Annotated in this window: 54 protein-coding genes and 1 pseudogene (1 of these 55 running past the window's edge); 41 read left to right on the top strand and 14 right to left on the bottom strand. The window is 41.5% G+C overall.

Annotated elements, in window-relative coordinates; all coding sequences use genetic code 11:
• The 3 genes from WAE57_RS11985 to WAE57_RS11975 all read left to right on the top strand — a co-directional run.
• On the top strand, positions 1-1,908 hold the 3' portion of the coding sequence (locus WAE57_RS11985; RefSeq protein ID WP_337710789.1) for a glucose/quinate/shikimate family membrane-bound PQQ-dependent dehydrogenase. The gene continues 495 nt to the left of window position 1, outside the view; only the last 1,908 of its 2,403 coding nucleotides appear in the window; its start codon lies off the left edge, out of view; its stop codon occupies positions 1,906-1,908.
• Positions 1,909-2,161: 253 nt separating this feature from the next.
• Positions 2,162-3,805, top strand: a complete 1,644-nt coding sequence (locus WAE57_RS11980) for a nitrite/sulfite reductase (RefSeq protein WP_337710788.1) — start codon at positions 2,162-2,164, stop codon at positions 3,803-3,805.
• Positions 3,798-4,283: a DUF934 domain-containing protein gene (locus tag WAE57_RS11975; RefSeq protein ID WP_337710787.1), complete on the top strand. Its 486-nt coding sequence runs from the start codon at positions 3,798-3,800 to the stop codon at positions 4,281-4,283. Before WAE57_RS11980 ends, WAE57_RS11975 begins: the two co-directional genes overlap by 8 nt.
• A 71-nt stretch (positions 4,284-4,354) precedes the next feature.
• Here the strand turns inward: WAE57_RS11975 and WAE57_RS11970 are convergent, their stop codons facing one another.
• From WAE57_RS11970 to WAE57_RS11960, 3 genes are all read right to left on the bottom strand, one after another.
• Complete coding sequence (locus WAE57_RS11970) at positions 4,355-4,804, bottom strand: VOC family protein (RefSeq protein ID WP_337710786.1); 450 nt, start codon at positions 4,802-4,804, stop codon at positions 4,355-4,357.
• Positions 4,805-5,004: 200 nt separating this feature from the next.
• Entirely contained in the window at positions 5,005-6,180 is a 1,176-nt protein-coding gene (locus WAE57_RS11965; RefSeq protein ID WP_337710785.1) for a thiolase family protein, read from the bottom strand.
• A 114-nt stretch (positions 6,181-6,294) separates the two neighbouring features.
• Positions 6,295-6,816: a GspH/FimT family pseudopilin gene (locus WAE57_RS11960; protein WP_337710784.1), complete on the bottom strand. Its 522-nt coding sequence runs from the start codon at positions 6,814-6,816 to the stop codon at positions 6,295-6,297.
• Between the two features lie 378 nt (positions 6,817-7,194).
• Here WAE57_RS11960 and omp38 point away from each other — a divergent pair, with 378 nt between their 5' ends.
• Together omp38 and WAE57_RS11950 are read left to right on the top strand one after the other, a co-directional pair.
• Positions 7,195-8,241: an outer membrane protein Omp38 gene (gene omp38 / locus WAE57_RS11955; RefSeq protein WP_337710783.1), complete on the top strand. Its 1,047-nt coding sequence runs from the start codon at positions 7,195-7,197 to the stop codon at positions 8,239-8,241.
• A 146-nt stretch (positions 8,242-8,387) separates the two neighbouring features.
• Positions 8,388-9,215: an alpha/beta hydrolase gene (locus WAE57_RS11950; protein WP_337710782.1), complete on the top strand. Its 828-nt coding sequence runs from the start codon at positions 8,388-8,390 to the stop codon at positions 9,213-9,215.
• 56 nt (positions 9,216-9,271) lie between these two features.
• On the opposite strand, the gene WAE57_RS11945 is transcribed toward WAE57_RS11950, so the two are convergent.
• The 3 genes from WAE57_RS11945 to WAE57_RS11935 all read right to left on the bottom strand — a co-directional run bounded on the left by WAE57_RS11945 (position 9,272) and on the right by WAE57_RS11935 (position 13,202).
• On the bottom strand, positions 9,272-10,732 hold the full coding sequence (locus WAE57_RS11945) for an amino acid permease (RefSeq protein ID WP_337710781.1): 1,461 nt from the start codon (positions 10,730-10,732) through the stop codon (positions 9,272-9,274).
• Positions 10,729-11,766: a class I SAM-dependent methyltransferase gene (locus tag WAE57_RS11940; RefSeq protein WP_337710780.1), complete on the bottom strand. Its 1,038-nt coding sequence runs from the start codon at positions 11,764-11,766 to the stop codon at positions 10,729-10,731. Before WAE57_RS11940 ends, WAE57_RS11945 begins: the two co-directional genes overlap by 4 nt.
• 65 nt (positions 11,767-11,831) lie before the next feature.
• On the bottom strand, positions 11,832-13,202 hold the full coding sequence (locus tag WAE57_RS11935; protein ID WP_337710779.1) for a uracil-xanthine permease family protein: 1,371 nt from the start codon (positions 13,200-13,202) through the stop codon (positions 11,832-11,834).
• Positions 13,203-13,375: 173 nt separating this feature from the next.
• Between WAE57_RS11935 and typA the strand changes: the two genes are divergently transcribed.
• Both typA and mscL read left to right on the top strand, forming a co-directional pair.
• Positions 13,376-15,214, top strand: coding sequence for a translational GTPase TypA (gene typA, locus WAE57_RS11930; RefSeq protein WP_086175392.1), 1,839 nt, complete (start codon positions 13,376-13,378; stop codon positions 15,212-15,214).
• A gap of 219 nt (positions 15,215-15,433) precedes the next feature.
• Positions 15,434-15,871, top strand: a complete 438-nt coding sequence (gene mscL / locus WAE57_RS11925) for a large conductance mechanosensitive channel protein MscL (RefSeq protein ID WP_337710778.1) — start codon at positions 15,434-15,436, stop codon at positions 15,869-15,871.
• 103 nt (positions 15,872-15,974) lie between these two features.
• Here the strand turns inward: mscL and WAE57_RS11920 are convergent, their stop codons facing one another.
• Both WAE57_RS11920 and mutM read right to left on the bottom strand, forming a co-directional pair.
• Entirely contained in the window at positions 15,975-16,256 is a 282-nt protein-coding gene (locus WAE57_RS11920; protein ID WP_180044018.1) for a peptidylprolyl isomerase, read from the bottom strand.
• The gene (gene mutM / locus WAE57_RS11915; protein ID WP_237788249.1) at positions 16,253-17,107 is read right to left on the bottom strand and encodes a bifunctional DNA-formamidopyrimidine glycosylase/DNA-(apurinic or apyrimidinic site) lyase; all 855 of its coding nucleotides are present in this window, start codon (positions 17,105-17,107) and stop codon (positions 16,253-16,255) included. The genes WAE57_RS11920 and mutM overlap by 4 nt, the downstream gene beginning before the upstream one ends.
• A gap of 402 nt (positions 17,108-17,509) precedes the next feature.
• Here mutM and WAE57_RS11910 point away from each other — a divergent pair, with 402 nt between their 5' ends.
• From WAE57_RS11910 to WAE57_RS11895, 4 genes are all read left to right on the top strand, one after another.
• On the top strand, positions 17,510-18,775 hold the full coding sequence (locus tag WAE57_RS11910; RefSeq protein ID WP_337710777.1) for a carbohydrate porin: 1,266 nt from the start codon (positions 17,510-17,512) through the stop codon (positions 18,773-18,775).
• Between the two features lie 22 nt (positions 18,776-18,797).
• Positions 18,798-20,903 carry a TonB-dependent receptor gene (locus tag WAE57_RS11905; RefSeq protein ID WP_337710776.1) on the top strand — a complete coding sequence of 702 codons (2,106 nt, stop codon included), beginning with the start codon at positions 18,798-18,800 and terminating at the stop codon, positions 20,901-20,903.
• A 10-nt stretch (positions 20,904-20,913) separates the two neighbouring features.
• Positions 20,914-22,023: an NADH:flavin oxidoreductase/NADH oxidase gene (locus WAE57_RS11900; RefSeq protein ID WP_337710775.1), complete on the top strand. Its 1,110-nt coding sequence runs from the start codon at positions 20,914-20,916 to the stop codon at positions 22,021-22,023.
• Positions 22,024-22,121: 98 nt separating this feature from the next.
• Complete coding sequence (locus WAE57_RS11895; RefSeq protein WP_337710774.1) at positions 22,122-23,048, top strand: AEC family transporter; 927 nt, start codon at positions 22,122-22,124, stop codon at positions 23,046-23,048.
• Between the two features lie 77 nt (positions 23,049-23,125).
• Here the strand turns inward: WAE57_RS11895 and WAE57_RS11890 are convergent, their stop codons facing one another.
• Positions 23,126-23,932, bottom strand: coding sequence for a tetratricopeptide repeat protein (locus tag WAE57_RS11890; RefSeq protein ID WP_301434001.1), 807 nt, complete (start codon positions 23,930-23,932; stop codon positions 23,126-23,128).
• Positions 23,933-24,285: 353 nt separating this feature from the next.
• On the opposite strand from WAE57_RS11890, the gene WAE57_RS11885 reads away from it, so the two are divergent.
• Positions 24,286-24,537, top strand: coding sequence for a hypothetical protein (locus WAE57_RS11885; RefSeq protein WP_337710773.1), 252 nt, complete (start codon positions 24,286-24,288; stop codon positions 24,535-24,537).
• A gap of 56 nt (positions 24,538-24,593) precedes the next feature.
• Here WAE57_RS11885 and WAE57_RS11880 read toward each other — a convergent pair whose 3' ends face one another.
• Positions 24,594-25,319: a folate-binding Fe/S cluster repair protein gene (locus tag WAE57_RS11880; RefSeq protein WP_337710772.1), complete on the bottom strand. Its 726-nt coding sequence runs from the start codon at positions 25,317-25,319 to the stop codon at positions 24,594-24,596.
• Positions 25,320-26,048: 729 nt separating this feature from the next.
• Here WAE57_RS11880 and acnD point away from each other — a divergent pair.
• The 20 genes and pseudogenes from acnD (at position 26,049) to WAE57_RS11780 (ending at position 43,817) form a co-directional block, all read left to right on the top strand.
• Complete coding sequence (gene acnD, locus WAE57_RS11875) at positions 26,049-28,655, top strand: Fe/S-dependent 2-methylisocitrate dehydratase AcnD (protein WP_337710771.1); 2,607 nt, start codon at positions 26,049-26,051, stop codon at positions 28,653-28,655.
• 76 nt (positions 28,656-28,731) lie between these two features.
• Positions 28,732-30,543 (top strand): NACHT domain-containing protein, encoded by a 1,812-nt coding sequence (locus WAE57_RS11870; RefSeq protein WP_337710770.1) that lies wholly within the window; start codon positions 28,732-28,734, stop codon positions 30,541-30,543.
• 160 nt (positions 30,544-30,703) lie between these two features.
• Complete coding sequence (locus WAE57_RS11865) at positions 30,704-30,853, top strand: zinc ribbon-containing protein (protein WP_337710769.1); 150 nt, start codon at positions 30,704-30,706, stop codon at positions 30,851-30,853.
• Positions 30,854-30,992: 139 nt separating this feature from the next.
• On the top strand, positions 30,993-31,619 hold the full coding sequence (locus WAE57_RS11860; protein ID WP_337710768.1) for a hypothetical protein: 627 nt from the start codon (positions 30,993-30,995) through the stop codon (positions 31,617-31,619).
• A gap of 467 nt (positions 31,620-32,086) precedes the next feature.
• Positions 32,087-32,293 carry a hypothetical protein gene (locus WAE57_RS11855; RefSeq protein WP_237788238.1) on the top strand — a complete coding sequence of 69 codons (207 nt, stop codon included), beginning with the start codon at positions 32,087-32,089 and terminating at the stop codon, positions 32,291-32,293.
• Between the two features lie 256 nt (positions 32,294-32,549).
• The gene (locus WAE57_RS11850) at positions 32,550-33,200 is read left to right on the top strand and encodes a hypothetical protein (RefSeq protein WP_337710767.1); all 651 of its coding nucleotides are present in this window, start codon (positions 32,550-32,552) and stop codon (positions 33,198-33,200) included.
• Positions 33,201-33,321: 121 nt separating this feature from the next.
• Positions 33,322-33,543 (top strand): hypothetical protein, encoded by a 222-nt coding sequence (locus tag WAE57_RS11845; RefSeq protein WP_337710766.1) that lies wholly within the window; start codon positions 33,322-33,324, stop codon positions 33,541-33,543.
• Positions 33,544-33,745: 202 nt separating this feature from the next.
• Positions 33,746-34,447, top strand: coding sequence for a DUF1003 domain-containing protein (locus WAE57_RS11840; protein WP_086175375.1), 702 nt, complete (start codon positions 33,746-33,748; stop codon positions 34,445-34,447).
• Positions 34,448-35,023: 576 nt separating this feature from the next.
• On the top strand, positions 35,024-35,272 hold the full coding sequence (locus WAE57_RS11835) for a DUF6868 family protein (RefSeq protein WP_337710804.1): 249 nt from the start codon (positions 35,024-35,026) through the stop codon (positions 35,270-35,272).
• A gap of 132 nt (positions 35,273-35,404) precedes the next feature.
• Positions 35,405-36,118, top strand: a complete 714-nt coding sequence (locus WAE57_RS11830; protein ID WP_237788235.1) for an SIMPL domain-containing protein — start codon at positions 35,405-35,407, stop codon at positions 36,116-36,118.
• A 593-nt stretch (positions 36,119-36,711) separates the two neighbouring features.
• Entirely contained in the window at positions 36,712-37,158 is a 447-nt protein-coding gene (locus WAE57_RS11825) for a hypothetical protein (RefSeq protein WP_237788234.1), read from the top strand.
• Positions 37,159-37,238: 80 nt separating this feature from the next.
• Positions 37,239-37,904: a pseudouridine synthase gene (locus WAE57_RS11820; protein ID WP_337710765.1), complete on the top strand. Its 666-nt coding sequence runs from the start codon at positions 37,239-37,241 to the stop codon at positions 37,902-37,904.
• Positions 37,905-38,141: 237 nt separating this feature from the next.
• Positions 38,142-39,095 (top strand): DUF4041 domain-containing protein, encoded by a 954-nt coding sequence (locus tag WAE57_RS11815; protein ID WP_337710764.1) that lies wholly within the window; start codon positions 38,142-38,144, stop codon positions 39,093-39,095.
• A gap of 171 nt (positions 39,096-39,266) precedes the next feature.
• Positions 39,267-39,647: a ribonuclease E inhibitor RraB gene (locus tag WAE57_RS11810; protein ID WP_237788231.1), complete on the top strand. Its 381-nt coding sequence runs from the start codon at positions 39,267-39,269 to the stop codon at positions 39,645-39,647.
• A gap of 441 nt (positions 39,648-40,088) precedes the next feature.
• Positions 40,089-41,182 (top strand): annotated as a pseudogene (locus WAE57_RS11805) (catalase family protein).
• Positions 41,183-41,387: 205 nt separating this feature from the next.
• Positions 41,388-41,840 carry an SRPBCC family protein gene (locus WAE57_RS11800; protein ID WP_337710763.1) on the top strand — a complete coding sequence of 151 codons (453 nt, stop codon included), beginning with the start codon at positions 41,388-41,390 and terminating at the stop codon, positions 41,838-41,840.
• A 9-nt stretch (positions 41,841-41,849) separates the two neighbouring features.
• Positions 41,850-42,197, top strand: a complete 348-nt coding sequence (locus WAE57_RS11795; RefSeq protein WP_337710762.1) for a DUF488 family protein — start codon at positions 41,850-41,852, stop codon at positions 42,195-42,197.
• Positions 42,198-42,293: 96 nt separating this feature from the next.
• Positions 42,294-42,635, top strand: coding sequence for a zinc ribbon domain-containing protein YjdM (locus WAE57_RS11790; RefSeq protein WP_337710761.1), 342 nt, complete (start codon positions 42,294-42,296; stop codon positions 42,633-42,635).
• A 190-nt stretch (positions 42,636-42,825) separates the two neighbouring features.
• Complete coding sequence (locus WAE57_RS11785) at positions 42,826-43,185, top strand: 5-carboxymethyl-2-hydroxymuconate Delta-isomerase (protein ID WP_237788226.1); 360 nt, start codon at positions 42,826-42,828, stop codon at positions 43,183-43,185.
• Positions 43,186-43,481: 296 nt separating this feature from the next.
• Complete coding sequence (locus WAE57_RS11780; protein ID WP_337710760.1) at positions 43,482-43,817, top strand: YegP family protein; 336 nt, start codon at positions 43,482-43,484, stop codon at positions 43,815-43,817.
• A gap of 134 nt (positions 43,818-43,951) precedes the next feature.
• Here WAE57_RS11780 and WAE57_RS11775 read toward each other — a convergent pair whose 3' ends face one another.
• On the bottom strand, positions 43,952-44,719 hold the full coding sequence (locus WAE57_RS11775) for a hydroxymethylpyrimidine/phosphomethylpyrimidine kinase (RefSeq protein ID WP_337710759.1): 768 nt from the start codon (positions 44,717-44,719) through the stop codon (positions 43,952-43,954).
• Between the two features lie 101 nt (positions 44,720-44,820).
• On the opposite strand from WAE57_RS11775, the gene WAE57_RS11770 reads away from it, so the two are divergent.
• A complete protein-coding gene (locus WAE57_RS11770) occupies positions 44,821-45,465 on the top strand; it encodes an HAD-IA family hydrolase (protein WP_337710758.1) in 645 nt (214 codons plus the stop codon).
• Positions 45,466-45,525: 60 nt separating this feature from the next.
• Here WAE57_RS11770 and WAE57_RS11765 read toward each other — a convergent pair whose 3' ends face one another.
• On the bottom strand, positions 45,526-45,990 hold the full coding sequence (locus WAE57_RS11765) for an Lrp/AsnC ligand binding domain-containing protein (RefSeq protein ID WP_086197651.1): 465 nt from the start codon (positions 45,988-45,990) through the stop codon (positions 45,526-45,528).
• Positions 45,991-46,127: 137 nt separating this feature from the next.
• On the opposite strand from WAE57_RS11765, the gene WAE57_RS11760 reads away from it, so the two are divergent.
• The 4 genes from WAE57_RS11760 to WAE57_RS11745 all read left to right on the top strand — a co-directional run bounded on the left by WAE57_RS11760 (position 46,128) and on the right by WAE57_RS11745 (position 50,532).
• Complete coding sequence (locus WAE57_RS11760; RefSeq protein ID WP_337710757.1) at positions 46,128-47,387, top strand: D-amino acid dehydrogenase; 1,260 nt, start codon at positions 46,128-46,130, stop codon at positions 47,385-47,387.
• A 36-nt stretch (positions 47,388-47,423) separates the two neighbouring features.
• Positions 47,424-48,521: an alanine racemase gene (alr, locus tag WAE57_RS11755; RefSeq protein ID WP_337710756.1), complete on the top strand. Its 1,098-nt coding sequence runs from the start codon at positions 47,424-47,426 to the stop codon at positions 48,519-48,521.
• Between the two features lie 51 nt (positions 48,522-48,572).
• Positions 48,573-48,932: a RidA family protein gene (locus WAE57_RS11750; RefSeq protein WP_337710755.1), complete on the top strand. Its 360-nt coding sequence runs from the start codon at positions 48,573-48,575 to the stop codon at positions 48,930-48,932.
• A 139-nt stretch (positions 48,933-49,071) separates the two neighbouring features.
• Entirely contained in the window at positions 49,072-50,532 is a 1,461-nt protein-coding gene (locus WAE57_RS11745; protein WP_337710754.1) for an amino acid permease, read from the top strand.
• Between the two features lie 63 nt (positions 50,533-50,595).
• On the opposite strand, the gene hemJ is transcribed toward WAE57_RS11745, so the two are convergent.
• Together hemJ and WAE57_RS11735 are read right to left on the bottom strand one after the other, a co-directional pair.
• The gene (gene hemJ, locus WAE57_RS11740; protein ID WP_301433012.1) at positions 50,596-51,048 is read right to left on the bottom strand and encodes a protoporphyrinogen oxidase HemJ; all 453 of its coding nucleotides are present in this window, start codon (positions 51,046-51,048) and stop codon (positions 50,596-50,598) included.
• A gap of 71 nt (positions 51,049-51,119) precedes the next feature.
• Positions 51,120-52,349 carry a beta-ketoacyl-ACP synthase II gene (locus tag WAE57_RS11735; protein ID WP_237788218.1) on the bottom strand — a complete coding sequence of 410 codons (1,230 nt, stop codon included), beginning with the start codon at positions 52,347-52,349 and terminating at the stop codon, positions 51,120-51,122.
• A 280-nt stretch (positions 52,350-52,629) separates the two neighbouring features.
• Between WAE57_RS11735 and WAE57_RS11730 the strand changes: the two genes are divergently transcribed.
• From WAE57_RS11730 to fusA, 4 genes are all read left to right on the top strand, one after another.
• On the top strand, positions 52,630-54,054 hold the full coding sequence (locus tag WAE57_RS11730; protein ID WP_337710753.1) for an EcsC family protein: 1,425 nt from the start codon (positions 52,630-52,632) through the stop codon (positions 54,052-54,054).
• Between the two features lie 178 nt (positions 54,055-54,232).
• Entirely contained in the window at positions 54,233-54,607 is a 375-nt protein-coding gene (gene rpsL, locus WAE57_RS11725) for a 30S ribosomal protein S12 (RefSeq protein WP_004648013.1), read from the top strand.
• A 179-nt stretch (positions 54,608-54,786) separates the two neighbouring features.
• Positions 54,787-55,257, top strand: a complete 471-nt coding sequence (gene rpsG, locus WAE57_RS11720; RefSeq protein ID WP_004648014.1) for a 30S ribosomal protein S7 — start codon at positions 54,787-54,789, stop codon at positions 55,255-55,257.
• 131 nt (positions 55,258-55,388) lie between these two features.
• Complete coding sequence (gene fusA, locus WAE57_RS11715; protein WP_086175354.1) at positions 55,389-57,527, top strand: elongation factor G; 2,139 nt, start codon at positions 55,389-55,391, stop codon at positions 57,525-57,527.
• The last annotated feature ends 144 nt before the right edge of the window (positions 57,528-57,671 follow it).

The raw sequence follows: 57,671 nt of genomic DNA, 5'->3' as shown, positions 1-57,671 counted from the left end.
TGGCCAGCTTATGGTCGTACCCAGTCTGGTTTACGTTATTCTCCATTAAAACAAATTAATTCTGAAAACGTAAAAGACCTGCAAGTTGCTTGGGAATATCACACTGGTGAATTCAAAACTGCAAACGACTCAGCTGAAACCACCAATCAGGTCACGCCAATTAAAGTCGGTGACAATATATACATGTGTACCACTCACCAAAAATTGACTGCACTTGATCCTGCAACAGGTAAGGCAAAATGGACCTATGATCCTAAACTTAAGGCTGATCATACCTATCAGCATTTAACTTGCCGTGGTGTCTCTTATTTTGATGTCAACAATACGGCTGGTTTTGAAACCAGTTTAGCTGCAAAGAAAATCACCTCTGCTGAATGTCCTCAAAAAGTGATTCTGCCTGTCAATGACGGTCGTCTGGTTGCGGTGAATCCGCAAACCGGTAAGCCATGTTCTGACTTTGGTACCAATGGCGAAGTGGATCTGCAAAAAGATATGCCATTCCCATATCCGGGTGGTTATATCCCAACTTCACCTCCAGTCATTACTGGTACAACCATCATTATTGCGGGTTCGACCACCGATAACTATTCGACCGAAGAGCCTTCTGGTGTAATCCGTGGCTATGATGTGAATAGCGGTGAACTGCTTTGGGTGTTTGATACAGGTGCAGAAGATCCAAATGCGATTCCAGCACCGGGTCAAAAATTTGTTCACAACTCTCCAAATGCATGGGCACCTTTGGCCTATGATGCAAAACTGGATATTGTCTATGTGCCCACCGGTGTAGGTACCCCAGATATTTATGGCGGTCACCGTGCCGAGTTAGATGAACGTTATGCCAACTCAATGCTTGCGCTGAATGCATCTACCGGTAAGTTGGTCTGGAATTTCCAAACCACCCATCATGATTTATGGGATATGGATGTACCAGCACAACCTTCTTTAGCTGACATTAAAGATAAATCAGGCAACATCGTTCCTGCCATCTATGTATTGACGAAAACAGGGAATGCCTTTGTGCTTGACCGTCGTAACGGTAAAGCAATTGTGCCGATTACTGAGCGTCCAGTGCCACAAACGGTGAAACGCGGTCCGCAAACTAAAGGCGAACGTTATTCAGCAACTCAACCGTTCTCTGATTTTGACATGGCACCGAAAGAAAAATTAACCGATAAACAGATGTGGGGTGCCACTATGTTTGACCAGTTAATCTGCCGTGTATCTTTCAAGAAATTGAACTATGAAGGTATTTATACACCACCTTCTGAAAATGGCACTTTGGTATTCCCGGGTAACTTGGGTGTGTTTGAATGGGGCGGTATGTCGGTCAACCCAGACCGTCAAATTGCTTTGATGAACCCGATTGGCTTGCCATTTGTGTCCAGACTGATCCCTGAAGATCCAAACCGTCCTAAAACTGCCAAAGGTGCAGGTACCGAAGCTGGTGTACAACCAATGTATGGTGTGCCTTACGGTGTTGAAATCAGCGCGTTCCTCTCTCCATTTGGCCTACCTTGTAAACAGCCAAGTTGGGGCTTTGTCGCGGGTGTCGATTTAAATACCCATGAAGTGGCCTGGAAACGCCGTATCGGTACCATCCGTGACAGTCTTCCGGTTATTCCATTACCTCCATTCAAAATGGGTGTGCCAATGCTGGGTGGTCCAATCTCTACTGCGGGTAATCTGATGTTTGTTGGTGCAACCCAGGACAATTACATCCGCGCCATTAATGTGACCAACGGTGATGAGCTTTGGAAAGGTCGTCTTCCTGCAGGTGGCCAGGCGACTCCAATGACTTATGAAGCCAATGGTAAACAATATGTGGTAATCATGGCTGGTGGTCATGGTTCATTCGGTACCAAGATGGGTGACTCAGTGGTTGCTTATGCCTTACCCGATAAAAAATAAACTGCCTATTTAGGTTAAATTTAAAAAGTCCGATACGTCGGGCTTTTTTTTATGAAAATAAATGCTAAAGAATAAACAAAATAAGCAATATCACTGGAAATGAATCAAAAAAGGCCGAAAGGCTTTATATCTGTTAAGGTTCGGCACACTTATCAATAAAACCGCTATTAAATATGTAAAAAACGCATTTTGTTGATAGATCAAATCTCGTTATGCTGTCCGCCGTTATAATAGAAACTACTAGCTGTACGCCATGTATTTATATACTGATTTTGACCAGCAACTGGTCAATGAACGTGTTGCACAGTTCCGTGACCAAACGGAACGTTATTTAGCAGGTAAATTGACGGAAGATGAATATCGTCCGCTTCGTCTGCAAAACGGCCTTTATGTACAACGTTATGCGCCAATGTTGCGTATTGCAGTACCTTATGGTCTGATGAATTCAAAACAATTGCGTAAAATTGCGGAATTAGCCAAAGACTATGACCGTGGTTATGCACACGTTTCAACACGTCAAAACATTCAGTTTAACTGGCCTGCACTAGAAAATGTACCGGACATGTTGCAAGAACTTGCATCAGTTCAGATGCATGCAATCCAAACCTCAGGTAACTGTATCCGTAATACCACCACTGACCAGTATGCCGGTGTGGTTGCAGGTGAAATTGCAGATCCACGTCCGACCTGTGAATTGATTCGTCAGTGGTCTACATTCCATCCAGAATTTGCTTTCTTGCCACGTAAGTTCAAAATTGCGGTTTCTGCATTAGAAGAAACTGACCGTGCGGCAACTTCATTCCATGACATCGGTGTATACATCGTGTGTAATGAAGCAGGCGAGATGGGCTATAAAATCAAAGTCGGTGGTGGCTTGGGCCGTACCCCGGTGATTGGTAGCTTTATCCGTGACTTCTTGCCACGTGAAGATTTGATTGCTTATTTAGAAGCAGTACTGCGTGTCTATAACTTGCACGGTCGCCGTGACAACAAATACAAAGCCCGTATTAAGATTTTAGTAAAAGCTTTAACGCCAGCCGTATTTGCAGAAAAAGTTGAAGCTGAATTTGCACATACTGTAAAAACTTTAAAAATCGATGCAGACACCTTGGCAAAAATGGATGAGAATTTCACGCCATTTGATTATCAAGCTTATGCTGATGAAGACTTTACTGAACAGTTTGCAGCGCATCCGAAGTTCAAGCAGTGGTTCAACATCAACACCAATGCTCATAAAGTGCAAGGCTACCGTATTGTTACGATTTCTTTGAAACGTGCCGGTATCGCACCGGGTGACATGACGGTTGAAGAGATGAACCTGATTGCAGATCTTGCAGACAAGTACACATTTGGTGAGTTCCGTACCACACACGAACAAAATATTGCCTTGGTAGATGTACCACAAAAAGACTTGTTTGAATTGTGGAAAATTCTCGATCAGCACAATCTTGCTCGTGCGCACATTGGTTTCTTGACTGACATCATTTGCTGCCCAGGCGGTGATTTCTGTTCATTGGCGAATGCAAAATCAATTCCGATTTCAGAAGCGATTTCACGCCGTTTTGATGACCTGGATACCATCTATAACCTAGGCAAGCTTGACCTGAACATTTCAGGTTGTATGAATGCCTGTGGTCATCACCATGTCGGTAACATCGGTATTTTGGGTGTAGACAAAAAAGGCGCAGAATTCTACCAAATCACTTTGGGTGGTAATGCGGACCATGATGCTTCAATTGGCGACATCTTGGGGCCATCATTTGCAGCAGATCGTGTACCTGATGTGGTTGAAGAAATTCTGAATACCTATCTTGACCTTCGTGTTGAGGGTGAAGAGTTTATTGATACATACCGCCGTGTTGGCATTCAACCCTTCAAGGAGCGTGCATATGCTTAATACCGCACTACAAGTGCTCTCTAAAGATGGCACGATTGCAGACAATACCTACCAACTTATTGGTGAAGATGGCGTATTACCACAAGGTGATGTGGTTCTAACTGTTGAACAGTTAGACCAGCTTGCCAATGTGTCAGGCAAAAAAGCACTTTACATCACTGTAGATGCTTCACCTGAAACCCATGAATTTCCGCTTGACCAGTTAGATGCAATTTTTATCGAATTTGCCGGCTTTAACGATGGCCGTGGTTATTCATTTGCAGCGCTTCTTCGCCGTCAAGGTTTCCAAGGCGAACTGCGTGCAACTGGCGATGTGTTTAAAGACGTGTTGAACTACATGAAGCGTTCTGGTTTCGATACTTTCGTGATTAAAGAAGGTAAAGATATTCAGGAAGCAGCGGCTGGTTTAGGTGACTTTACTAACCCATACCAAGCTTCAACTGCAGTTGAAAAAGCCCATTATCAAACAGGTGCTTGATTGTTTTAAACAGATGTAAAAAAGCCGGATTGATTCCGGCTTTTTTGTGCATGTTTAAATAAAAAACGAGATTACAGGGCTTCTAACTGGCAGTTGACCATCCATTTAATGCCGAACTGATCGGTAAATGCACCGTACAGTGCACCCCAGAATGTCTTCTCTAAGGGCATTTCAATTTGTCCATTCACAGATAACGCATCAAATAAACGTTTCGCCTCATCTTGTTCATGGGCATTCAGGTTAATTGAAATATAGTGATTATTACCTTTAGTGAAACTGGTATTGTTTTGCGCACAGAATTGATCATTGGTATCGGATGCCATCAATTCCGTAAATGCATTAATCGGTAAGGATACATGCAGAATAAGATTTTTATTTGCTTCAGAAAGCATGCTGCCTTCTTCAGATGGCATTTCACCATAACGGGTAAGATTTGAAAATTCACCACCAAAAACAGATTTATAAAAGTTAAATGCTGCTTCGGTTTCACCTTGGAAATTAAGATAATGATTGAGTTGCATGGAAAGCCTTTGTTGTTGTTGTTGATGGTTCTAATCTAGCAGGCTTAAGCTTAAATTTTGATGATGAAAATATAAAAAAGTGTAAGCATAAAAAAATCCCTCAAAAGAGGGATTTTTTTATACTCTCTGCCTCAGGGAGAGAGTTAGAGAGAGGGAGATATTCCGGTCTCCCTCTTTAACACAGGGAGACTTCAAAACAATTAAAGCAACTCAATCGCCACTGCAGTTGCTTCACCACCACCAATACACAGGGTAGCAATCCCTTTTTTGCCGCCAGTGCGTTTAAGTGCATGGATTAGCGTCAAGATAATACGAGAACCGGTAGAACCCACCGGATGGCCGAGTGCACATGCACCACCATTAATGTTTACTTTAGCTGGATCAAGTTTGAAGTCATCCATTGGGCACATGGTCACCATGGCAAATGCTTCGTTAATTTCCCAAAGATCGACATCTTGTGCATCCCAACCAGTTTTATTTAAAACTTTCTGAATGGCACCGACTGGAGCAATGGTAAATTCTGAAGGATGCTGTGAATTTGAAGCATAAGCCACAATTTTTGCAAGAGGCTTCAAGCCTTTCGCAGCAGCTTTTTCACTCGAGGTGAGTACAAGCGCAGAAGCACCATCTGAAATCGAGCTGGCATTGGCAGCCGTAATGGTTCCATCTTTAGCAAATGCAGGACGAAGCGTTGGAATTTTGGCAATGTTCGCGTTAAAGGGTTGTTCATCTTTATCAACAACAACATCACCTTTGCGACTCGATACGGTTACAGGCACGATTTCATCGGCAAAGTAACCTTCGTTTACGGCTTTTTGTGCACGTTCTAAGGAACGAATCGCAAAGGCATCCATTTGTTCACGCGTATAGCCACGTGTATTTGCCGTGTCTTGTGCAAATGAACCCATTAAGCGGCCTGTTTCGGCATCTTCAAGACCATCAAAGAACATATGGTCCTTGATTTCACCATGACCCATACGGAAGCCACCACGTGCTTTAGGCAGGATATATGGTGCATTGGTCATAGATTCCATGCCACCTGCAACCACAATTTCAGCAGAACCGGCTTTAATCATGTCAGCAGCTTGCATAACCGCTTTCATACCTGAACCACAAAGTTTATTAATCGTGACTGCACCTGTTGAATCAGGTAACCCAGCTTTACGCATCGCCTGGCGAGCCGGCCCTTGTTTTAAACCGGCAGGGAGTACACAGCCCATAATCACTTCTTCGACATCAGTTGCTTGTAATCCTGCACGTGCAATCGCTTCTTTGATACATGCTGCGCCAAGTTCAGGAGCTGTGATACTGGCCAAGCTACCTTGAAAACCGCCCATTGCGGTACGTGCACCATTTACAATTACGATGTCTGTCATTGTTTTTCTCCGAGATTGACTTTTTAGGGAATTATTTTCCAAGCCTAAGCAGTATATTGAAAAATGAGCAGGAATAAAGTGGGATTGCTCTACGTCTTTAGACTGACAAGTTTTTTAGCAGGTGGATAGGTTTTCGATCCGCATATGTCCCATCGCACTAAGAACCAGCTTCTGGTGATGATCAGAAACCATTGAACAATAATAAAAACTGCCATTTGAACCTATAGGCAGGCCATTTTCCGCTTGAAAAGTTAAGCTGGGAACACTCAAAGTTCCTCTCCAGTCTAAGTGCCCATATTTTAAATCGGTAGATTCTGTATAAATAATTTTTTCACCCGTATCAATTTGTCTATTTTTATTGCTGTCGAAAAAAACCAGTAAACCGGTAGTCCATTGGTTTGTTTGACAATTCACTTTATTTTGACTTGGACATATCACCACATTGCTATGATAGAGAACGGCTTGAGATTTGGCCAATTGAATCGTTGAAATTAGTTTATTGGTAGTGGTATTGACTTCCTGTTTGGCTTTTATGTCTTGAAAATAAGGTAAAGCGATGGTCGCCAGAATGGCAAAAATTGCCAAAGTAACGATGAGTTCAACCAATGTGAAGCCATTTTTGTTTTGAAAAAGCATTTAAAGTGATCCTGTAATATATTTTTTTTTAATTATGTGTGTTATTAATATTTTGTTTTTTAATTGTTTTTTTTTGCGGGTAAGATTTATTTCTCAACTTTATAAGAAAGCTGTTAAAATAATTTGCAAGTGACAATAAGCTATTCATAAGAATAAATTGAGTAAAAAATTACCGAATTACAACGGAAATTGTAAGTAATTTTGTCAATAATTTACTTGATTAAAATTATCAAGCACTTGGAAAAAAAATAAAGTGTTTGTATGATTCAAAGTGACTAGCTTAAGAATAAAACTGGGGTATAAAAAAGCCTATCTCAGGGTAGTAAAAACTTAAGGCTTGAGCTTGAACAACAATTGTTATCTCTGGAGGATAAATCCATGAAAATGAGTCGTATTGCATTGGCAATGCTCGTAGCTGCTCCTTTAGCTGCTGCAAACGCAGGCGTAACTGTTACTCCATTAATGCTGGGTTATACTTGGCAAGACACCCAACACAATAATGGCGGTAAGGATGGCGAATTAACAAATGGTCCTGAATTACAAGACGATTTATTTGTGGGTGCGGCACTTGGTGTTGAATTAACGCCGTGGTTAGGCTTTGAAGCTGAATACAACCAAGTTAAAGGTGATGTTGAATCTAATGTAGCTGGTGCTGAATACAAGCAAACTCAAATCAATGGTAACTTCTACGCTACTTCTGATTTGATCACTAAAAACTATGACAGCAAAATCAAACCTTATGTATTGTTAGGTGCTGGTCATTATAAATATGATATTGATGGTATTGCTAAAGATAAAGAAGGTACTTTAGGTAATGCAGGTGTTGGTGCATTCTGGCGCTTAAACGATGCTTTATCTCTACGTACTGAAGCTCGTAGTACTTATAACTTTGATGAAAAATTCTGGAACTACACAGCTTTAGCTGGTCTTAACGTAGTTCTTGGCGGTCACTTGAAGCCTGCTGCTCCTGTAGTAGAAGTTGCTCCAGTTGAGCCTGTAGCTCCAGTTCAACCAGCTCCACAAGAGTTGACTGAAGACCTTAACATGGAACTTCGTGTGTTCTTTGATACAAACAAATCAAACATCAAAGACCAATACAAACCAGAAATCGCTAAAGTTGCTGAGAAGTTAGTTGAATATCCAAACGCTACTGCTCGCATCGAAGGTCACACAGATAACACTGGTCCACGTGCATTGAACGAACGTTTATCTTTAGCTCGTGCTAACTCTGTTAAATCTTCACTTGTAAATGAATACAATGTAGATCCAGCTCGTTTGTCTACTCAAGGTTTCGCTTGGGATCAACCGATTGCTGACAACAACACTAAAGAAGGCCGTGCTATGAACCGTCGTGTATTCGCGACTATTTCTGGTAGCCGTACAGTTGTTGCAGAACCTGCTCAACAAGCTCCTGCAGCTCAATAATTTATTATTGAACTGATTTAAGAAAAAGCAGCCGCAAGGCTGCTTTTTTTTTGCGTGCTACATAAGCATAACTTGTTTAATACACAGTTTTATTTTGATCTTGTTCTAATAAACACCCATATACACAATAAAAAGAGGGTGAAAAAATGACTCATATGTTAACAACAACAGATGGAACCTCGATTTATTATAAGGATTGGGGCGATGGTTCTGTGGTGATCTTTTCTCATGGCTGGCCTTTATCGAGTGATGCTTTTGAAGACCAGATGTTATTTCTTGCAGAACATGGCTATCGGGTGATTGCATTTGACCGACGTGGTCATGGACGTTCAAGTCAACCTTGGGCAGGGCACAGTATTGATCAATATGCACAAGATTTGCATCAACTTATTGAACACCTTGGATTAACTGAATTTGCTTTAGTCGGACATTCTACCGGTGGAGCAGTGGTAACAAGATATACGGCAAAATATGGCCAGCAAAAGGTGACTAAACTCGCGCTCATTGCCGCGGTAACTCCTCTGATGATTAAGCGAGAGGATCATCCAGACGGTGTAGATTCAAACGTATTTGATGAAATGCGTGCCAATTTATTGGCCAATAGAGCCGATTTTTATCTGGATTTTGCTAAATCATTTTATGGCTACGACAAATTATTAAATAAAACCTCAGAAGGGGTGATACAAAATTTCTGGCGTATTGCCATGCAGGGGTCAATCAAAGCACATTACGATTGTATCCATGCTTTTTCAGAAACAGATTTAGGTGAAGACTTAACCCAGATTACTGTACCTACTTTGGTTATGTATGGAACAGCAGATGAAATTGTACCGCCAGAAATTTGTAGTCAGCAGGCGGTCAAACTTTTAAAACATGGGATAGAAGAGCAAATTAAGGGTGCACCGCATGGTTTATGTACCACCCATAAAAATGAAGTCAGCTTTGCCTTAAAAGAATTTTTGGCACATTACTGACGATCATAAACATAAAAAAACAGCCAAAAGGCTGTTTTTTTATGACAACAGTAGAGTTAGTCCTGATCAGGATTCATGGGCTTAACATCCATGTCTTGATAAGAAACCAACTTGGTTTTGTTTTTCCATTTATAACCCAGCCAAATCACCAGAAATAATGGAATGCTGATATAAGTAGATAACACGCCAAGCCAGTCACCGCTAAGGAAGGCTTGATAATTTTGTCCCAACACGACAATGGTACAAAGAATAAACGCAAACCAAGGCGCAAACGGGAAAAACTTGGCTTTATAAGCCAAATCTTCCAGTTTATAACCCTGTGCCAAATAACCTTTGCGGAAACGGTAATGTGAAATGGCAATGCCCAGCCAGACAATAAAACCACACATGCCTGACATATTTAACAACCAGTTAAATACTTCCTGCTCACCAATAAAGGTGGTGAGGAAGCAGAGCGCTGCAATTGCAGTGGTTGCATACAAGGCATTCATCGGTACGCCACGCGCATCAAGTTTACCAAAGATTTTTGGTGCGCTACCTTTACGTGCCATGTCAAACAGCATGCGGGTCGATGAATACATGCCAGAGTTACCCGCAGACAGGATTGCAGTTAAAATCACCGCATTCATTAAACCTGCAGCAAAAGCAAAACCGACTTTCTCATACAGTAAAGTAAAGGGTGACAGGGTGATATTATCGCTCGCAGCCGCCTGTAACAGGCGCGGATCGTCATAGGCCACTAATGTTCCAATGATGAATATACACACTACATAGAACAATAAAATACGCCAGAAAATCTGCTTAATAGCTACAGGAATGGTCTTTTTAGGATCTTTGGATTCACCTGCAGCCACACCCACCATCTCTGTGCCCTGAAAGGAGAACCCGGCAATCATGGCGACACCGATCATGGCTTGTAAGCCACCAACAAAAGGTGCATCACCTTTAGTCCAGTTGGCAAAAGCCACCATGTTTGGCGTCAGCATGATTTTCGCAATCATGGCAATACCAATAATAATAAAGACAATGATGGCAATGACTTTGACTAAAGAGAATAAAAACTCACTTTCACCAAAGCCTTTTACAGAGAGTGAGTTAATAGCAAAAATAACGGCAAGGAAAATGGCACTCCAGTAGAATCCTGGAATATCAGGGAACCAGAATTTCATAATGAACTGAACTGCAACCAGTTCAAATGCAACGGTAATGGCCCAGTTGTACCAATAGTTCCATCCCAATGCAAATCCAAAACCGCCTTCGACATATTTGGTGCCATAGGTAAAGAAGGCACCTGAAGTTGGGTTGTGGGTTGCAAGCTCCCCCAGGCTGGTCATCAGGAAATAAATCATGATGCCAATCAGACAGTAAGCCAGTAAAGCACCGCCCGGACCGGCATTGGCAATTGTTGCACCAGAAGCCAGGAATAAGCCTGTACCGATAGAACCACCAATGGCGATCATATTCAAATGACGTGCACCCAGCTTACGCTGTAAATGTGCAGATTGAGTTTCGCTCATCGTTGTTCCTTAAGATTTTTTTCAGTGCTAGCGAACAGCACTTTAAAACCTTGTTGATCTGCTTTGGTGGTACATTGACCAAAGCTTTGTTCAATGAGTAATGGATAATTTAAAAAGCGGTTTGCCACAATCCATAATTCGCCACCCGATTTCAAATGACGTCGTGAAGTCTTGCACAAGTTTTCACTGGCATTGTAATCGGTATGAATGCCTTGATGAAAAGGCGGATTGCTAACAATGGCATGCAAGAAAAGAGGAGCGTCTTCAATACCGGTAACAGCGGTAATTTCCAGCTGTTCTGGTGATAGGCTATTTTTTTCAAAGGTCATGCGGGTAGAGGCTAATGCGAATGCGTCAACATCCATGGCAAAAATACGGTTTTTGGGATTCAGTTTTGCCAAATAAGCACTGATGATCCCTGCACCACAGCCAAAGTCGGCAATTTTACCTGAAGTGACTTGCGATAAAAACGGTAAAAATACCGCTGTACCGACATCCAGACGATTTTGACTGAATACGCCGGGAAGGGCACAAATGCTGAGATCACCTTTTGGCGTGCTAACAGTATATTGTTGTGCCCAATCGGCCAAAGCTTTGGCTTTAACCGTCGATTCAATCGTCATCTGCCATAACTGGCAATGGCGTGCGCTATCCAGTTTGACGGCTTTACCATAAGGCTGTAGCTGTTTGGCTGCACGCTCAACGCCACCTTTCTTTTCCCCAACCAGGAAAATAGAAGCACCCAACCCCAAGCGGTTGACTACATTGTGCAGCAGGTAGTTTAAGAGTTCTTTGGACTTAGGCACAAAAATAATGGCCTGGTCAAAACTGCCTTCAGGAAGCTCAACACCAAAATGTACAGCGGCTTGCTGAGACTGAAAATATTGAAATTCATTATAATTCCATGTCCACAAACATGGGGTGATGTCTTTCTCTAGATTGGAAAGTAAATCATCAGTCGGTGCATTGACTAAAAGCACACGTCCAGAAAGATATTCATGCTGTCGAATGACAACTTCACTTCTTGGATCCATTTTTTATCTCGCCATTGAAAAACTCTGCCCAGACAATGCTGGGCAGAGTTGATGCTGAAATGAAATTATTTCTTCGATTCAGGAAGAATAATATTTAAGAGTAATGCGGCAATACCACCAGTCGCTACACCTGAACTGAAGATGTTACGGAATAATTCTGGAAGATGTTCCAAAATTTGTGGGACTTGTGCAACACCCAAACCCAGTGCCAGAGAAATAGCAATAATCAGTAGGGCACGACGGTCAAGATGAATGCCTGACAGAATATTAATACCTGAGGCAGCCACTGCACCAAACATCACCATGACTGCGCCGCCGAGTACGGCTTGTGGCACAGCCTGAATCACGCCAGCAACAGCAGGCAGTAAGCCCAGAATGACCAATAATGCGGCAATCCAGATACCCACATAACGGCTCGCCACCCCAGTAAGCTGAATCACACCATTATTTTGTGCAAACACAGAACTTGGGAAAGTGTTAAAAATACCTGCAAGGAATGAGTTAGCCCCATTGACCAATACACCACCTTTAATACGTTCCATCCATTTCGCACCATCTACGGGCTGGTTGGAAATTTTAGAGGTCGCGGTAATATCACCAATCGCTTCCAGTGAGGTCACCAAATAAATGAATGCCATTGGAATAAACAAGCTCCATGAGAAACTTATACCAAAGTGCATTGGGGTTGGAATTTGTACTAATGGTGCATCTTTCAAGCCGGAAAAATTAAGATGTCCCATGAAGCCGGCAAGGGCATAACCAATAATCAGGGCAATCAGAATGGCTGAGCTTTTGACCCAGGTAATACGGACACGGTTCAAGACAATGATAATCGCCAATACGGTACATGACATGATCAGGTTGTCGGCATTGGCAAAGGTTTTATCACCCATTGCCTGATAACCGCCACCCATACTGATTAAACCTTCTTTAATTAAGGTTAAACCAATCAGCAGTACTACAATACCTGTAACAAGCGGAGTAATCAGTCGTTTTACCCAAGGTAAAATGCGTGAAACGCCCATTTCAATAAACGATCCGGCAATTACTACACCAAAAATAGAAGCCATCACCGCTTCAACCGGCATACCTGCAGCGACCATAGCAGAACCAATCCCGATAATAGGACCGATAAAGTTGAAACTAGTTCCTTGAACAATCAGTAAGCCTGCGCCAAAAGGGCCGACTTTTTTGCATTGTAGAAAGGTTGCAATCCCTGAGATCACCAAAGACATGGAAAGAATCATATTGGTGTCTTCTTTTGAAACGCCAAGCGCTAAACAAATCAGCAATCCGGGCGTGACAATTGGGACAATAATCGCAAGTAAATGTTGCAGAGCAGCCAAAAAAGCGATAAATGGTTTAGGTCGATCGTTTAATCCGTAGACCAAATCAAGACGATTTTGTTGCTCGGGAGAGTTTTTTAAATCAGACATGTAAGGAAGGTACAGCAGCAATTTGGCGTTATTCTAATCGAGTTACACGCGTTTACAAACCCAAAAAAAGGCGAATAGCCAAAAAAACTTGTAACTGTCAATAAACTGTCACTACTAAAAGTTTAGTTTTTTCTGTATAATTTGCCCTCAAATTTAATACGTATCGAATTTACATGTCAGATATTAAAACTCTCCGTAACATTGCCATTATTGCGCACGTCGATCATGGTAAAACCACTCTTGTAGACAAACTTTTGCAACAATCAGGTGCTCTTGGCGATCGCGCGGGTGAGATCGAGCGTGTCATGGATTCGGGCGCTATCGAGTCTGAACGTGGTATTACCATTCTTGCAAAAAACACTGCAATTAAATGGACTGATGCTCGTACTAACACTGAATACCGCATTAACATCGTGGACACCCCGGGACACGCCGACTTTGGTGGTGAAGTTGAACGTGTAATGTCGATGGTTGACTGCGTACTTCTTCTTGTGGATTCACAAGAAGGTCCAATGCCACAAACTCGTTTCGTAACGCAAAAAGCGTTCGCACGCGGTTTGAAACCAATCGTTATTATTAATAAAGTCGACAAGCCAAGTGCGCGTCCTGACTGGGTAATTGACCAAGTATTCGACTTGTTTGATAACCTTGGTGGTACTGATGAACAGTTAGACTTCCCAATTGTTTATGCATCTGGTCTCCGTGGTGTTGCTGGTCCTTCTCCAGAAGAACTTGCTGACGACATGACTCCATTGTTCCAAACAATCGTAGACATCGTTGAACCACCAGCAGTTGACGTTGATGGTCCATTCCAAATGCAAGTGTCTTCACTTGACTATAACAGCTTCGTAGGTGTTATCGGTGTTGGTCGTATTCAACGTGGTTCAGTTAAATTGAATACACAAGTGACTGTGATCGACAAAGAAGGCAAAACACGTAACGGCCGTATCTTAAAAATCATGGGTTACCATGGTCTAGATCGTGTTGACGTTGAAGAAGCTTCTGCAGGCGATATCGTTTGTGTAACAGGTATCGATGCGCTTAACATTTCTGACACGATTTGTGATCCGAAAGCTGTTGAAGCACTTCCAGCGCTTTCTGTAGATGAACCTACAGTTACCATGACATTCCAGGTAAACAACTCACCGTTTGCTGGTAAAGAAGGTAAATTCGTAACTTCACGTAATATCCGTGAACGTCTAGATCGCGAATTGATTCATAACGTAGCATTACGTGTTGAAGATACTGATTCTCCAGACCGTTTTAAAGTATCTGGTCGTGGTGAACTTCACCTTTCAGTTCTTATTGAAAACATGCGTCGTGAAGGCTTCGAAATGGGCGTATCTCGTCCACAAGTAATCTTGAAAGAAGTTGATGGCGTAAAACAAGAACCGTATGAAAACGTTACATTTGACGTTGAAGAACAGCACCAAGGCGCTGTAATGGAACAAATGGGTCACCGTAAAGGCGAAATGACCAATATGGAAGTTGACGGTAAAGGCCGTATCCGTATTGAAGCTACTGTTCCTTCACGTGGCTTGATCGGTTTCCGTTCTGAATTCCTGACCATGACTTCTGGTACTGGTATCATGACGTCTAGCTTCTCGCATTACGGTCCAATGAAACAAGGTACTGTTGCGAAACGTCAAAACGGTGTGTTGATTTCTATGGTTCAAGGTACTTGCCTTGGCTATGCATTGTTCACACTGCAAGACCGTGGTCGTCTATTCGCTAAACCTCAGTTAGAAGTTTACGAAGGCATGATCATTGGTATTAACTCACGTTCTGACGACATGACAGTTAACCCAACTAAAGCGAAACAGTTAACCAACGTACGTGCATCTGGTACTGATGAAGCGTTAACTCTAGTTCCTGCTGTTGAATATACGCTTGAACAGGCACTTGAATTCATTGAAGATGATGAATTAGTTGAAGTAACACCTAAGTCAATTCGTATTCGTAAGCGTTACTTGACTGAAAATGAACGTAAACGTAACCGTTCTGGTAAATAATGATTTAATCAGTTTGAACTGATTTAAATGATTGAAAAAATGCTATCACGTCAGTGGTAGCATTTTTTTTGTTTATAATTAGAAATTTAATATATTCAACATACATAATTCCGAGTAAATTAAAGAGAATTATGAACTGTTATCAATGCACTACTCAGCGTCATACAGTTCTCAAAATATATGAATAAATAAAAGCTTTAAAGATAACTGGAGAAAGTCATGAGTATTATTCAAGAGTTTAAGGAATTTGCTGTCAAAGGCAATGTTATGGATTTGGCTGTCGGTGTGATCATTGGCAGTGCATTTGGTAAAATTATTGATTCATTTGTAAAAGATATCATCATGCCGTTGGTCAGCTGGATTCTCGGTGGTGATGTTGACTATTCAAACTGGTTCTTAGTACTCGGTGATAATCCGAACAATGCAACTACCTTGGCGGCAGCACAGGCACAAGGTGTAAATGTCTTGGCCTATGGTAATTTTCTGACCATCCTGATTAACTTCCTGTTATTGGCATGGGTGGTGTTCTGGTTGGTTAAATTTATGAACCGCTTACGTAAACAAGAAGGCCCGGTAGAGGAAACACCAACTACCCCAGCCGATATCGAATTGCTTCGCGAAATTCGTGATGAATTGAAAAAACGTCCACCCCTGTAATTTCAAGTAAATAAAAAACGGCACTTTGGGTGCCGTTTTTTATTTTTACCTCTCCCTTGCGGAATATATTCCTCACCTCCTAAGAGGAGGAAGGGGTAGATGACTAATCCATCCGAAATTTAATTTCCAGTAAATGCCAGCCAAACTGGCTTTTAATTGGACCATGCAGTTCACGTTCAGGCAAGGTAAACACGGCTTTATCAATCGGGCCTACCAGTTGTCCTTTCTTGATATCACCCAGTTCACCGCCTTTTTTACCCGATGGACAAGTGGAATGCTGTTTGGCAATTTTGGCAAAATCAGCCCCATCCTTAATTTTCTTTTTTAGCTGTTCAGCAAGCACTTTATCCTTAACCAGGATATGTCGAACGATGGCAGATTTCATGCTTTGCTTCCTTTAATGGCTTTCTGACTGGCTATTTTAACTTTTTTTAAGGGCTGACATTGCGGGCAAAATACCGATGCACGCTGTCCCAGTTTTAAATTTTCCAAAGTGGTTTCGCAGTTCACACACATCTCACCGGCACGGCCGTAAGCTAACAGGGTTTGCTGGAAATAACCATTTTCACCCATGGCATTACTATAGTCACGTAAGGTTGATCCACCTAGGTCAATGGCCTGTTTTAAAATCCGTTTAACTTCTACAACCAACTGTTCAATTTGCTGAAAGCTGAGACTGGAAGCGGGTTGTGCAGGATGAATGCCTAAATTGAATAGGCTTTCAGTGGCATAAATATTACCCACACCGACCACAATATGGTTGTCCATAATCGCAACTTTGGCCCCGACATTTTTCTTTTTAAATTTTTCAGCCAGATATTCGGCATTAAATGCTTCACTTAACGGCTCTGGGCCTAAAGTATCAATCAGTTTTGTTTGCGAGTTTTGATCAAGCCATAAAATACAGCCAAAACGGCGCGGATCATGATATCTGAGTTCAATACCTTCAAATTGAATAATCAGATGATCATGTTTACGCAATTCCGTATGGGGATCACACAGGCGAAAACTACCCGACATGCCTAAATGCCAAAGCATGCTGTCGTGTTCGAATTCAGCCAGAATATATTTAGAGCGACGGGTCAGTTTGACTAATTTTTGCCCGTTGAGTTTTTCGATATCTTCCGGAATAGGCCAGCGCAGGCGTGATTCCCGAACTTTTACGGAAATTACTGCTTGATCAAGCAAAGGCAATAAACTGGTTTTTGTGGTTTCGACTTCAGGTAATTCGGGCATATGCGGTTCAATGGTGCGTATTTAGAGCTAATATCGGGTTGTAAGTCAGTGAATGCAAGTACTGATTATAAAGAGGCTGGGTAAAGCCTCATTTTTATTGGTTTTTTGATAATGTATAAATAGTTTAAAAATAAACCAAATGGTTTAATTAAATAGCAGATCAAAGATTAAAGATTAGGTGGTTTTGTTGAAATTTTGGTTACTTAAAATAATGAAAAATAAAAACATATATACTTTTAATTAAGTTAATAGTTATTTTTTTTTAATAATTTATAACTTTTTATTGAATAAGTGATAAAAAAAAAGCTGAGATAATAGTTTAAAAATTAGGTAATTTTCACATAATAATGTCAATTCAATGAATTGATTTTAACTAAAAATTTCCCATATTCTGGTTCTCTCATGAAAAAATTTAGTCTAGCTCTATTGCCTGCATTTATGTTGGCTGCCATGACCCAAACTCAAGCCGCTGAAGCATTTGATCCAAATGGTCAGTATCTATTAGGTGACTGGAACGGTAAACGTAGCGAACTGGCCGGGCAAGGGGTGAAGTTTGATGCCAATATTGCTGCAGATGCTGCTTATCTGGCAGAAGGTGGTCGTCATGAAGATCATGCTGCAACAGTAGCCAGCCAACTCTGGTTAGGCTCGGCGCTAGATATGGAAAAACTGGCAGGCTGGGATGGGGTAACGATTCGTGCTGCAGTCAGCGCACGCCAAGGCCAAAGTACAACGTTGGATGATTTGCAAGATCCTGCTGCACCGCAACTTGCCAATGTGCAGGCTAACTTTGGTCGTGGCAACCAAAAAACTCGTCTAAGCGAATTGTCGATTGAAAAGAATTTTAAAGAGCAAGGCATCAGCGTGAAAGTCGGCCGTTTAGGCATGGGGATGGACTTTAACGTGATGGCTTGTGATTTCCAGAGCAATGCTTTCTGTGCAGCACAAATGGGTAAATGGCAAGGCAATATCTGGATGAATACCCCGGTTGCGCAATGGGGTGGTCGCGTGAAATACCAGGCGACTCCTGAAATTGCGGCACAAGTGGGTGTATATGAATTTAATCCTGAAAATGCTTTGGAACGTCACGGCTGGAACCTGGATACTGACAATGCAGATGGTGTCACTATTCCTGTGGAAGTGATCTGGATGCCTAAATCATTGGTGAATGGTTTACCGGGTAGTTACCGTGTAGGTGGTATGTACAACACGGCCGATGAAGCTAAAAACCAATATGATGTTGCTTATGCAAAAGGCACTGTTGGCGAAGACCGTAGCTTTGCAGGCTGGTTGGCTGTAGAGCAGCAATTGACTTCTACCGGTTCTGGCAAGCAAGGTTTACATAGTTTTGCCAACTTTACCTGGCATGATCGCACCACCAATAAAGTGGATAATTCACAGCAACTGGGCGTGAAATATATTGGCTTATTCGACTCACAGCCGAACGATATTCTTGGTTTAGCGGTAAACCGGGTACATGTAAACGATCGTGTAACAAACCCTGTATTTGATGCCAGTGCGGAATATAATGTGGAATTGAACTATAGCTATTATCCGACCAAGTGGTTAATGATTCGTCCAAATCTACAATACGTGATTAACCCGGGTTCAACCAATAATGTCGATAATGCATTTGTATTAGGCTTAGGATCAAAAATCATCTTCTAATTTAAAAAGTAGGTACCGATCTATGCAAAGTAAATATCTTCGGGGTTTCTTGAATACAAGTTTGCTTTGCTTGACCGCATGTATCTGCCAAAGCTTATATGCACAAACAGGTTCTACGGAACCCGTTTTACTTCCCACAATAAAAATTCAAGCGACCCGAACAGATACCGCATGGCTTGAAACGCCTGCATCGGTCTATCGTGTTGAACAAAAGCAAAATGAAAATAACTTAGGGGTAAATCTTTCTGAAACATTAAAAGGTGTACCGGGCTTACAACTGAATAATCGTGAAAACTATGCCCAGGATTTGCAGATTTCTATGCGTGGCTTTGGCGCACGTTCAACCTTTGGGGTGCGTGGTGTCCGTTTATATATTGATGGAATTCCAGCAACCATGCCGGATGGCCAGGGACAAACCTCAAATATCGATTTAAGCAGTCTGAGCCATATTGAAGTACTGGGTGGGCCATTTTCTTCACTCTATGGCAACTCATCTGGCGGCACAATTTTAACTTCGACCAAACAGGGTGAAGGCAAAGATTCCATTGAAGTGGGTTATTCAGGCGGTAGTCATCATAAAAGTCGTGCCGATGTGGTACTGCAAGGCGGTGCAGATCAAGCCGGTGAGCCGAGCTATGTGGTCAGTTCATCTTATTTCGATACCGATGGCTACCGTGATCATAGCGCTGCCAATAAAGTCTTAAGCAATGCCAAACTGAGCTGGGACTTAGCAGATGGCTCCAAGCTAAACTGGATTGTGAATCATGTCGACATCAATGCGGATGATCCGCAAGGCCTAACCCGCCAACAGTGGCAAGCCAATCCTAAACAGGTCAATGATGCCAACAATATCTATGACGTGCGCAAGGAAATTAATCAAACCCAGACCGGGATGACCTGGTCAAAACCAGTCACTGATCAGCATGAACTGTATGCCATGGCTTATGTAGGGCATCGTGAAGTCACACAATATCAATCGATTCCTCAAGCGCCGCAAAATAATCCGCGCCATGCAGGTGGTGTGATCGATTTTAGCCGTGGCTATTATGGTACAGATATCCGCTGGATTGGAAAGAATCTTTTACCAAATACACGCCTGACAGCAGGTCTGGCCTTCGATTATATGGATGAAGACCGTCAAGGTTATGAAAACTTTAATGCCAATGGGCAGTTTGGCGTAAAAGGTAATTTACGCCGTGATGAACAGAATCTTTTATGGAACTTAGACCCTTATCTACAAGCCTCTTGGGATGTGTTGCCAAGTTGGACTTTGGATGCCGGGCTACGTTATAGCAATGTGCATTATGAGTCTAAAGATCACTATATTGTGGCAGGCAATGCGGATGACAGCGGTAAGACCGATTATGACAAGGTTTTACCATCAGCCGCTTTAACGTGGAAAATCAACGACCAGTTCAATACCTATGCCAGCTATGCCAAAGGTTTTGAAACACCGACCTTTACTGAAATGGCCTATTCCGCAAATGATGGCATGAATTTCAATTTAAAACCTGCCAGTAGTGACAACTATGAACTGGGGCTAAAAAGTCAAAACCCTTTAGGTCATTTTACTGCCGCCATTTTCCAGTCCAAAACCAAAGATGACATTGTCTCGGCAGGCACCATTGATGGGCGGGCAACCTATAAAAATGCAGATCAAACTTTGCGCCAAGGTTTAGAGCTGTCCTGGAATAAAAACTTGTGGCAACATTTAAAGGCTGAAGCCAGTTATAGCTTTATTGATGCCACTTTTGATGCGGCGATTCCAGACAGCACTGTGCAGAAGGGAACCAAGATTCCAGGCATCGCCAAAAATCAGGCTTTTGCAGCTTTGGGCTGGCAACCGGAAACCGGATTTAATGCAGGTGTGGATGTGCGCTATATGGATAAAGTCTATGTCGATGATGCAAATAGCGATGCTGCACCAAGCTATAGTGTCGTCTCGGCCAATGCCGGTTATGTCTGGAAACAGGCCGATTGGAAAGTCCGTACTTTTGCCCGGGTAGATAATTTATTTGATCAAAACTATGTCGGTTCCGTGATTGTAAATGATGGGAATGGGCGCTTTTTTGAACCAGCGGATGGTTTAAACTGGAGCGCAGGATTAAGCATAACTAAAGCTTTTTAAGAGGGTAACAGTGTCGTTATTATTTCAACCAATTCAATTTGGCTCATTAAAATTAACTAATAAAATCGTGATTGCTCCGATGTGCCAGTATTCGGCAACAGAACAGGGAGAAGTGACGTATTGGCATGAACAGCAATGGGCAAATTATGCCTTGTCTGGTGCAGGCTTATGTATTGTCGAAGCAACTGCAGTGCAACCTGAAGGACGCATCAGTTATGCCGATTTGGGTCTGTGGAATGATACGCAACGTGATCAGATCAAGGCATTATTGACAAAAATAAAGACACTTTCGCCTATGCCTTTTGCCGTGCAATTAGCTCATGCTGGGCGTAAGGCCTCAACTGATAAACCTTGGGCGGGCCGTGGGCAGTTTGCACCTGAACATGCTCAGGGATGGCAGACTGTTTCAGCAAGTGATATTCCATTTAATCCGGACGACCATGCACCGCATGCATTGACGCAGGATGAAATCCAGCAAGTAATTCAAGACTTTGCTGAATCTGCCAAGCGCGCTGTGGATGCCGGTTTTGATTTAATCGAATTGCATGCAGCGCATGGCTATTTGCTGCACCAATTTATGTCGCCGTTATCGAATCTACGTAGCGATGAGTATGGCGGTAGTTTCGAGAACCGCATTCGCTTGACCCTGGAAGTTTTTCAGGCGATGAAAAATGCAGTACCAGAAGGTTATCCTATAGGCGTACGTATTTCTGCAACAGACTGGATGGAAGGGCAGGACAGCTGGGACGTGGCCTCATCGGTTGGATTGTCCAAGGCTCTAGAGCAACTCGGTGCAGTATATATTCATGTGTCGAGTGGTGGTTTGCATATAAATCAAAACATCCACCTGGAAGCCAATTATCAGGTTCCATTCGCCCATGCTGTTAAGCAGGCGGTCAACATTCCTGTGATTGCCGTGGGTTTAATTACCGAAGCGATGCAGGCTGAAGGCATTTTACATTATGAGCAGGCAGATGCGATTGGCCTTGCTCGTGCTATGCTGTATGACCCTCGTTGGCCATGGCATGCTGCAGCAGAATTGGGTGAAAATATTCAAATCGCACCGCAATATTTGCGTTGTCAGCCGCATGGATTAAAAGCGTTGTTTCGTGCTTTTTAATACCACATCTCTAAATTTAGCTTGAATGTTTCACTTGAAGGCTCTGATTGATCAGGGCCTGATCCTGTTATTTCATTGATTGAAAGGACAAATTCAATATGGTCTTTGCGGTCATCGTGCCGATCTTTTTTCTATTGGCCTTTGGTTATCTCTCGGTAAAGTGGCAACTTTTAAGCAAAGAACAGGTGAATAGCGTTGGTGCTTTTGTCATTAAAATTGCGCTACCTGCTTTATTTTTCCAATCCTTGGCCGCAAAAGATTTGCATGAAATCTGGTATCCCGAATACTTCTTTGTCTATAGCGGCGTAACTTTTATTTTATATGTGACGGCATTTTTTATTGTTTCACATTATTTTAAAAATAATCATTCGCAGTCTTCGGTTTTGTCGCTGGGTGCGGCCATGTCGAATACCGGGCTGATTGGTACTGCAGTATTGACCTTGCTGATGGGGCAAAAGGCGATGACCTATACCTCTTTGGTGGTGATCATTGAAAGTGTACTGCTTATTCCAGTTGTACTGATTTTGGCGGAACTAGGAACTTCGCAAAAAGCCAACCTTGCACAAATCATCAAGGGTACATTACTGACCTTATTAAAAAACCCCTTATTTATGGGCGTGATGCTGGGGATAGCCTGTGCCGTGTTCCAGATTCATATTCCTAAACTATTGGATCAGGTTTTGGCTCTATTGGGGCAAACTGCCTCGCCTTTGGCTTTGTTCTCGATTGGTGGGGGAATGGTGGGATTGACATTAAAATACGTCAATATGCAAAGCTTTTATCTGGTGATTTCCAGCAACCTGCTCATGCCTTTATTGATGTTCCTGGGCTTAAGCTATTTAACCGATGTGAGTCAGGAAATGGTCTATGCCGGAACCCTGATAGCCGCTTTACCGATGCCGACCATCTTTGGCATGTTAGGTCAAGCCTATGGTTTAAATGAAAAAACCTTAACGCCCTTATTGATGAGCACCATTTTTGGATTCATTGTAGTGAGCATTTTAATTACCGTCTGGTGGGCTTAAAGTTTTAGCTGACTTCAATAACCACAAAATCACACCTATAAAAAAGCCCCGAGATTGGGGCTTTTGATTTTCAGTGCTTAGCTTTTCTTTGCATCTTTAGGTGGGTTTTTGGCTTGATCAGCAATCATTTTATCCACCACAGCTAAAGATTCTTTCGCTTGCGGTATATTTTCTTTGGCTAGAGCCTCAAAAATCTTTTTCGCTTCTGGCAGGTTTTGTGGAACGATTTTACCGTTTGCAAACATGTTACCCACGGCCATTAAAGCCGGAATATAACCTTTTTGTGCCAGGTCCTGAATGCTCTTTAAGCCTTGCTTAATTGGCTCTTCTTTTTTGGTTTTAAAACCCTGACTGATGTCATATAAAGCTTTGGCATGAATGGCCTGATAATTGTCTTTTTTGATCAGTGGATTTAATTTTTGCAAAGCCAATTTATCTGATGCTGGCGTAGCTTCAGAAAACAGCAACACTGCCAAATCTACACTGGCATCATCAAAACCTTGTTTAGATGCTTTTTCTAAATACTGTTTGGCTTTTTTTGTATCTTGTGGAAGACCTAAAGTGCCGGTCATGTAGTTTTTACCTAATACATAGTTCGCCACCGGATAGCCTTTGCTTGCAGACTCTTGATATAGCTTGATGGCTTTTTTCTCGTCCTTGGTTGTGCCCTGACCGGTTTGGGTCAGGTAGGCCAAATTATAAAGTGCTTGTGCATTCCCAGTTTTGGCTAATTTATCAAGTTCTTCATAAGCGCCTTTCATATTGTTGGCTTTAACCAGTGTTTCTACTTTAGCAAATGCAGGATCAACCGACTTGGTTGCCATTTCAGCCATCGCTAGATTTGAAGACAAAGCAATAAGACTAGCAAGTATAATTTTTTTCATATTTTTAAAAACCTTTTATAAACATGCACATAATTCCATTTATGTGTTTAAAAATGGATGTGGAACACTTCATACAACATCATAAGTTTATTTATGTGAATGTAAATACATGATTTGTGCATTGCAATAAAATTTCATAGATATTTACATAATCACTACTGGGTAAATTTTGGGCCGACGAGCTTAAATTAGCCTTAAGTTGTTGAAGAGCTTTGTACATGTATTGTTTAGCATCTTAAAATTTAAAACTATAACGCACTGAACCAGATATAAATGCAGAACAGGTAAACGCTACTTTGTTTTTAAGTCAAACTTTGTTTAAATCGCGGCTGAATCAATGTGTGAGTAGATAAATGTTCATCAAAGGTATTAAACGGGCATATGATCAGATTAATCAGGATGAAAGCATTCCAGATGAAGATAAATTTGATGCATTGTTGATGAGATTAGGCAAAAACTTTTTGGTGAGCAAAGAAGATGGTGTTTATATCTTTGAACATGAGGGAAAGACTGCACGTATTGATGCAAAACATGCGCGTGCATTCCATTTTAAAGAGTATGTCATTAAAGACATGAACAAACTTTTTCACGATTTTAATTTGTGATTTTAAAAAGCCTCCGATTCGGGAGGCTTTTTTAATGGGATTGCTCAACTTGAATATTATTGTGGACGTGCCACCTCGCCATTTAAGGCTTCAGGCAAATCTAGCACTTGTAATCCCAGCTCTTCAAGCGCAGCAGGTTTCGCTACGACTAAGGCTTTATAGCCGCCATCAACTACAATGCTGTTGACCACTTCTACATCATTATTCAATTGTGTTGCAGCAGCAGGAACATCACCGGTACCTTGCACCAAATGCAGCCAGTGTTTCGGTTTGGCCTTGAACCAGAGGCGTGCAATAATTTCCTGACCCAAGTAACAGCCCTTGTCGTAATGTACACCTTCACGCTGATGCAAACGCAGTTCTTGCGGCTGGAATTCTTGTGCCGTTGTCGCTTCAATCCAGGCCTGACCTGCTTCAATGGCTTGAAGCTGCCAAGCAGCGATATCGGTTTCAGTGGTAGAAAAATCGGTGCTATCGCCATTTAGTGTAGGGAATACTTGACCCGCTTGTTCCAGTTTCATTTTTGAGAATGCACCAAACTTTTTAATGTGCTTGGCAAATTCTTCTGCCTGGTCAGCAGTGACGACAATTTCAAAACTTTCCGGATTGATTTTTTTCAGCCATAAGCCAAACAGGATACGTCCTTTTAAACTACAGATCGCGGTATAGCGAGTCAGGTTTTCTGCTAAGGCTTCGGTATTTAAAGTCACTTGGCCCTGAAGGAATTTTTGTGCATCTACACCATTTAAAGTGAATGATGTAAAAGCAGTCGACGTTGCCATGATTAGCCTCTGGGTATATTTCACAAATCATTAATTGTAGATATTTTGCAGCATGCCAGGCAGATAGGCAAACAAAAAGCCCAGATTGCTTAGCTTTACTGAAATTCAGAAATATGCGATTTTGTTTAAATGACTATGTGTGAACTACAAGATCGACAGCTTTAAAAACGCTGCTCTAAGCCAAGAATGGCTATTTTTTTATTTTTACCCTTTATCATTTTTTTGTCATTTGAATATCTTTTGTGACGCGATATTCCAAGGGTTTAGAATTATGGAATGATGAAAAAATAGGTATTACCCAACAAGCATATTCAAAAGATAAGCATCGAAGGCAGTGCTAGATCATCAGATTTGCAGCTTAACGCTATTTTTTAGGTTTTAATGCCTGACAAGAGCGAATGCAATATAAAAAATATAAGCTTTACATCTACTTAAACGATTGGGATAAATATTACAGAACAAGATTGTTTTGTATTCGCTTAGGCACATCTAATACTAAAGAATGAGGCCTATTTCCCGCTATTTTTCCAAAAAAAGCACGATTAGAGCAAATATCCCAAAAAATATGTAACAATTTGTTTCCAAAACACCTGTTTTTATATCTAAATATATGAAATATAAAAGATTTGGGAAATGGCTTTTCGGCGGTGTACTATGCCGTTGAACCGATTGTAACTCGCAACAACAATTACGTAGTAAAGAAAAAATGATTCAAGAGGCAGGTAAGCTATGAACAACAACTACCGCAAACCACTGCAAGGTACCCAGCTCGAATATTATGACGTACGCCAAGCCGTAGAAGATATTCAGCCAGGCGCATATGCAAAACTTCCCTATACTTCAAAAGTACTTGCCGAACAGCTGGTACGCCGTTGTGATCCTGCTATTCTGGAACAGTCTTTACGTCAGCTGATTGAACGTAAACAAGATCACGATTTCCCTTGGTATCCGGCACGAGTGGTGTGTCATGACATCTTGGGGCAAACTGCACTGGTTGACCTTGCAGGCCTCCGTGATGCCATTGCCGACCAGGGCGGCGACCCGTCTAAAGTCAACCCGGTTGTTCCAACCCAGCTGATCGTCGATCACTCTTTAGCGGTGGAATACGGCGGTTTTGATCCGGATGCATTCCGTAAAAACCGCGAAGTGGAAGACCGTCGTAATGAAGACCGTTTCCACTTTATTGAATGGACCAAAACTGCTTTTGAAAATGTTGATGTGATCCCTGCGGGCAACGGCATCATGCATCAAATCAACCTGGAGAAAATGTCTCCAGTGATTCAAAACCGTGAAGGTGTGGCATTCCCGGATACTTGTGTCGGTACCGATTCACATACTCCGCATACCGATGCCTTGGGCGTGATTTCTGTGGGCGTGGGCGGTTTGGAAGCTGAAAACGTGATGCTGGGCCGTGCATCTTGGATGCGTCTGCCAGACATTATTGGTGTGGAACTGGTGGGTCAGCGTAAGGCAGGCATTACCGCAACCGATATCGTGTTGGCATTAACTGAATTTCTGCGTAAAGAACGTGTCGTTGGTGCGTATCTGGAATTCTTTGGTGAAGGCGCAGACAGCATGTCTGTCGGCGATCGTGCCACCATTTCCAACATGACTCCTGAATATGGCGCAACTGCAGCGATGTTCTCTATTGACCAGAATACCATTGATTACCTGACTTTAACCGGTCGTGAAGCAGAGCAGGTGAAACTGGTTGAAGCTTATGCCAAAGAAATTGGTCTTTGGGCTTCAGATATGAAGCAGGCGGAATATCCGCGTGTACTGCGTTTCGATCTTTCAACCGTTACGCGTAACATTGCAGGGCCATCGAACCCGCATGCACGTGTCTCTACATCTGACTTGAAAGAAAAAGGTATTGCTGGCGTGGTTGAACACCGTACTGATGGCTTAATGCCGGATGGTGCGGTAATTATCGCGGCAATTACTTCATGTACCAATACCTCTAACCCGCGTAATACAGTGGCAGCTGGTTTACTGGCACGTAAGGCAAACGAGTTGGGCTTAACCCGTAAACCTTGGGTGAAATCTTCTTTTGCACCGGGTTCTAAAGCAGCAGCTTTATACCTTGAAGAAGCGGGTGTATTGCACGATCTGGAAAAACTCGGTTTTGGTATTGTGGCTTATGCATGTACCACCTGTAACGGTATGTCGGGTGCGCTAGATCCAAAAATTCAGCAAGAAATTATTGACCGTGACCTGTATGCCACTGCGGTACTTTCGGGTAACCGTAACTTTGATGGCCGTATCCATCCTTATGCAAAACAGGCGTTCCTGGCATCTCCACCCTTAGTTGTGGCTTATGCGATTGCCGGAACGATTCGTTTTGACATCGAAAAAGATGCACTAGGTACAGACAAAGACGGCAATCCAATTTACTTAAAAGACATCTGGCCATCGGATGAAGAAATTGATGCACTAGTAAAAGTTGCAGTAAAACCAGAGCAATTTAAGAAAGTTTACATTCCAATGTTTGATTTGGGCGAGCGAGAAAAAGCGGCAAGTCCATTGTATGACTGGCGTCCGCAAAGTACTTATATCCGCCGTCCGCCATATTGGGAAGGGGCATTGGCTGCACCGCGTACTTTAAGCAATATGCGTCCGCTGGCAATTTTGGGTGACAACATCACTACTGACCATTTATCACCATCGAATGCGATTGTATTGGATAGTGCATCTGGTGAATATCTGGCGAAAATGGGCGTACCTGAGGAAGATTTCAACTCATACGCAACTCATCGTGGCGACCACTTGACTGCACAGCGTGCGACTTTGGCAAACCCGAAACTGTTTAATGAAATGGTGGTTCGTTCGGACGGCACAATTAAGCAAGGTTCAAAAGCGCGTGTAGAGCCGGAAGGCGAAGTGATGCGTATGTGGGAAGCGATTGAAACCTACATGAACCGTAAACAGCCTTTGATTGTGATTGCAGGTAAGGATTATGGTCAGGGTTCAAGTCGTGACTGGGCTGCCAAAGGTGTACGTCTTGCGGGTGTAGAAGCAATTGTTGCTGAAGGTTTTGAGCGTATTCACCGTACCAACCTGGTCGGTATGGGTGTGTTGCCGCTTGAATTTAAACCGGGTACAGACCGTAAGACTTTGAAGCTGGATGGTACCGAGCTGTATAGCGTAGTGGGTAATATTGCGCCACGTTCGACCTTAACTTTGGTGATTGAACGTTCGACTGATGATGGTAAAAACCAGATTGTTGAAGTGCCTGTAACCTGCCGTCTGGATACCGAAGAAGAAGTTTCTGTTTATGAAGCGGGTGGTGTATTGCAACGCTTTGCACAGGACTTCTTGGAAGGGAATGTGGCTTGATGATTTAAGCGAAAGTTATTGATATTGTTGTAAAAAGACCCTACTGTGAAGTGGGGTTTTTTATATCGAGAATATTGTGCAAGAAGAAATACTTAAAGGTCTTATTTCGGAATTAATAAAGCAGTTTACTTTACCAATATATAGTGGCTTAAAGAGGTTCACGAAAGATGTTAATAATAAGATTCAAGTAACATTAGATTTGTGTTTCTCAGAGTATTTAGCGCGAAATTATGAACGATATTCAAAAACAAAAACTCTTTTGTATAGGGACATGCCTGTAAATTTAAAGGATTTTTATGTACGTACTGACTTAAAAATTAATTCAAGAATTTTAGATGAAAATAAATTTATCAATGAAATAGAAGAGAATAAGAGATTAATTGTGCTTGGTAGTGCAGGTTGTGGAAAGTCAACATTCTGTAAAAGTTTATTTGTTGAATTAATAGAAAAGCCTATTGGTATTTTCCCAATTTTTATCGAATTAAGACATTTAAATAACTCTCCTGAAAAGTCTTTGTACAATTTTATATTGAATTCAATGGTAAATATAAATCCATCTTTTAATAAGGTACAATTAGAATATGCCCTGAAATTAGGAAAAGTTTTAGTTATTTTAGATGGATTTGATGAAGTAAATAATGAAGAACGAGAAAATATTGAAAGAGAAATTTTAAGTTTATCAAATAACTATCATGGCATCAGAATTTTGATTTCCAGTCGATTTGATAGTAGGTTTTCATCGTGGGAAGAGTTTTATCAATATTATATTCAAGATCTTGACAAAAACAAAGCTCTAACTCTTATTAATAAATTAAATTATGATAGGCAAGTAAAACAATCATTTTTAAAAGAATTGGATAATAACTTATATGAATCACATTTAAGTTTTGCATCAAATCCTTTATTGTTAACTATGATGCTTTTGACATATGAGCAGATAGCTGAAATTCCTAATAAAATACATCTTTTTTATGAGCAAGCATTCTTAACTTTATTTAATAAGCATGATTCATTAAAAAGTATGTATAAGAGAAAATCTTACTCACAGCTGCCTTTAGATGATTTCAAGCGTTGTTTAGAGGGGTTTTGTATACTCAGTTACTGTGATCGATTATATTCATTTGAAGAAAGTCAGATATTTAAATATCTTAATAATGCAATAAAGCTTTCAAATACTAATACAAACTCAGAAAATTTTTTAAATGATTTATTGGATTCTGTTTGCATATTGCAACGAGATGGACTTGGATTTACTTTTACTCATAGATCATTTCAGGAATATTTTACTGCACAATTTCTCGTAAATAGATCTATTGATGGAAAAATTATATTATTTGATAAAATTTTTTCTTTGAGCTTTCAAGATAATGTTATTAACATGGTTTATGATATAAATTCTGATTTATTTGAAAAAGAGTGGGTTATTCCAAAAGTTGAAAAAATAATTTTAGATATTAAAAGTATGCAAACTGATATTTTTTCAGTTTTAAATAAAATGTATTCATCACTAAGTGTAATTGATGCAGAAGGAGATGATTTGGTAATAGGTTTCGGAACGGGAAATGCAATGAAAAAACATAGTGATTTCTGTTTTTTTATGATGAGATTCTATAATAATGAGTATAAAGTTTTTTGTAAAACTAACGAAATAAATAGCAATTTTAAAGAGTTTGAAGAAGATTTGATTAATTTTATTCAAATGAATGGTGATATTGATCTAAATGAAATAGAAAGAATAGATCCTTATGCAAAAGAGTTGATAAGGAGATCAGGAGTATTTGAAACTACTTTAAAGTATATTGAATTCTTAAAATATTTAATGAACTCTCTTAAGCTTAAACATAGCGTTCAAGATGCTGATATTATGTCTTTAATTTTTGGTAAGTAATTTAAAAATATAAGAATATTTAGATTTATTTTATTGGTTGTTAATTTTTCTGGATATTTATCGCCCAAATGCCACCATCAATTGTCGAAATGATCAATAGACAATCATCACGATAGGGGTATACTGGTTCTACCATTTCTAAAACCCATGGAGAACAAAAATGGTTACTGCTGGCGAAAAACCCGGAACAGGCTTCTATTTTTGTGTTCAATGTGGACATCGCGTCTACTTAGAAATTGGTACTGATCGTCTACCACCGTGTACCAAATGCCTTGGCAATCAATTTAACAATAAAATTGCGATTGCCTAAGCAGCACCTATCAAACAGTTACCCACTGTTTTGAACAAAAGCCCTATTCATCCATAGGGCTTTTTTGTATTTATACATTTTAAATAACGTTACAATTGCTTCATGATACTTTATGCCAATAATGGCAATAGATAAAACAATGAAACAAGATCTAAAAAGATTAATTAGTTTGGCATTCCAAGAAGCGAAAATTAAGTCTTTAGAACACGAGAGGCAACAAGAGCCCAATTTAAAACTTATTCATGCTCAGCGCAGTCGATATTGGATAGAACGTTTAGCTGAAAACTTACTGCTTACAACACTACATGATCGTCCTGGTGACGAAGAGTATTTAGCATTCTATCGTAGTAAAGAATATGACGAAAACGGATTAAAACAGCGTCAAATATTTGGCTTAAATGAGTTTTTGTTTGATGTAGTCGTGGGGAAAATGGTTGATATCCCTACTGCAAGCACTCAACCAAACTTACAATCAGTATATTTAACGCTAAAGGGTATAGAGAAAGCGATCTGGATTGTAGAGAGTGAATTTCAGTTTAAAAACTCTCGTGCGCTTTTGCTTGATATCAATAAATTAGCTGTCAGTAAGGCAAAGAATAAATTATTTATCATTAGCTTAGATGAAAACAGTAGAATTAATGAATGGGCAAAGGATGTCATCAAAAAGCTGATGAAAGGTGATGATGCAAATGTGTATTTAGCGAGTGTCCCTCATCCGAAAAATTGGCTTATCCAAGATCAGATTCTGTTAGAAGAAATTATTTGATAGATGCATGACTCATGACTTGGTTTTAAACAAAAGCCCTATCACTCGACAGGGCTTTTTTGTTGGTTGGGCATCCTATCGCAGTGTATCAACCGCGACTACAGGCGGAATAGCAAATTCCGTGATTTCCACAGGTGAATGAATTGGGGCGACTTTACTGTCCATTCTGTCTTTGCCTTGCCTGTGCGGGTGCCCTGCTGTATCAGGATGCTAATTATTATGCTGATATGCTGGGTACGCTTTGGACAAGAAAATAACAGGAAAAAACTGCCTTGAAAATGTAAAGAAAATATATGTTTATACAAAATTTTTAAGAAATATTTATTTAAAGAATGTCACTGATATTTCATGTAAAACCGCTTGATTTTCACTCAATAAAGGCATAATTTTAATATTGAATTAAATCCATAATATTTATATGGGTTTATTTATAGTTGAACTTTATAAAAATTATTAGGGGACTATCAATGATCAAATTTATTGTAGATGAACAACCTGCAGCTAAAGGCATACACTATATACATAATGCGACACTGGGCTGCGAAGACCTGCCAAAATTTGATGACCAGATTGTGATTGGATATTTTGCAAATTACGAATTGGCATATAAACGTGCAAGAATGAATTGGCCGACTGAAAAAGTGGAAGGCTGTAGCAAGTGCTGTGTAGAATAAAATTTATAGCAATGATTATGGCTGTCTAAGAACCCACTATTTGGTGGGTTTTTTGATGGGTTCAAATGGAAATAGATAACATAAATAAAATGATGACCTTATTTGATATATTGTGAGCGGAGTCTTCGATGAATCTGCTCGTAAATGCTATTCTGAAGGCATCAGTTCAGCTGACAAAAGAATAAATTGAATGAGAGCCATATTTGCTATGTTTAAGTGCTTTACTTTATCTGTCTATATGCTGTTGGCGCTTGCAATGCCCACACTAAGCCTGGCCCAAACTTCAGCTTCACCCGAACAGGTCAAACTGCAAAAAGACCGCCTCAAATACCAAGCCTATATTCCTGAAAAATATGTGCTGTTTGAAGCAGTTGAAGGTGATTTAAACAAAGATGCTAAAAATGACTTGGTATTGATTGTCAAAAGTACAGATCCCAAGCAGTGGGTTATGGATGAATACCGTGGCAAGCTTGACCGTAACCGCCGTGGTCTCATTGTGCTGCTGAATGAAAATGGCAAATACAAAAAATTGCTGCAAAACCTGTCCTGTTTCAGTTCAGAAAATGAAGATGGAGGCGTGTATTTCGCGCCAGATTTAATGCTGGGCATAGAGAAAAACAAACTCTTGGTCAATTATGGACATGGCCGCTATGGTTGGTGGGGATATAGCTTTAGAGTAGAAGGCAATGACCTGCGCCTGATAGGTTATGAAAGTTCAGAAAATCATGGTCCATATATACAAAGTGAAACCAGTATTAACTTTTTAACCGCGAAAAAGTTGGTTCGGCAAAATTTAAATGAAGACCCTGAAGCTGATCCCAAATTTAAAGAAACATGGAGAAAAATCAATTTCGCACCTATTTATCTGTCTAAGATAAAAGACTTTGATGAATTGTATTTTGATTGAGCATTAAAAAATGCAAATCGCTGATTCTTAAGCAGAGGATTTTATCATTCAATTTTGTTTGAAAATTAGTCAAATTATCCCCATGTAAAACCCTAGATTCACAGTTTTTAGGACAGCTGAATTGCAATACTATCTTGATCTCAATCATGACTCAGGTGTGGCCAACTATGAAATTGGCCGGGAATTCATTCGGGTTCAATTCAGGAAAAAATCAAAAATTTATACCTATAGTTATGCCAGTGCCGGATATCAACATGTCGAAAACATGAAACAGTTGGCCCAGTATGGCGATGGTTTAAATGCCTATATCAATCATCATACCCATCAGCTATTTGTTAGATAAGGTATCTGTTTATGATCTGAATATTCAAGATCAATCCCGGCAGGATGCTTAAAAAATTCGATTCAGGTAGAAAAGACGCAGCGGTCTTTGCAGCAAGCTGGTATAAAATCAATACAATTTATCCCAGCCTATATTGCAAGCCATGTAACCGGATAGTGGCTTTGAAACAGAGTAAAAGTGACAATAGAACAAGAGCGCGCTTATGAATGGAAAAACAGAATGTCAAACATGTATGGTCTGCAAGAAAAGCTTTCCTAAAAAAAGCCTGATTCCTATCGGAACAATTCGAAAAGTCATTACAGAGGAAATCTCAAAGGATTTTCCGGAGTGGTCATCTGGAGACTTTATATGCCAAGCCGATTTAACCAAATATCGTATGCAGTATGTGCAGTCCATATTAAAATCTGAACAAGGTGAAGTCACTGATCTGGAATATGAAGTGTTGAACAGTATGCAACAGCATGAGCTGATCAGCAAAAATATAGAGAACAAGCTCGATCAGAATTGGACCTTTGGAGAAAAACTGGCCGATAAAATTGCAAGTTTTGGTGGAAGTTGGACCTTTTTGATCTGCTTTGCCATTTTCTTGGCCTTATGGATTTTGGTCAATACGGTGGTAATGGTGAAACATCCTGCAGATCCATATCCGTTTATTTTACTAAATTTAATGCTGTCCTGTTTGGCAGCCATTCAAGCGCCCGTAATCATGATGAGCCAAAACCGGCAGGAAGCCAAAGACCGCTTGCGTTCACAAAATGATTATCAGGTCAACTTGAAAGCTGAATTGGAAATTCGGCATTTACATGAAAAACTTGATCATCTTTTAATGCATCAGTGGGATCGTTTGGCTAAGATTCAGGAAATACAACTGGATTTGCTTTCAGAAATGACCAAGAAGAAATAACAGGATCAACAGGGCTGGTATCTCTTGTGATGCAAGCCCTCTATGTAGAGAAAAAATTGCAATCTGTATGGATTTGGCGCAATTAAAAACGATATTTTCACTCGAATTGGGAAATTTTTTTATAAATTCAGATAAAGTGGGAAAATATCCTGAAAATAATAAAAATTGCAAAATCTTCGGAAATTAATCCCACACGCCTTGGGCTATTCTATATCTCAAGGGTGTGAAAGGGATCGAAAAGAGTAGATTGCTGCCAGTTGCGTACAACGTGAGTGTAGTACTTACCCAAAAGGTCTTGATTCGGCTTAGAACGCTATAGATTACCAATTTATAGGCATCAGGTTACAGCTTACCCAGTTGTAATAGTTGAAGTGAAACAGCATGTTTTCCCTAACACCCTAAAAAATTCTCTGTAGTAAAAATAAATGATAAAAATAAATGATAAAAATTTTAAAAATCAAATTGATAAAACTATATTTAACTGTCTGAAAACAGATACAAATCAGTTGTTCATTTCCGTTCATTATCTGCTAATTTAGAAATCATAAGCTACTACTCAGGCAGACAATAAAAATGATGAATGATGATTTATGGAGTCGCTTTTTACTTAGTTCATTGCTGATTAATTACATTATATTAATGATCTGGTTTTTAGCCTTTATTTTTGCCCGTGACTGGATGAAACAGCTACATGGCAAGTGGTTCCAGCTCTCAGACACCACTTTTGATGCCATTCATTATGGTGGTATGGCCATATATAAAATTGGCATTTTACTGCTGAATGTAGTGCCATTTTTTGCCCTCTATCTAATACGGACAGCCTAAACCGGATTGAGCAATTTACAAAAAACAAGCCTGGTGCAAACATGCGGATAGAGCATCACTTAAACAGCAGTTTCCAAGCTAAAAAACGGTCAAACTACAATAAAAAATCAAGCAGAAGAGGAATTCAGAACCATGAATCAATTTAAATCGGCACTGGTTTTAGGCGCTTTTATTTGCTTGGGGATGATTGTAGCAGGATGGATTCTGGGCAGTAGTGCAGTCAAAATTAAACAATATGAACGCATTGTTTCCGTCAAAGGCTTGTCCGAACGCGAGGTCAAAGCCGATGTGGCGGTATGGCCGATTCGTTTTAGTTCTGCCAGTCAGGATCTGACCCAGCTGTACGACACCATGGAAATACAAACCCAGCAAATACAGACTTTCTTGAAAGCGGAAGGTTTTAGCGTCGCGGAAATTACTACCGGAGCTCCAGTCACCACCGATAAATATGCCCAGCAATATGGCGGCGATGCCAATGTGGCACTGCGTTATACCGCACATCAAACCATTACTGTCTATACCCATAAAATTGATGCAGTACGGGCTGCACAGAGCCGCTTGGTGGCCTTGGGTAAAAAGGGCATTGCTTTTGGTGGCGATGATTCAGGACAAAGAACCGAATATTTATTTACCAAGTTAAATGACATTAAACCGGCCATGATTGAACAGGCGACTCAAAATGCCCGCACTGTAGCAGAAAAATTTGCCGCAGATTCCAAAAGCCGTTTAGGTAAAATCAAGGCGGCCAATCAGGGCCTGTTTAGTATTGAAGACCGCGACAGTAATACGCCGTATTTAAAGAAAGTCCGGGTAGTGTCTACGGTGGATTATTATCTTGCCGATTAAAGTGAGCAGGGATGTACGCTGAATATTGGAGATAAATTCCAGTAATTCTGGTTTTTATGCAATAAAAAATCTTTATTTTGGTTGAAGAGATAAAAAATTCTGTGAATGAATTATTTGAAGGAAAAAATTCCCAAAATTAATAGAAAATCAAAAATCTTAGGAAATTAATCCCGATTCGCTTTGGCTAATATATGTCTCAAGGGTGTGATAAGGGATCGGAAAGAGTAGATTGCTGCCAGTTGCGTACAACGTGAGTGTAGTACTTACCCAAAAGGTCTCGATTCGGCTTAGGACGCTATAGATCATAAGTTTATAGGCTATAAGATCATCACTTACAAAGTGGGATAGTTGAAGTAAACTCCAATGTTTTCCCTAACACCCTAAAAATTTTTTCCAAACAATAAAAAATAACAATTCTTTTTCTTTTCATTTGTTTAATCTGCATCAAATTTTACCCAGCTGAATGTGCATTCCATCATTAAAAGTATACTTATCAATTGATATAAAATGATTTTCCATCAAAAAACAAAATAGTCGGCTGAAAAAACTCTTGCTAGAATGCAAGTTGATCATTTTAAAATGAGCCAATAACAATGAAAAAATACGAATTGGAAATTCGTCATCCGCAACACTTGAGTGAGCAGGATGCAGAAGCTTTAGGATTATTTGAAAGTACAGAAATATTAAGCCAATTCGATGCAATCAACTGGCGTCGCCAACTGGTTTCGCAACTGGAAATGAATGGGGCCATTACCACATTTACCGTAACCGATACCGATACCCAGCAAAGCGTGCGCCTTAGTTTAAATGCCTATTCGGCTTCCGATCAGCTGGCATTTAAGCTGGACAGTGATATTGAAATTATCACGCCGCAAAAAAACCTGTTTGGTTTAGTCACCTTAAAAAACAAGGATTATGTGGCCTTTAAACAGCTCAGTCTGGATCAGGCCAGAGCATACCTTAACCATTTTTTAAATGGTCAGCTAGAAACCCTGAAAGACAGCTATAAAACCACCCGGGAAAAATCGCATCAGGCATAATTCTGGCCGGGTGTTGCGGCATTGACAGCGGTAGCAGAGATTGTTATTTTGCGCCCATTCTCCCCTATGCCGTATTCACTATGCCCATTAACGATAACTTCGTGTATATGCCGCCTCAGGAAGCGCTTGCTATTGTCTATGAAGATGAAGACTTGGTGGTGATTGAAAAACCGGCCGGGTTGTTGTCGGTTCCGGGGCGTTTGCCTGAACACCATGACAGTGCCTATTTTCGCGTACTTGAACGCTACCCCAATGCTAAAATTACCCACCGTTTAGATATGGCCACCTCGGGCATTTTGATGTTTGCCAAACACCGTGAAGCAGAAGTGGCAGTCAGTAAAATGTTTCAGGCACGTACCGTCAAAAAAAATTACATTGCTCTGGTTCAAGGCAAGCTTGAAGCTGAGGGCTGTGTCGAAGTGCCATTAATTACCGATTGGGAAAACCGGCCGCGCCAAATTGTGCATTTTGAATTGGGAAAATCTGCCAAAACCCTGTATCAGGCCTTGGAATATTCGGCAGCAGAAGACATTAGCCGGGTATTGCTGACCCCAATAACCGGGCGCTCGCATCAGTTGCGGGTGCATATGCAATATATCGGGCATCCGATTACTGGCGACAAGCTCTATCATCCAGAACCCTACCAAAGTTCATTAAAACGTATGGCTTTACATGCCAGTTATCTGTCTTTTAAACAGCCTTTAAGCGGAGCAGATGTTGAAATTAAGGTAAAAGTACCTTTTTAATCAATGTTTTAAGTATTTATCTGTTCAGTATTCTATAATCTTAATAATAAGTTACATATATGATATGAAGGCTATCTTCTTCTTGTCAGCTAACTGATTTATGATGATGAAAATCTTGGAATAATAAAAAAGTGCGATCATTCGCACACAATATCCCTTTTTCTAGTGATTGAAAAACAAATTAATAATAAATAATGTGTCACATTTCTTTGAAAGAATAATTTTGAGATAATAATAATGATTTATCTATATATCCTGACCACCATTATTTTGGTGGGATTGCTTTATCGGGCAATCATACGAATAAGAAAAAAACAGCTCAACCTTGAGTCTTTACAGGTGAATCTGGATCGCACGCGCAATAATCTGGCAGAGCATGAGCAGCAAAACGATGCGCTGCATCATCAATTGAATACCTGTCGTATAGAGATTGGAAATTTAAAAAACAAGGTTGAAAAGCTCAGTCAGTATCAGGGTGTTTTAGATATTGAAGACTATGTTGCAGAGCGAAAAAACCAGGTCGAGAGTTTTGTAGAAGTCACTAAAACTGAAGCAGCGTTTCTGCTGGAAAAAATCAAGGCAGAGATTGAAAGTGTACGACATTATCTGGAAAAACTGGAAAAAAATAGCCGACTTAACCTGGAAGCCCAGGCGAGAGAACGATTAGGTGGTGTTTATAATCAAGCGGTAGAACAAGAAAACTTAGCGGCAATTTCGAAAGCATTGGAAAATAAGATTCATGGTTATGGCATCCAATATTTATATCCTGCACAAACAGTTTTGGATCAGTTAATTGATGGCTATGATGGAATCCATGCCGTGCAGCAGTTAAAGGAAGTGCGCCGTAAAATAAAAAATGCCATTGCCGCAAACACGGTGGGACAATGTGATTATGTTGAAGAAAAGCGCAGGCTTTCGGCTGTCGCTCTGGTTACGCATGTGTTTAACAGTAAGGCCGATCTGTATTTATCACAACTGACTCATGACACGATGGGGGAGTTTATTCAGGCACTGCAAGATGACTTTATCCTGATCAATCATTATGGAACAGCATTCAGTCATGCCCGAATTAATGAATCATTTTTAAAGTTACGTCTGGAAGAGTTAAAGTTTGCAGGCCTGGTTTTAGCATTTAAGGCACAGCAACAGGCTGAACAAAGTGAGTTGCAAGAACAGATGATAGAAGGCTAACAACAGATGATAAAAGGCTAACAACAGCCTATCTATTAAAATAAGAATTTACAAAGAAAGAAATGCTTCCTCAGTAATATTGACGCAGTTAAATCGAGAAACTGAAACAAACTTGAGCTAATCTGTGTAGCATGATATAGCTTGTACCTGATTACAATAAGGAAGCGCTCCATGACACGCGATTTTGAACAATTTCCCGATGACGAAAACGGTAATGTACTTTGGCAAATGGCTGAAGATGGCGACGACTTGACCGAAGCCCATGAAATTGAATTTTCCATCGCTTTTCAAACTCAAGAACAGGCAGAAAAATGCGCACTTTATCTGCTGAAAGAAGAACAAAAAATCAGCCTGTTTGAAGATGAAGACGCTGACACGGTCGAGTGGATTATCACGATCTATGTGTATATGGAACCTGAATATTCAGACATTGTCGACCTTGAAGAGTGGTTTGGCAGTATTGCTGAACAGCATGGCGGTGAATACGATGGCTGGGGTTGCATGGCCTATGTTTATGATGACGAAGATTTAGAAGGCGAAATTAGAAGTTAATTCATTTTGTTAATATTTATAGCCTGTCTGAATTCATCGGGGTTCATCCAAAATCTGATTTTACCTTTTTAAAAAAGCCCTAAAAGTTCTAATGTTTAGGGCTTTTTTAACACTTGGATTTTATGAAATCATTATCAATGAATTAAAACTGAACAGGGCATAGTTAAAAATGAACCTTTTTGGATGATTACATTCAGTCTGTTCTTAATCTTGTAGATATTGCTGCTTAAATTTCTGATTTGAAATTTAAAAATAAAATTTTTCTTCATTATTTTATCTTTCTTAGAACCCATCATCTTAATTTTATCTGCCCATTTGTTTACTAAACACACTCAAATTATTTACTAAGCACTGCATTTATAATGAGTACTCCTTGCTAGATTAATACATAAATTTTAAAAAGCAGTTCATCCATATTCGAAGAATCGAAAGGAGCACCGCATGGCAGTCAATAATTATGTGGCCTATCGTCCAGAGGTAGAACAAAAACAGGAAAATGAAGAAGAAGATATTCAGTACATTGTAGAGCATATGGCTCAAACCCATATTCAGGTTTTTGACAAGCATCGTCATGCAGTTCGAGATGCACATGCTAAATCCCACGGTTTCTTAAAAGGCATTTTGACCATTCCTGAAAACCTGCCAGATTACCTGGCGCAGGGAGTTTTTGCCCATCCTGGTTATTATGATGTCATAGTCCGTCTGTCTGCTGCACCGGGTGATTTGCGAAGTGACAGAACGCCGGCTCCACATGGTTTTGCAGCTAAAATTTTAAATGTGCCGGGCGAGCGCTTATTACCAGAAGATTCAAGTGATGGAAAAAATCAGGACTTTCTGCTGGTCAATATTCCGGTGCTGGTTTTTGGAACGGTACGCAAATATATGCAAATGCTGCCTTTTATTACTGAAGGGGAAAGGGCACCTGAACTGGTCATGCATGGTTTTCGAGGAGTTATGCGTGGGGTCTGGTCAATCGTGCAGGCTTGCCGGCCTCTGCGACTATCCAGGGACTGACGCGTAGTCAGCATCATATACTTGGGGAAACCTATCACAGTATGGCAGCCCTACGTTATGGCAACTATATTGCCAAAATCAGTGTGGCGCCTGAATCTGAATCGGTGAAGCAGCTGACCAGCATAACGATGCAAATTCAAGATGATTCCAGCATACGTGATCTGGTACAGGATTTTTTTAAACGTAATACCGCTGAATATGCGATTCGTGCCCAGCTATGTACCCATCTGGACCGTATGCCTGTCGAAGATGCCGCCGTGTTGTGGGATGAAGATGAATCACCGCATCAAGTCATTGGTACTTTACATTTTCCCAAGCAGAAGACCTTTAGTCCGGCACGTCGAGTCTATTCAGATGACGTGCTGTCTTTCAATCCTTGGCATGGTATAAAAGAACACCAGCCTTTAGGTTCGATCATGCGGGTACGTATGCAGGCGTATGAACGTTCATCCTGTTTTCGGCACTGTATGAACATCCAGCCCCGCACAGAACCCAATGATATTGATGACATGCCAGATTAAATACTCACAGCCGGATTTTACACTCAGACTAAAAATACCTGCCTGAATGTAGCTGTTTTTAGACCTATACTGTTTAGGGATATTTTAATTGCTGATTAACAAGGAAGTGAAAACCCTGCTTAATATCGTATTAAAGCCCTACAGCATCAGAGAATAACCGCAATCAACTTGCATTTTAAAAATAACAATAAGACGAGGTTCGCAAATGACTGAAAGCAATACAGTGAAACTGCACCGTGTATTTACCGCACCACCAGAACGGGTTTTTAAAGCATTTATTGACCCGGATGCTCTGGTTAAATGGATGGCGCCACATGGTTTTACCGCTAAGGTTCATCATCTGGATGCCAAAGTCGGTGGGACTTACAAAATGTCGTTTAGCAATTTTTCTACCGGTTCCAGCCACTCCTTTGCTGGCATCTATCATGAAATCATTCCCAACCAATTGTTGCGCTATAGCGACCAGTTCGATGATCCCAATTTGCCCGGAAACATTGAAGTAAGCATTCAATTAAAAGCAGTTTCTGTTGGAACGGAAGTGCATATTACCCAATCTGGCATTCCCGATGTTATTCCTGTTGAAGCATGCTATTTGGGATGGCAGGAATCCTTGCAATTGCTGGCTTTACTGGTCAATGCTGAAATTCCAGATCAGTAGCAGCTTGCAATGCAAATTCAAATCAAACGTGCCTATGCTGAAGTTCTAGCTTCAGATGGAAAGCGGATTTTGGTTGACCGGTTGTGGCCCAGAGGCATTAAAAAGGAAGATGCTAAAATTGATCTGTGGCTCAAGAACATTACCCCTTCGACTGAGCTGCGAAAATGGTATGGGCATGACCCCGAACATTGGGACGAATTTCAGCAACGTTACAGAGCTGAATTGCAGCAACAAGTAGCGCTATTGCAGCAAATTAGCGAAATCGCTAAACAGGAAAAAATTAGCCTCATCACTGCAGCAAAAAGTGAAAAATATAACCATGTTATTGTACTTAAAAAGGTTTTAGAGGAAAGCTGAAAGCATCTGATGAGCAGTTTTATTCCATAATTTATATAAGGTTTTAGCAGGCGTGTTGCGGATAAAATGCTATAGTAGCGTTTTTGAGGTTTTTTTATGTCTTTGCCAAATTGCCCCAAATGTAATTCAGAATATGCTTATCAAGATGGCGATTTACTGATTTGCCCAGAATGCGCTCATGAGTGGAAACAAGGCGAAAGCAGTGCTGAACAGGCTACAATTATTAAAGATGCAAATGGCAATGTGCTTGCTGATGGCGATACTGTTACCCTGATTAAAGATCTGAAAATTAAAGGTTCTTCATCGGTGATTAAAGTTGGGACCAAAGCAAAGAACATTCGTTTATTGCCTGACTCAAGTGATGGTCATGATTTGGACTGTAAAGTGGATGGCTTTGGTGCCATGAAATTAAAATCTGAATTTGTGAAAAAAGCTTAATTCGCTACATTAAAAACCAAAAAAGCTCTGGCAACATGCCGGAGCTTTTTTTATGAAGTAGTGACTGCATGAATTATCATATTACTGGTTTTTATCAGAAGCATTGTTGATTAAACATTGACAGATCTGTTTTATGATTAAAGCACCCTCATGCTATAACTATAGTCATTCATCTTAAAGAATTGTTGTTATGCCGCATATCCATCTTGAATATTCAGACAATGTAGAAAATTTTGAACCAAAACCCCTCTTGCTTGCTTTAAATCAGGCCCTGGTTGAGGGAGCTTATGTCACTGCCGCGAATGAGCTAAAAAGTCGTGCCATTTGCCAGCACGATTATGTCATTGGTTTGGGAGATGCTTCACAAGCCTATGTTCATGCCAAAGTTTCTTTATTGACTGGACGTAGTGTAGAGTTACAACAGCAAATTGCTCAAGTGATTCTGCACACCCTTGAACAGCACATGCCAGCCCAAAGCCAAGTCAATGTACAGATTTGTGTGGAAATATTGGAAATGCAGAAAGCGACCTACGCTAAAAAAATTGTTTAAGGCTAGTCTGCCTATTTAATCAACAGCCAGAGAGAGAATAGATGGGCAATTTATTCTCTTGGCGGCCTGTTATTGGGCTGCGATCGGAACTGTACTTGGAGAAAACTGGGTTTTGATAAGAATAGCTCAGTGTCCTTTTAATGCGATAAATCATATCCATCTAGATTTAAATTGTGATCATAAAATGTGCTTTTTTTGAAATAAAAAGTCATTTATATTTAATATAAATAGCGTATTTTTTAACAATGTAATTCTATTCTTTTATAACTTTTACAATAACAAGCGGAGTGTTTTATATGGCAGGATGGTATGAAGTAAGTCAGGCGAGCGATGGGCAATATCGCTTTGTTTTGAAAGCTGGCAATGGGGAAGTGATTCTGACTAGCGAATTGTACAAGACTAAAGCTTCGGTACAGAATGGCATTGAATCAGTGCAAAAAAATAGCCCTGAGGATAGCCGCTATGAACGTCTGCAAGCGAAAAACGGTAAACCCTATTTCAATTTAAAAGCAGCAAATCATCAAATTATTGGCACCAGTCAACTTTATTCAAGCGAGCAATCCCGTGAAAAAGGCATTGAATCGGTAAAAAATAATGCTTCCAGCACCACCATTAAAGACCTGATTGTATAAATCAAATCGATGCTCAGATTAAAGCATGTATTGATACATGCTTTATTTTTCGGCAATAAATAGAAACAATGCAAAAACCTGAGATCATAGCCAAACCATGAGCAGATCATCAGGATGCAATATTGAAGATGGGTTTAAAAGCGTTTAGGGATTTTCTGGCCATTCGGCACCGGGGATTCTGCTTTTTTCAGTACGCCAAACAGCCAGGTTTCGGCATGGTTGACCGCCTGTTTTAAATCGTCCCCTTGTGCTAAACGGCCGGCAATAAAGCTGGCCAGCGAACAGCCTGAACCGTGATATTGACCTTCAAGGCGAGGACACCGGGTTTCAGATACCAGCTTGCCATCTATATATAAAGCATTACGGATATAGTCAGGGGTATCTTCATGGCCGCCTTTGACTAAAACAGCTTTAGCACCCATGGCAAAAAGTTTTGCCGTTGCCTGGTCAATATCTTCCACGCCGGTTAAGGCACGAAGTTCGACGGTGTTCGGGGTCAGCACAGTAGCCAGTGGAATCAGTTCCACAAAGGCTTTCACTAGTGTGGCTTGATCACCTAACGAGCCGCCACTATTGGCCACCAGTACTGGATCGAGCACATACAGATACTCAGGATGTTCACGTAAAAATTCAGCCAAAGCTGCAATATTGTCTGTGGTGCCTAACATACCGGATTTAACACATTTAATCGGTAAATCACCGACTACTGCATGGGCTTGAGCCAGCAATAACTCTTTGGAGGTTGCTTCAAAACCAAACACCTGCTGCGAGTTTTGAATGGTCAGCGCAGTACAGGCAATTGCTGCATGTGCGCCACTTTGGCCAATCGCTTCAATATCTGCCTGCAAGCCAGCGCCACCCGATGGATCTAAACCAGAAAAGCAAAGTACAGTAGGGCGCACAATGATGTCCTTAAATCACAAAATTTGCGTTAGTATAGGCAACTTTGAGCCAAGTCTCGATAGTATTTGTGAAGTAAAAATTTAAGTTGAAGGGTCGGTTGGTGATTAAGAATATTTTGATTGATTTAGATGGAACATTAACTGATCCAAAAGTGGGGATTACTACTTCAGCGCGTTATGGCCTGGCCAAAGTAGGTCATCCGATTGCCGATGACGTCAACATCGACTGGATTATTGGTCCACCTTTGCAGGCTTCTTTGGCGAAAATTTTAAATGTGCCGGTGGATGATGTTTTGGCTGAACAGGCCCTGATGGGGTATCGGGAGCGCTTTGCCGTGACCGGTTTATATGAAAATCATGTTTTTGAAGATGTGGCTGCAACTTTGCAAACCTTACAGCAAAAAGGTTTCCGTTTGTATTTGGCTACGGCAAAACCTCAAATCTATGCCAAGCAGATTTTAGAACATTTTGATCTGCTGCAATATTTTACTTATGCCTATGGCAGTGAGCTGAATGGTGAGCGTACCAATAAAGCGGAGCTGATTGCCTATATCCTTGAAAAGGGAAAGTTAGATCCGGCTGAATGCGTGATGGTTGGCGATCGCGAGCATGATATTTTTGGCGCTCGCAGCAATGGTATAGACACCATCGCAGTGGATTATGGTTATGGCTCTGATGCAGAGCTTACTCAGGCAAAACCTAAGGCGCGTATAGCCAAATTTTCCGATCTGCTTCAATTTTTTTGATCACTCAATACAAGCAATTAGTTCCCTGGGTATCTACTCTGAATCAAGCTTTTTCGGCTTTTAACGTAGATCCAGATAAAAACTTTCCTTCACTTCTTCCATGACAATGTAACTGTGTGAGGAAGCGGAGGAGGGAAGTTTTTTCAGCAGATCACCCAAAAGACGTCGATAGGCACTCATTTCTTTTAAACGTGCTTTCACCAGGTAATCAAATTCGCCTGAAATCAGGTGACATTCCAGAACTTCAGGAATTTCCACCAAATCACGTGCAACCTGATCAAACACATCGCCTGATTTGGCGGATAGTTTGATTTCTAAAAATACCAGCAAGTTGCGATCGACCAGTTGCGGATTCAGCCGCGCGTAATAGCCCATGATGATGCCATCGCGTTCCAGACGTTTGACCCGTTCCGAACAGGGGGTGGTAGACAGATTGACCCGAGATGCCAATTCGCTGATGGCAATCCGTCCATCGCGCTGCAAAATATCCAGAATCTGCTGATCTATACGATCCAATTTACGCATTATGATTTTCCTTTTTTTAGAATTTTTTCGCGACAAAACTATTAAATTACCTAGATTATAGTGCTTAAAACAGTGAAAAAAACTATCAATCAAAAAATATACTAGTGAAATAAACTAGTATGCGTTAGGGATAAGCAATGCGTGTAATTGTCTTGGGTAGTGGTGTAATCGGGGTTGCAAGTGCGTATTACCTCGCACAACAGGGAGCAACTGTTACTGTTTTGGATCGTCAGTCTGGGCCTGCTGAAGAAACCAGTTTTGCCAATGCAGGTCAAGTCTCGCCGGGTTATTCAACTCCGTGGGCAGCACCGGGTATTCCATTTAAAGCAGTCAAGTGGATGTTTCAGCATCATGCTCCGCTTGCCATCAATATGGATGGCAGCATGTGGCAATTACAGTGGATGGCGCAGATGCTCAAGAACTGCAATCCGCAAAGCTATGCGATTAATAAAGAGCGCATGACCCGGGTGGCAGAGTATAGCCGTGACTGCCTCAGAGAGCTGCGTAAAGATACTGGCATTCATTATGAAAACCGTTCTAAAGGCACTTTGCAAGTTTTTCGTAATGAAGCGCAACTAGACATGGTTCAACGTGACATTCAGGTGTTAAAAGAATGTGGTGTGGAGCATGAACTTTTGCTCAAAGATGATCTGGCCAAAGTAGAACCTGCTTTGGAATTTGCTAAAGATAAACTGGTCGGTGGCCTGCATTTACCGAATGATGAAACCGGCGACTGCTACCTATTTACCAATGCACTTGCAAACTTGGCCAAAGAGCTGGGTGTAGAGTTTAAGTTCAACCAAAACGTCGAAAAACTGGTGTTCGAAGGGGATGACATCAAGGGCGTGGTGGTAAATGGACAAGTCCTTACTGCAGACCGTTATGTGCTGGCTTTTGGCAGTTATTCACGTGACTTCCTCAAACCATTGCATCTGAACCTGCCGGTTTATCCGGTGAAAGGCTATTCACTCACCATTCCAATTGTAGATCCTGCATTTGCACCGCAGTCTACCGTGCTGGATGAGACTTACAAGATTGCGATTACCCGTTTTGATCAGCGTATCCGGGTGGGTGGTATGGCAGAACTGAGTGGTTTTAACCATGGCTTGAACCAGGATCGTCGTGCAACTCTGGAAATGGTTACCAAGGATTTATTCCCGGGTGGAAACCTGGCAGAAGCAACTTTCTGGACCGGTTTGCGTCCAATGACGCCGGACTCTACCCCGATTATTGGCGCAACACGTTTTAAAAACCTGTTCCTCAACACCGGTCACGGCACGCTGGGATGGACCATGGCCTGCGGTTCAGGCAAGCTCATCAGCGACCTGGTCATGAATCATCAACCAGACATCAGTACTGAAGGTCTATCTATCCAACGTTACCCTTCAGCAGCTTAATCTGTTTTAGGTCATATTGATTCAAGGAAGAACAACATGCCACGTCCCATTACTGCGGTGATTCATCGTCAGTCACTGCAGCACAATTTAAATGTTGCTCGTACCAAAATGCCGAATAGCCAAGTCTATGCGGTGGTGAAAGCCAATGCCTATGGTCATGGTATTGAGCGCGTCTATCAAGCTTTCAAATCTGCCGATGGTTTTGCACTGCTTGATTTGGCAGAGGCGAAACGCATTCGTGCTCTGGGCTGGAAAGGCCCCGTCTTATTGCTTGAAGGCATCTTTTCCGAGCAAGACCTGTTTGACTGTGATGAACTGAATTTGAGTTTCACAATTCATAGCCAATATCAGATTGAATGGTTAGCCCGATTCCCCAGACCAGCCCGGTTTGATGTTTACCTGAAAATGAACAGTGGCATGAACCGTTTAGGTTTTGCTGTCGAACATTACCGCGACATCTGGCAACAATTATCTCAACTGAATAATGTTCAAAGCATCACTCACATGATGCATTTCTCGGATGCTGATGGTGAGCGTTTAAGACGTGACGGCATTGAGCATCAATGCCAGTTGTTTGAGGCAATCACCCATGATTTACCGGGTGCGCGTTCAGTCAGCAACAGTGCAGCCATCTTACGCCATCCGCAGTTGCAGTCGGATGTAATCCGTAGCGGCATCATGCTTTACGGCAGTTCTCCAGATTATCCAAGCCATTCTATTCAAGACTGGAATTTGCAGCCTGCGATGAGTCTGCGTAGTGAGATCATTGCAGTACAACAGCTCAAAGCGGGTGATAGCGTCGGTTACGGCTCAAAGTTCATTGCTGAAACCGATATGCGTATTGGTGTGGTGGCTTGCGGTTATGCCGATGGTTATCAGCGTATTACCGCAACAGGTACGCCCATTTTAGTCGATGGTCAACGCAGCAGTTTGGTCGGTCGTGTCAGCATGGACATGTTGGCGGTCGATTTATCTCATCTCCCAAGTGCCCAAGTCGGTAGTGAAGTGGTGCTGTGGGGTACATCGAAACACGGCACTGTGCTCAGTATTGATGAAGTGGCGGCAGGTTCAGGCACGATTGGCTATGAGCTGATGTGTGCTGTCACTGCACGCGTCAATTTTATTCAAGATTAAATTTTAAAAAATCAGATCATTCATTCAATTCATTGATACAAGGAAATGTAGATGGCCCATAGCGATATAGAAAAGTTCAATAGCAACGCCGTCATGAGCGCAGTCACTGTGTTTAATCAGGTGGTGTATTTGTCAGGACAAGTACCTAAAAATACCGGTAATGGTGTCGCAGGCCAGACCCATGAAATTTTAGCCACTATTGATGAATTGCTGGCTTTGGCTGGAACCGATAAATCCCGACTGCTGTCTGCACAGCTTTATATTAAAAATCTCGCTGACTTTTCAATCGTCAATGCCATTTGGATTGACTGGATGAAAGGTTGTACTCCACCTTCGCGTGCCACCATTCAGGCGGATCTAGTCAATCCGGACTGGTTGATTGAAATTGCTGTAACGGCGGCACAGCCTTAATGTCAAAAATCTCCCCCGTATGGCAGCAAAGCGGTTGAGACCGATTTGCTGCCTGGCGTGTAAATGTCGCTGGTTGGGATGACTGGCAATGTAAAGCACATGGTTTACACGCAATCGTATGTTAAAAGGATGTTCAGTTATGACCACTACACCACGAGCAGACGATGCCAAGGCATCATCGCATGAACTACAACGAAAACTGTCCAACCGTCACCTGCAACTTATTGCCATTGGTGGCGCGATTGGGACAGGCCTGTTTATGGGCTCAGGCAAAACCATCTCCCTGGCTGGCCCTTCAATTTTATTGATCTATACGATCATTGGTACCATGTTCTTTTTCCTGATGCGCGCATTGGGTGAAATTTTACTCTCCAACCTGCATTACAAATCCTTTATCGATATGGCGCATGACCTGATTGGTCCGGGTGCAGGCTACTATATTGGCTGGTCATACTGGCTGGGCTGGGTACTGGTTGGCATTGCAGACCTGGCAGCCATTATCAACTATCTTGGCTTTTGGCTGCCTGACGGTATGGCCTTTACGCCATCAGGACAGGCCATGATCAGCGTGGCCTGCGTGTTGCTGGTACTTGGCATTAATATGCTCGCCGTACGTCTGTTTGGTGAAATTGAATTCTGGTTTGCGCTCATCAAGATTTTGGCCATTTTAGGGCTGATTGGTATTGGTGGCTTTATGGTGTTTAACCATTTTCATGCACCGGGTGGTTCGCTTGCCAGCTTTAGTAATGTCTGGTCGCATGGCGGCATGTTCCCGCAAGGTGGCAGCGGTTTCCTGGCCGGTTTCCAGATTGCCTTGTTTGCTTTTGTTGGAGTGGAACTGATTGGAACCATGGCAGCAGAAACCCAAGACCCTGAAAAGAACTTGCCAAAGGCGGTGAATGCCATTCCGACCCGGATTATTTTGTTCTATGTGTTGTCGCTGTTCATTGTGATGTCGGTGACCCCATGGAACCAGATTCCTGCGGATCAAAGTCCCTTTGTGTCATTGTTCATGCATGCGGGTATTGGTGCAGCAGCGATTATTATGAACCTGGTGGTGCTGTCATCGGTCATGTCCTCTATGAACAGTGGCGTGTTTTCAACATCACGCATGCTGTTTGGCTTGGCGAGAGAGGGGCAGGCACCGCAAAACCTGGCACAATTATCTAAGCGTGCTGTGCCTGCTAAAGGTTTATTGTTCTCTTGTGCCTTTATTATGGCGGGGGCAGCATTACAATACTTTGTACCGAACACGGTTGAAGCCTTTACCTTAGCAAGTTCGCTGTGCGTGATTTTGTTTATCAGTATCTGGAGCATCATCATGGTGTGCTATATCCGTTACCGTAAACTGCGCCCAGAACTGCATGCCAAGTCAACCTTTAAAATGCCGGGCGGGATATGGATGTCCTATGTGGTACTGGTGTTCTTGTTCTTTACTTTGATTATTTTAAGTCTGGAAGCCGATACCTTGCGTGCCCTGATGATCAGTCCGATTTGGCTGATTATTTTAGCCGTGACCTATCAGCTCCTGTATAAACCGCGGATGCGTAAACGTCATCAGGACATGCTGATGAAACGTAATCAGGAAATGTTGAACTAAGTTTCTCTCAGATATGGTTTTTGTCAGATGTAAAAAAGCCCTCGATTGAGGGCTTTTTGATGCTTAGAAGATCGGTTTAACCACCACTAAAATTACTACGGCAAATAAAATCAGCGTTGGCATTTCATTAAAGAAGCGCCAGAACTTGTGTGATTTGTAATGCGCATTGCCGATCAGTTTTTTACGGTAATAACCACAAACAAAATGATAAATTACCAATAATCCGACCAATCCGACTTTCAGGTAAAACCACAGTGCATCGTGGTAATGACGCGTTGCATCACCCCAATCCACCAAAAAGTGCGCGGTGATCAGTGTGGCAATCATGGAAGGCCACATGATGCCACGGTACAGCTTACGTTCCATGACTTCAAAACGCTGATGACTCACCGCATCTTCACTCATGGCATGGTAAACGTACAAACGTGGCAGGTAGAACAAGGCCGCAAACCAGCAAACGACTGCAATAATATGTAATGCTTTTACCCACAAGAAAGCATCAGAAGGAGCATCCATCCATTCACCCTTTTAAAGGGCAGTGTGGCAGAAGTTGATCATCCATGGCTGAATGATCAACACTTCTTAGCTTAGCCTTCCCATTTTTTGAAAACGAGACAAGCATTTACACCGCCAAAACCGAAACTGTTACTCATCACAGTATTCAATTTTGCATCACGTTTTTCAAGTACGATATCAAACGGTTTTGCACCTTCATCCAGTTCAGTCACGTTGATGTTTGGCGCAATAAAGTCATTTTGCATCATCAGGACAGAATAAATGGCTTCATGTACACCCGCAGCACCCAAGCTGTGACCGGTCATAGACTTGGTTGAGCTGATAGGCGGTACTTGGCCTTCACCGAATGCACGTTCCATGGCTTTCAGTTCAGTCACGTCACCTGCTGGAGTTGAAGTACCATGAGTGTTCACATAGTCAATCTTGTCAACCCCATGCTGTTTCGCTTCTTCCAGTGCCATCAGGATACAGCGTGTTGCGCCTTCACCGCTTGGAGCCACCATGTCTGCACCATCAGAGTTAGCTGCATAGCCCACTACTTCAGCAAGAATTTTTGCACCACGAGCTTGTGCATGCTCAAGTGATTCAAGCACCACAAAACCGCCGCCACCAGCAATTACGAAACCGTCACGGTCAGCAGAGTATGGGCGAGAAGCTTTTTCAGGGGTGTCATTGTATTTAGAGCAAAGCGCACCCATGGCATCAAACAACAAGCTTTGTGACCAATGATCTTCTTCACCACCGCCGGCAAGCATTAAATCCTGTTTGCCCAATTGAATCAGGTTATATGCATAACCAATCGCATCGGCAGAAGTTGCACATGCGCTGGTAATGGTATGCGCTACACCTTGCAGTTTGAATGCCACACCGACGTTTGCGGTAATGGTATTGGTCATGTTACGCGGCACAAAGAAAGGACCAACTTTACGCGCACCTTTGGTTTGCAATAGTTCGTTCATTTCAATGACAGAGGCGGTTGAACCACCACCTGAACCACCGGTAATACCGTAACGCGGGTTATTGGCTAAATCTTCAACTTGTAAACCGGCATGTTCAACAGCAGAAAGTGCCGAGTTGTAGGCATACATTGCACACACGCCCATGAAGCGTTTCAATTTGCGGTCAATGTTGTCAAAATCTTGTTCAGCTGCTGCACTGACATGGCTCTTAAAGTTTAATTCTGCATAAGTCGGGTTAAAACGTGTTCCAGAAACCCCGTTTTGTAAAGAATGAGTGACATCTTCTAAAGAGTTACCAATGCATGAGTTGATACCCATACCAGTGATTACAACACGCTTCATCTACAGATCCCTTATATGGTGATATTTTGAGTAAAGGCAGCTGATTCAGGGAGAAAACTAAAAACCTCAATCCAGCGCATTACTCATGTCTTTCGGTTGTATTCATGATAGCAGAAAGGTTTTTGAATTCTTATGGCAAATATTATGCCTATTTTGACAGTATGTATCTGTAATGTTTACCCAGAATAATTAACTAAAAGATACACATTAATATTGAGATAAACTTAGACTACACCTAGTATTTATCAATAATTGTAAGAATAGAAGATGAGGGTAAAGAATGACAGATACCAATAATAAACATTCAGGTGGATTCTTCTCAAATGCTTTGGGAGTGGCTAAAAAGATCAGTACAACAGGAATGAGTGTGCTGAATCATGCTGCTGCCGAACGTGCTGGCAAGGCCAATGGAGCCTTGAGCAATGGTCATGTCATTGAGGGAAGTGCCCGTTCTCAAAGCGTATTTGAATCCAGAAAATATGATAATCCTCAACAAATGATGCGCGAATATTTACCTAATGTATCGCGGCAATTGCTGGGTCGTCAGTACGGCAAGGTCAGTCGCGTGGCTAATTTTGTTTCACCGGATTTTTCAGACAAGGTATCGGACTATTTTTTTGAACATTTAAATCAATTTACTTCAAATCTGAGTTCTGTAGATGCCGTGCTGGATCAGGCCGGTGCAAAAGATTTACAGGAACTGACTCAAGATGTTGAACGTTCAAAACGTCTGAGCCAGGCTTTGGCTGAACAAAATAAATGGCTTGCCTCTATACAGGGTGCCGTGACGGGTGCTACAGGTGTAGTTGGCTCAGCGATTGACGTACCTTTGTCACTGCTGATGTCTCTACGCATGATTTATCAGGTGGGACGTGCTTATGGCTTTGAGCTGAACAAAGACACTGAACAGGATATTGTCCAGTTTGTGTTTAAACAAATCGACTTGGGGCAGATTGCTGAAAAACAGAGTGTATTGATGGCACTCAAAATAGTGTCCAATATGCTGCAAACCCATGACATCGCTCAATTGCAAAACATGCTAGGTTCCAGCAATGATAGCGAGTCACTGAAAAAATGGCTGGTCAATCAAAATGGTGAAATGAAATGGAACTGGTTGAATCATCTGCCAAAAGTTTCATTGATCAGTAAATTAACCCCGGTTGCAGGGGCGGGCATTGGCGCAGCATATAGCTGGAAACTGGTTGAAGATGTCAATCAGAAAGCACAGCAAATATTTTCCCATGCCAGAAGTTATTTGCAGCAGCATCAAGGAGCGGAGTTATCTCCTATTGTGGCTTATGAGAAATCTTTGGAGTTATTGGCACAGGCAACGCCAAGATTATTAAATCCCTTTACTAAAACTGATCTGAATGCCGAGCTTAAACTTGATCAAGACATAGCAGTGGAAGGGCATGGCACGATTGCCAAAGTAACTATTAAGAAGAAAGCAGATGATGCCATTGTGGATGATGAACGTAAAAGTGAGCGGGTAGAACAAGGATTAGAGTATTTGGCTGAACATATGGTTGAACCTCATGCACAGGTTGAACCGCAAAAACCAGCCATACCGGTAGATGAATCGGAAATAGATGAATATGCTCAGGCAGATGTTCAAGGAATTGATGTAGGCAGTGAGCAACTTGCTGCTTCTCAATCTGAACAAAATGAAGCAGCCAAGCCAACCAAGAAAAAAGTTACAAAATAGAGTGCAAAAAAGCCTAGGGTAACGTCTTTAAAAACGCAACTACTGACCTACATATAAGGAAGTGTTCGATATTTGATATGGCCTCGAATATTGACCATTTTTCTATCTTCGCTTACAATTGTGTGCCCTCAAAAAGTGGTATTTTTTTGAGGCTTTTTATTAACGGGAGAATTGCCAAATGGCAACAACAAATCAGTTGATCCGTAAGGGTCGTACGACTTTGATTGAAAAATCAAAAGTTCCTGCGTTGAAGGCTTGTCCACAACGTCGTGGTGTTTGTACACGTGTTTACACAACTACACCTAAAAAACCTAACTCAGCAATGCGTAAAGTTTGCCGTGTTCGCTTAACTTCTGGCTTTGAAGTATCAAGCTACATCGGTGGTGAAGGCCATAACCTACAAGAGCACAGTGTTGTGCTTATCCGTGGTGGTCGTGTTAAAGACTTACCAGGTGTACGTTACCATACCGTTCGTGGTTCTTTAGACTGCGCTGGTGTTAAAGATCGTAACCAGTCTCGTTCTAAATACGGTACTAAACGTCCTAAGAAATAATCTTTTTAGATTAACTTCTTAAGACCGTAGAACCGCAATCCTTTATCGTCTCGCTTGTCTGATTTCTGCATTTAATTTTGTAAAATTCAAGCGACGTGTAGTAAGGCCAGCGAACAGTACATGACACTTTGTACTCATGCTGGATAAACCTGAAGTGTCATATTTATAGGTGTATTAAAATGCCAAGACGTCGCGTAGTCGCTGCCCGTGAAATCCTTCCGGATCCTAAGTTCGGCAGCCAAACAATCGCTAAATTCATGAACCACGTAATGCAAGATGGTAAAAAATCTATTGCTGAAAGTATCGTTTACGGTGCTTTAGATCGCGTTCAAGAAAAATCTAAAGTAGACCCAGTTGAATTTTTCGAGACTACTCTTGAAAAAGTTCGTCCTATGGTCGAAGTAAAAGCACGCCGTGTTGGTGGTGCTACTTATCAAGTGCCTATGGAAGTACGCCCATCCCGTCGTACTGCCCTAGCTATGCGTTGGTTGGTAGATGCTGCTGCTAAGCGTTCTGAAAAAACAATGGCTTTACGTCTTGCTGGCGAGTTGCTTGATGCAGCTGAAGGTAAGGGTTCAGCGATTAAAAAACGTGAAGATGTGCACCGTATGGCTGAAGCCAACAAAGCCTTCTCTCACTACCGTTTCTAAGCGGATAAAACAGCCCCTATTCAGGAGGGTGGCAAACCAGTTTTCACTGTTTTGTCATCGAATCGCTTTAAGCTGCCTGGCAGCTTAAAGCGTCCTGTTTTAAACAACAAAATTTAGGAATGCAAGAAATCATGGCTCGTCAAACCCCTATTTCTCGTTACCGTAACATTGGTATTTCAGCTCACATCGATGCTGGTAAAACCACGACTACTGAACGTATCTTGTTCTACACAGGTGTATCTCACAAAATTGGTGAAGTACATGATGGTGCAGCAACAATGGACTGGATGGAACAAGAGCAAGAGCGCGGTATTACAATTACCTCTGCTGCTACGACTTGTTTCTGGTCTGGTATGGGTAAACAATTCCCAGAACACCGTATTAACGTAATTGACACCCCGGGACACGTTGACTTCACAATTGAAGTTGAGCGTTCTATGCGTGTTCTTGACGGTGCATGTATGGTTTATTGTGCTGTAGGTGGTGTACAACCTCAGTCTGAAACTGTATGGCGTCAAGCAAATAAATACCAAGTGCCTCGTTTAGCATTCGTGAACAAGATGGACCGTACTGGTGCAAACTTCTTCCGTGTTGTTGAACAAATGAAAACCCGTTTGGGCGCTCATCCTGTACCTGTAGTAATTCCAATTGGTGCTGAAGAAAATTTCCAGGGTGTTGTTGACCTGATCGAAATGAAAGCCATCATTTGGGATGAAGCATCTCAAGGTATGCAATTCGAATATGGTGATATTCCTGCTGACCTTCAAGCAACTGCTGAAGAATGGCGCACCAACATGGTTGAAGCTGCGGCTGAAGCATCTGAAGAATTGATGGATGAATACCTAAACAATGGCGATTTGACTAAAGAGCAAATCATTGCTGGTATTCGTGCGCAAACTTTGGCTTGTGAAATCCAACCAATGCTTTGTGGTACAGCGTTCAAAAACAAAGGTGTTCAACGTATGTTGGATGCTGTAATTGAATTCTTGCCATCACCGACTGAAGTTAAAGCAATCGAAGGTATTCTTGACGATAAAGCTGAAACTAAAGCGACTCGTGAAGCATCTGACGAAGCTCCGTTCTCTGCGTTAGCGTTCAAAATCATGAACGACAAATTCGTAGGTAACTTGACTTTCGTACGTGTTTACTCTGGTGTGCTTAAACAAGGTGACCCAGTTTATAACCCAGTTAAAGCGAAACGTGAGCGTATCGGTCGTATCGTGCAAATGCACGCAAACGAACGTCAAGACGTTGAAGAAATTCGCGCTGGTGACATCGCTGCATGTGTAGGTCTTAAAGACGTTACGACTGGTGATACACTGTGTGATGAGAAAAACATCATTACCCTTGAGCGTATGGAATTCCCTGAGCCAGTAATTTCTTTAGCTGTAGAGCCTAAGACAAAAGCTGACCAAGAGAAAATGTCTATCGCACTTGGTCGTTTGGCGAAAGAAGATCCATCGTTCCGTGTTCGCACTGACGAAGAATCTGGTCAAACAATCATCGCGGGTATGGGTGAGCTTCACCTTGACATCCTTGTTGACCGTATGAAACGTGAATTTAACGTTGAAGCGAACATTGGTAAACCAATGGTTGCTTATCGCGAAACGATTAAAAAATCGGTTGAGCAAGAAGGTAAATTCGTACGTCAAACTGGTGGTAAAGGTAAATTCGGTCATGTGTATGTTCGTTTAGAACCTATGGATGTTGAAGAAGCTGGTAAAGAATATGTATTCGCTGAAGAAGTTGTCGGCGGTACTGTACCTAAAGAATTCTTTGGTGCGGTTGACAAAGGTATTCAAGAACGTATGAAGAATGGTGTATTGGCTGGTTACCCTGTTGTAGGTATCAAAGCGACACTATTCGATGGTTCTTACCATGATGTCGATTCTGACGAATTATCGTTCAAAATGGCGGGTTCTTATGCCTTCCGTGATGGTTTCATGAAAGCGGATCCTATCCTTCTTGAACCAATCATGAAAGTTGAAGTAGAAACTCCAGAAGACTACATGGGCGATATCATGGGTGACTTAAACCGTCGTCGTGGTATGGTTCAAGGTATGGATGACCTTCCTGGCGGTACTAAAGCGATTAAAGCTGAAGTTCCACTTGCTGAGATGTTTGGTTACGCAACTTCTATGCGTTCTATGTCTCAAGGTCGTGCAACTTACTCTATGGAATTTGCTAAATATGCTGAAACTCCACGTAACGTGGCTGAAGGCATCATTTCTAAATTCCAGTCTGGCGGTAAAAAAGGTGACGACGAGTAATCTTTCGATTACTATAAGCCCAAACTAATTCATAGTTAAAAACCAAAATCACTTATGGAGCTAACCCTCCATAAGTAGTTTAATAAGGAAGATCTCATGGCTAAGGCTAAGTTCGAACGTAACAAACCACACGTAAACGTGGGT

This window comes from Acinetobacter sp. NS-4, assembly GCF_037402435.1.
GTDB lineage: Bacteria > Pseudomonadota > Gammaproteobacteria > Pseudomonadales > Moraxellaceae > Acinetobacter.
This window is presented reverse-complemented; position numbering and strand designations above follow the sequence as displayed.

Bases quoted from the DNA above. Each gene is read 5' to 3' on its own strand.
- WAE57_RS11980 (WP_337710788.1), top strand. From the start codon at position 2,162: ATGTATTTATATACTGATTTTGACCAGCAACTGGTCAATGAACGTGTT.
- WAE57_RS11975 (WP_337710787.1), top strand. From the start codon at position 3,798: ATGCTTAATACCGCACTACAAGTGCTCTCTAAAGATGGCACGATTGCA.
- WAE57_RS11970 (WP_337710786.1), bottom strand. From the start codon at position 4,804: ATGCAACTCAATCATTATCTTAATTTCCAAGGTGAAACCGAAGCAGCA.
- WAE57_RS11965 (WP_337710785.1), bottom strand. From the start codon at position 6,180: ATGACAGACATCGTAATTGTAAATGGTGCACGTACCGCAATGGGCGGT.
- WAE57_RS11960 (WP_337710784.1), bottom strand. From the start codon at position 6,816: ATGCTTTTTCAAAACAAAAATGGCTTCACATTGGTTGAACTCATCGTT.
- omp38 (WP_337710783.1), top strand. From the start codon at position 7,195: ATGAAAATGAGTCGTATTGCATTGGCAATGCTCGTAGCTGCTCCTTTA.
- WAE57_RS11950 (WP_337710782.1), top strand. From the start codon at position 8,388: ATGACTCATATGTTAACAACAACAGATGGAACCTCGATTTATTATAAG.
- WAE57_RS11945 (WP_337710781.1), bottom strand. From the start codon at position 10,732: ATGAGCGAAACTCAATCTGCACATTTACAGCGTAAGCTGGGTGCACGT.
- WAE57_RS11940 (WP_337710780.1), bottom strand. From the start codon at position 11,766: ATGGATCCAAGAAGTGAAGTTGTCATTCGACAGCATGAATATCTTTCT.
- WAE57_RS11935 (WP_337710779.1), bottom strand. From the start codon at position 13,202: ATGTCTGATTTAAAAAACTCTCCCGAGCAACAAAATCGTCTTGATTTG.
- typA (WP_086175392.1), top strand. From the start codon at position 13,376: ATGTCAGATATTAAAACTCTCCGTAACATTGCCATTATTGCGCACGTC.
- mscL (WP_337710778.1), top strand. From the start codon at position 15,434: ATGAGTATTATTCAAGAGTTTAAGGAATTTGCTGTCAAAGGCAATGTT.
- WAE57_RS11920 (WP_180044018.1), bottom strand. From the start codon at position 16,256: ATGAAATCTGCCATCGTTCGACATATCCTGGTTAAGGATAAAGTGCTT.
- mutM (WP_237788249.1), bottom strand. From the start codon at position 17,107: ATGCCCGAATTACCTGAAGTCGAAACCACAAAAACCAGTTTATTGCCT.
- WAE57_RS11910 (WP_337710777.1), top strand. From the start codon at position 17,510: ATGAAAAAATTTAGTCTAGCTCTATTGCCTGCATTTATGTTGGCTGCC.
- WAE57_RS11905 (WP_337710776.1), top strand. From the start codon at position 18,798: ATGCAAAGTAAATATCTTCGGGGTTTCTTGAATACAAGTTTGCTTTGC.
- WAE57_RS11895 (WP_337710774.1), top strand. From the start codon at position 22,122: ATGGTCTTTGCGGTCATCGTGCCGATCTTTTTTCTATTGGCCTTTGGT.
- WAE57_RS11890 (WP_301434001.1), bottom strand. From the start codon at position 23,932: ATGAAAAAAATTATACTTGCTAGTCTTATTGCTTTGTCTTCAAATCTA.
- WAE57_RS11885 (WP_337710773.1), top strand. From the start codon at position 24,286: ATGTTCATCAAAGGTATTAAACGGGCATATGATCAGATTAATCAGGAT.
- WAE57_RS11880 (WP_337710772.1), bottom strand. From the start codon at position 25,319: ATGGCAACGTCGACTGCTTTTACATCATTCACTTTAAATGGTGTAGAT.
- acnD (WP_337710771.1), top strand. From the start codon at position 26,049: ATGAACAACAACTACCGCAAACCACTGCAAGGTACCCAGCTCGAATAT.
- WAE57_RS11865 (WP_337710769.1), top strand. From the start codon at position 30,704: ATGGTTACTGCTGGCGAAAAACCCGGAACAGGCTTCTATTTTTGTGTT.
- WAE57_RS11860 (WP_337710768.1), top strand. From the start codon at position 30,993: ATGAAACAAGATCTAAAAAGATTAATTAGTTTGGCATTCCAAGAAGCG.
- WAE57_RS11855 (WP_237788238.1), top strand. From the start codon at position 32,087: ATGATCAAATTTATTGTAGATGAACAACCTGCAGCTAAAGGCATACAC.
- WAE57_RS11850 (WP_337710767.1), top strand. From the start codon at position 32,550: ATGCCCACACTAAGCCTGGCCCAAACTTCAGCTTCACCCGAACAGGTC.
- WAE57_RS11840 (WP_086175375.1), top strand. From the start codon at position 33,746: ATGAATGGAAAAACAGAATGTCAAACATGTATGGTCTGCAAGAAAAGC.
- WAE57_RS11835 (WP_337710804.1), top strand. From the start codon at position 35,024: ATGAATGATGATTTATGGAGTCGCTTTTTACTTAGTTCATTGCTGATT.
- WAE57_RS11830 (WP_237788235.1), top strand. From the start codon at position 35,405: ATGAATCAATTTAAATCGGCACTGGTTTTAGGCGCTTTTATTTGCTTG.
- WAE57_RS11825 (WP_237788234.1), top strand. From the start codon at position 36,712: ATGAAAAAATACGAATTGGAAATTCGTCATCCGCAACACTTGAGTGAG.
- WAE57_RS11820 (WP_337710765.1), top strand. From the start codon at position 37,239: ATGCCCATTAACGATAACTTCGTGTATATGCCGCCTCAGGAAGCGCTT.
- WAE57_RS11815 (WP_337710764.1), top strand. From the start codon at position 38,142: ATGATTTATCTATATATCCTGACCACCATTATTTTGGTGGGATTGCTT.
- WAE57_RS11810 (WP_237788231.1), top strand. From the start codon at position 39,267: ATGACACGCGATTTTGAACAATTTCCCGATGACGAAAACGGTAATGTA.
- WAE57_RS11800 (WP_337710763.1), top strand. From the start codon at position 41,388: ATGACTGAAAGCAATACAGTGAAACTGCACCGTGTATTTACCGCACCA.
- WAE57_RS11795 (WP_337710762.1), top strand. From the start codon at position 41,850: ATGCAAATTCAAATCAAACGTGCCTATGCTGAAGTTCTAGCTTCAGAT.
- WAE57_RS11790 (WP_337710761.1), top strand. From the start codon at position 42,294: ATGTCTTTGCCAAATTGCCCCAAATGTAATTCAGAATATGCTTATCAA.
- WAE57_RS11785 (WP_237788226.1), top strand. From the start codon at position 42,826: ATGCCGCATATCCATCTTGAATATTCAGACAATGTAGAAAATTTTGAA.
- WAE57_RS11780 (WP_337710760.1), top strand. From the start codon at position 43,482: ATGGCAGGATGGTATGAAGTAAGTCAGGCGAGCGATGGGCAATATCGC.
- WAE57_RS11765 (WP_086197651.1), bottom strand. From the start codon at position 45,990: ATGCGTAAATTGGATCGTATAGATCAGCAGATTCTGGATATTTTGCAG.
- WAE57_RS11760 (WP_337710757.1), top strand. From the start codon at position 46,128: ATGCGTGTAATTGTCTTGGGTAGTGGTGTAATCGGGGTTGCAAGTGCG.
- alr (WP_337710756.1), top strand. From the start codon at position 47,424: ATGCCACGTCCCATTACTGCGGTGATTCATCGTCAGTCACTGCAGCAC.
- WAE57_RS11750 (WP_337710755.1), top strand. From the start codon at position 48,573: ATGGCCCATAGCGATATAGAAAAGTTCAATAGCAACGCCGTCATGAGC.
- WAE57_RS11745 (WP_337710754.1), top strand. From the start codon at position 49,072: ATGACCACTACACCACGAGCAGACGATGCCAAGGCATCATCGCATGAA.
- hemJ (WP_301433012.1), bottom strand. From the start codon at position 51,048: ATGGATGCTCCTTCTGATGCTTTCTTGTGGGTAAAAGCATTACATATT.
- WAE57_RS11735 (WP_237788218.1), bottom strand. From the start codon at position 52,349: ATGAAGCGTGTTGTAATCACTGGTATGGGTATCAACTCATGCATTGGT.
- WAE57_RS11730 (WP_337710753.1), top strand. From the start codon at position 52,630: ATGACAGATACCAATAATAAACATTCAGGTGGATTCTTCTCAAATGCT.
- rpsL (WP_004648013.1), top strand. From the start codon at position 54,233: ATGGCAACAACAAATCAGTTGATCCGTAAGGGTCGTACGACTTTGATT.
- rpsG (WP_004648014.1), top strand. From the start codon at position 54,787: ATGCCAAGACGTCGCGTAGTCGCTGCCCGTGAAATCCTTCCGGATCCT.
- fusA (WP_086175354.1), top strand. From the start codon at position 55,389: ATGGCTCGTCAAACCCCTATTTCTCGTTACCGTAACATTGGTATTTCA.